Annotated in this window: 54 protein-coding genes, 1 pseudogene and 1 riboswitch (1 of these 56 running past the window's edge); of the genes and pseudogenes, 34 read left to right on the top strand and 21 right to left on the bottom strand. The window is 71.6% G+C overall.

Going from position 1 to position 49,368, the window contains the following annotated elements; all coding sequences use genetic code 11:
* From AC5L30_RS29315 to AC5L30_RS29345, 7 genes are all read left to right on the top strand, one after another.
* Positions 1-49, top strand: the end of a protein-coding gene (locus AC5L30_RS29315; RefSeq protein ID WP_494871206.1) for a GlsB/YeaQ/YmgE family stress response membrane protein. It extends 236 nt beyond the left edge of the window; the window shows 49 of its 285 coding nt (coding positions 237-285); its start codon lies beyond the left edge, outside the window; the stop codon is at positions 47-49.
* A gap of 703 nt (positions 50-752) precedes the next feature.
* The gene (locus AC5L30_RS29320; protein ID WP_494871207.1) at positions 753-1,037 is read left to right on the top strand and encodes a GlsB/YeaQ/YmgE family stress response membrane protein; all 285 of its coding nucleotides are present in this window, start codon (positions 753-755) and stop codon (positions 1,035-1,037) included.
* A 250-nt stretch (positions 1,038-1,287) separates the two neighbouring features.
* Complete coding sequence (locus AC5L30_RS29325; protein WP_494871208.1) at positions 1,288-2,574, top strand: sugar ABC transporter substrate-binding protein; 1,287 nt, start codon at positions 1,288-1,290, stop codon at positions 2,572-2,574.
* Positions 2,571-3,557: a carbohydrate ABC transporter permease gene (locus AC5L30_RS29330; RefSeq protein ID WP_494871209.1), complete on the top strand. Its 987-nt coding sequence runs from the start codon at positions 2,571-2,573 to the stop codon at positions 3,555-3,557. Before AC5L30_RS29325 ends, AC5L30_RS29330 begins: the two co-directional genes overlap by 4 nt.
* Positions 3,554-4,384 carry a carbohydrate ABC transporter permease gene (locus AC5L30_RS29335; RefSeq protein WP_387172154.1) on the top strand — a complete coding sequence of 277 codons (831 nt, stop codon included), beginning with the start codon at positions 3,554-3,556 and terminating at the stop codon, positions 4,382-4,384. Before AC5L30_RS29330 ends, AC5L30_RS29335 begins: the two co-directional genes overlap by 4 nt.
* Positions 4,385-4,495: 111 nt before the next feature.
* Positions 4,496-5,137 carry an MOSC domain-containing protein gene (locus AC5L30_RS29340; RefSeq protein ID WP_494871210.1) on the top strand — a complete coding sequence of 214 codons (642 nt, stop codon included), beginning with the start codon at positions 4,496-4,498 and terminating at the stop codon, positions 5,135-5,137.
* A gap of 163 nt (positions 5,138-5,300) precedes the next feature.
* The gene (locus tag AC5L30_RS29345; RefSeq protein WP_494871211.1) at positions 5,301-6,494 is read left to right on the top strand and encodes a low temperature requirement protein A; all 1,194 of its coding nucleotides are present in this window, start codon (positions 5,301-5,303) and stop codon (positions 6,492-6,494) included.
* An 18-nt stretch (positions 6,495-6,512) separates the two neighbouring features.
* Here AC5L30_RS29345 and AC5L30_RS29350 read toward each other — a convergent pair whose 3' ends face one another.
* The 3 genes from AC5L30_RS29350 to AC5L30_RS29360 form a co-directional block, all read right to left on the bottom strand.
* The gene (locus AC5L30_RS29350; protein ID WP_494871213.1) at positions 6,513-7,715 is read right to left on the bottom strand and encodes a low temperature requirement protein A; all 1,203 of its coding nucleotides are present in this window, start codon (positions 7,713-7,715) and stop codon (positions 6,513-6,515) included.
* Between the two features lie 190 nt (positions 7,716-7,905).
* Positions 7,906-8,808: a phytanoyl-CoA dioxygenase family protein gene (locus AC5L30_RS29355; RefSeq protein ID WP_494871214.1), complete on the bottom strand. Its 903-nt coding sequence runs from the start codon at positions 8,806-8,808 to the stop codon at positions 7,906-7,908.
* A 221-nt stretch (positions 8,809-9,029) separates the two neighbouring features.
* On the bottom strand, positions 9,030-9,890 hold the full coding sequence (locus AC5L30_RS29360) for a hypothetical protein (protein ID WP_494871215.1): 861 nt from the start codon (positions 9,888-9,890) through the stop codon (positions 9,030-9,032).
* A gap of 323 nt (positions 9,891-10,213) precedes the next feature.
* Between AC5L30_RS29360 and AC5L30_RS29365 the strand changes: the two genes are divergently transcribed.
* Positions 10,214-10,978 carry an SDR family NAD(P)-dependent oxidoreductase gene (locus AC5L30_RS29365; protein ID WP_494871216.1) on the top strand — a complete coding sequence of 255 codons (765 nt, stop codon included), beginning with the start codon at positions 10,214-10,216 and terminating at the stop codon, positions 10,976-10,978.
* Positions 10,979-11,057: 79 nt separating this feature from the next.
* Here the strand turns inward: AC5L30_RS29365 and AC5L30_RS29370 are convergent, their stop codons facing one another.
* The gene (locus tag AC5L30_RS29370; RefSeq protein ID WP_494871217.1) at positions 11,058-11,867 is read right to left on the bottom strand and encodes an enoyl-CoA hydratase-related protein; all 810 of its coding nucleotides are present in this window, start codon (positions 11,865-11,867) and stop codon (positions 11,058-11,060) included.
* Positions 11,868-11,886: 19 nt separating this feature from the next.
* Between AC5L30_RS29370 and hemW the strand changes: the two genes are divergently transcribed.
* Positions 11,887-13,110, top strand: coding sequence for a radical SAM family heme chaperone HemW (hemW, locus tag AC5L30_RS29375; RefSeq protein WP_494871259.1), 1,224 nt, complete (start codon positions 11,887-11,889; stop codon positions 13,108-13,110).
* Positions 13,111-13,176: 66 nt separating this feature from the next.
* Here the strand turns inward: hemW and AC5L30_RS29380 are convergent, their stop codons facing one another.
* A complete protein-coding gene (locus tag AC5L30_RS29380; RefSeq protein WP_494871218.1) occupies positions 13,177-13,803 on the bottom strand; it encodes a DUF4870 domain-containing protein in 627 nt (208 codons plus the stop codon).
* 225 nt (positions 13,804-14,028) lie between these two features.
* Between AC5L30_RS29380 and hrcA the strand changes: the two genes are divergently transcribed.
* The 3 genes from hrcA to AC5L30_RS29395 all read left to right on the top strand — a co-directional run bounded on the left by hrcA (position 14,029) and on the right by AC5L30_RS29395 (position 17,008).
* The gene (gene hrcA, locus AC5L30_RS29385; RefSeq protein WP_091409786.1) at positions 14,029-15,051 is read left to right on the top strand and encodes a heat-inducible transcriptional repressor HrcA; all 1,023 of its coding nucleotides are present in this window, start codon (positions 14,029-14,031) and stop codon (positions 15,049-15,051) included.
* A 75-nt stretch (positions 15,052-15,126) separates the two neighbouring features.
* Entirely contained in the window at positions 15,127-16,272 is a 1,146-nt protein-coding gene (gene dnaJ / locus AC5L30_RS29390; protein WP_181518639.1) for a molecular chaperone DnaJ, read from the top strand.
* Between the two features lies 1 nt (position 16,273).
* Positions 16,274-17,008: a 16S rRNA (uracil(1498)-N(3))-methyltransferase gene (locus AC5L30_RS29395; protein ID WP_494871219.1), complete on the top strand. Its 735-nt coding sequence runs from the start codon at positions 16,274-16,276 to the stop codon at positions 17,006-17,008.
* Between the two features lie 20 nt (positions 17,009-17,028).
* Here AC5L30_RS29395 and ppk2 read toward each other — a convergent pair whose 3' ends face one another.
* Positions 17,029-17,940 (bottom strand): polyphosphate kinase 2, encoded by a 912-nt coding sequence (gene ppk2 / locus AC5L30_RS29400; protein WP_494871220.1) that lies wholly within the window; start codon positions 17,938-17,940, stop codon positions 17,029-17,031.
* A 72-nt stretch (positions 17,941-18,012) separates the two neighbouring features.
* Positions 18,013-18,774: an SDR family NAD(P)-dependent oxidoreductase gene (locus AC5L30_RS29405; RefSeq protein WP_494871221.1), complete on the bottom strand. Its 762-nt coding sequence runs from the start codon at positions 18,772-18,774 to the stop codon at positions 18,013-18,015.
* A 98-nt stretch (positions 18,775-18,872) separates the two neighbouring features.
* Between AC5L30_RS29405 and AC5L30_RS29410 the strand changes: the two genes are divergently transcribed.
* From AC5L30_RS29410 to AC5L30_RS29445, 8 genes and pseudogenes are all read left to right on the top strand, one after another.
* On the top strand, positions 18,873-19,232 hold the full coding sequence (locus tag AC5L30_RS29410) for a histidine triad nucleotide-binding protein (protein WP_196919275.1): 360 nt from the start codon (positions 18,873-18,875) through the stop codon (positions 19,230-19,232).
* Between the two features lie 76 nt (positions 19,233-19,308).
* Positions 19,309-20,709 (top strand): serine hydrolase domain-containing protein, encoded by a 1,401-nt coding sequence (locus tag AC5L30_RS29415; protein WP_494871222.1) that lies wholly within the window; start codon positions 19,309-19,311, stop codon positions 20,707-20,709.
* Between the two features lie 130 nt (positions 20,710-20,839).
* On the top strand, positions 20,840-21,898 hold the full coding sequence (locus AC5L30_RS29420) for a PhoH family protein (RefSeq protein ID WP_494871223.1): 1,059 nt from the start codon (positions 20,840-20,842) through the stop codon (positions 21,896-21,898).
* Positions 21,899-21,913: 15 nt separating this feature from the next.
* Positions 21,914-22,387, top strand: coding sequence for an rRNA maturation RNase YbeY (gene ybeY, locus AC5L30_RS29425; protein ID WP_030491788.1), 474 nt, complete (start codon positions 21,914-21,916; stop codon positions 22,385-22,387).
* Complete coding sequence (locus AC5L30_RS29430; RefSeq protein ID WP_494871261.1) at positions 22,363-23,787, top strand: hemolysin family protein; 1,425 nt, start codon at positions 22,363-22,365, stop codon at positions 23,785-23,787. The genes ybeY and AC5L30_RS29430 overlap by 25 nt, the downstream gene beginning before the upstream one ends.
* Positions 23,780-24,166 (top strand): cytidine deaminase-like protein, encoded by a 387-nt coding sequence (locus AC5L30_RS29435; RefSeq protein WP_494871224.1) that lies wholly within the window; start codon positions 23,780-23,782, stop codon positions 24,164-24,166. Before AC5L30_RS29430 ends, AC5L30_RS29435 begins: the two co-directional genes overlap by 8 nt.
* A 5-nt stretch (positions 24,167-24,171) precedes the next feature.
* Positions 24,172-25,068, top strand: coding sequence for a GTPase Era (gene era, locus AC5L30_RS29440; RefSeq protein ID WP_494871262.1), 897 nt, complete (start codon positions 24,172-24,174; stop codon positions 25,066-25,068).
* A gap of 110 nt (positions 25,069-25,178) precedes the next feature.
* Positions 25,179-25,769, top strand: a pseudogene (locus tag AC5L30_RS29445) (acyltransferase family protein); the annotation flags it as partial.
* On the opposite strand, the gene AC5L30_RS29450 reads toward AC5L30_RS29445, so the two are convergent.
* Positions 25,756-26,562: a DUF4097 family beta strand repeat-containing protein gene (locus AC5L30_RS29450; protein WP_494871225.1), complete on the bottom strand. Its 807-nt coding sequence runs from the start codon at positions 26,560-26,562 to the stop codon at positions 25,756-25,758. The pseudogene AC5L30_RS29445 and the gene AC5L30_RS29450 sit on opposite strands and share 14 nt — an antisense overlap.
* Before the next feature lie 102 nt (positions 26,563-26,664).
* On the opposite strand from AC5L30_RS29450, the gene recO reads away from it, so the two are divergent.
* The 5 genes from recO to AC5L30_RS29475 all read left to right on the top strand — a co-directional run bounded on the left by recO (position 26,665) and on the right by AC5L30_RS29475 (position 29,852).
* Complete coding sequence (recO, locus tag AC5L30_RS29455) at positions 26,665-27,531, top strand: DNA repair protein RecO (RefSeq protein ID WP_494871227.1); 867 nt, start codon at positions 26,665-26,667, stop codon at positions 27,529-27,531.
* Between the two features lie 4 nt (positions 27,532-27,535).
* Complete coding sequence (locus AC5L30_RS29460; RefSeq protein WP_091409745.1) at positions 27,536-28,348, top strand: isoprenyl transferase; 813 nt, start codon at positions 27,536-27,538, stop codon at positions 28,346-28,348.
* 71 nt (positions 28,349-28,419) lie between these two features.
* Complete coding sequence (locus AC5L30_RS29465) at positions 28,420-28,605, top strand: hypothetical protein (protein WP_030336441.1); 186 nt, start codon at positions 28,420-28,422, stop codon at positions 28,603-28,605.
* A gap of 261 nt (positions 28,606-28,866) precedes the next feature.
* Positions 28,867-29,094 carry a thioredoxin reductase gene (locus tag AC5L30_RS29470; protein ID WP_091409742.1) on the top strand — a complete coding sequence of 76 codons (228 nt, stop codon included), beginning with the start codon at positions 28,867-28,869 and terminating at the stop codon, positions 29,092-29,094.
* Complete coding sequence (locus tag AC5L30_RS29475) at positions 29,091-29,852, top strand: pirin family protein (RefSeq protein WP_494871229.1); 762 nt, start codon at positions 29,091-29,093, stop codon at positions 29,850-29,852. Before AC5L30_RS29470 ends, AC5L30_RS29475 begins: the two co-directional genes overlap by 4 nt.
* A 121-nt stretch (positions 29,853-29,973) precedes the next feature.
* On the opposite strand, the gene gnd is transcribed toward AC5L30_RS29475, so the two are convergent.
* Together gnd and AC5L30_RS29485 are read right to left on the bottom strand one after the other, a co-directional pair.
* Positions 29,974-31,416 (bottom strand): NADP-dependent phosphogluconate dehydrogenase, encoded by a 1,443-nt coding sequence (gnd, locus tag AC5L30_RS29480; protein WP_494871231.1) that lies wholly within the window; start codon positions 31,414-31,416, stop codon positions 29,974-29,976.
* Positions 31,417-31,605: 189 nt separating this feature from the next.
* Positions 31,606-31,902, bottom strand: a complete 297-nt coding sequence (locus tag AC5L30_RS29485) for a thiamine-binding protein (RefSeq protein ID WP_494871232.1) — start codon at positions 31,900-31,902, stop codon at positions 31,606-31,608.
* A gap of 291 nt (positions 31,903-32,193) precedes the next feature.
* Between AC5L30_RS29485 and AC5L30_RS29490 the strand changes: the two genes are divergently transcribed.
* Positions 32,194-32,637: a hypothetical protein gene (locus tag AC5L30_RS29490; protein WP_494871233.1), complete on the top strand. Its 444-nt coding sequence runs from the start codon at positions 32,194-32,196 to the stop codon at positions 32,635-32,637.
* A 235-nt stretch (positions 32,638-32,872) separates the two neighbouring features.
* Here the strand turns inward: AC5L30_RS29490 and AC5L30_RS29495 are convergent, their stop codons facing one another.
* The 3 genes from AC5L30_RS29495 to AC5L30_RS29505 form a co-directional block, all read right to left on the bottom strand.
* Positions 32,873-33,673 carry an energy-coupling factor transporter transmembrane component T family protein gene (locus AC5L30_RS29495; RefSeq protein ID WP_494871235.1) on the bottom strand — a complete coding sequence of 267 codons (801 nt, stop codon included), beginning with the start codon at positions 33,671-33,673 and terminating at the stop codon, positions 32,873-32,875.
* On the bottom strand, positions 33,670-35,100 hold the full coding sequence (locus AC5L30_RS29500) for an ABC transporter ATP-binding protein (RefSeq protein ID WP_494871236.1): 1,431 nt from the start codon (positions 35,098-35,100) through the stop codon (positions 33,670-33,672). The genes AC5L30_RS29495 and AC5L30_RS29500 overlap by 4 nt, the downstream gene beginning before the upstream one ends.
* A 117-nt stretch (positions 35,101-35,217) precedes the next feature.
* Positions 35,218-35,805, bottom strand: coding sequence for an ECF transporter S component (locus tag AC5L30_RS29505; protein ID WP_494871237.1), 588 nt, complete (start codon positions 35,803-35,805; stop codon positions 35,218-35,220).
* Positions 35,806-35,881: 76 nt separating this feature from the next.
* Positions 35,882-35,986: riboswitch (TPP riboswitch) on the bottom strand.
* A gap of 107 nt (positions 35,987-36,093) precedes the next feature.
* Here AC5L30_RS29505 and AC5L30_RS29510 point away from each other — a divergent pair.
* From AC5L30_RS29510 to AC5L30_RS29525, 4 genes are all read left to right on the top strand, one after another.
* On the top strand, positions 36,094-36,924 hold the full coding sequence (locus AC5L30_RS29510) for an alpha/beta fold hydrolase (protein ID WP_494871238.1): 831 nt from the start codon (positions 36,094-36,096) through the stop codon (positions 36,922-36,924).
* A gap of 47 nt (positions 36,925-36,971) precedes the next feature.
* Positions 36,972-37,721, top strand: a complete 750-nt coding sequence (locus AC5L30_RS29515; protein ID WP_494871240.1) for a sugar isomerase domain-containing protein — start codon at positions 36,972-36,974, stop codon at positions 37,719-37,721.
* A 139-nt stretch (positions 37,722-37,860) separates the two neighbouring features.
* Positions 37,861-38,364, top strand: coding sequence for a DUF6328 family protein (locus AC5L30_RS29520; protein ID WP_494871241.1), 504 nt, complete (start codon positions 37,861-37,863; stop codon positions 38,362-38,364).
* Between the two features lie 104 nt (positions 38,365-38,468).
* Positions 38,469-40,466 carry an acyl-CoA dehydrogenase family protein gene (locus tag AC5L30_RS29525; protein ID WP_494871242.1) on the top strand — a complete coding sequence of 666 codons (1,998 nt, stop codon included), beginning with the start codon at positions 38,469-38,471 and terminating at the stop codon, positions 40,464-40,466.
* 79 nt (positions 40,467-40,545) lie between these two features.
* Here AC5L30_RS29525 and AC5L30_RS29530 read toward each other — a convergent pair whose 3' ends face one another.
* The 8 genes from AC5L30_RS29530 to AC5L30_RS29565 form a co-directional block, all read right to left on the bottom strand.
* Positions 40,546-40,713, bottom strand: coding sequence for a hypothetical protein (locus AC5L30_RS29530; protein WP_167337361.1), 168 nt, complete (start codon positions 40,711-40,713; stop codon positions 40,546-40,548).
* Positions 40,714-40,722: 9 nt separating this feature from the next.
* Positions 40,723-41,331 carry a hypothetical protein gene (locus AC5L30_RS29535; RefSeq protein ID WP_494871243.1) on the bottom strand — a complete coding sequence of 203 codons (609 nt, stop codon included), beginning with the start codon at positions 41,329-41,331 and terminating at the stop codon, positions 40,723-40,725.
* Positions 41,332-41,410: 79 nt separating this feature from the next.
* Entirely contained in the window at positions 41,411-41,809 is a 399-nt protein-coding gene (locus AC5L30_RS29540; RefSeq protein ID WP_494871244.1) for a Fur family transcriptional regulator, read from the bottom strand.
* Positions 41,806-42,105, bottom strand: coding sequence for an ArsR/SmtB family transcription factor (locus tag AC5L30_RS29545; RefSeq protein WP_030338189.1), 300 nt, complete (start codon positions 42,103-42,105; stop codon positions 41,806-41,808). The genes AC5L30_RS29540 and AC5L30_RS29545 overlap by 4 nt, the downstream gene beginning before the upstream one ends.
* A 43-nt stretch (positions 42,106-42,148) precedes the next feature.
* A complete protein-coding gene (locus AC5L30_RS29550; RefSeq protein WP_494871246.1) occupies positions 42,149-43,015 on the bottom strand; it encodes a metal ABC transporter permease in 867 nt (288 codons plus the stop codon).
* Between the two features lie 3 nt (positions 43,016-43,018).
* Positions 43,019-43,780, bottom strand: coding sequence for a metal ABC transporter ATP-binding protein (locus AC5L30_RS29555; RefSeq protein WP_494871248.1), 762 nt, complete (start codon positions 43,778-43,780; stop codon positions 43,019-43,021).
* The gene (locus tag AC5L30_RS29560; protein WP_494871250.1) at positions 43,777-44,721 is read right to left on the bottom strand and encodes a metal ABC transporter substrate-binding protein; all 945 of its coding nucleotides are present in this window, start codon (positions 44,719-44,721) and stop codon (positions 43,777-43,779) included. Before AC5L30_RS29560 ends, AC5L30_RS29555 begins: the two co-directional genes overlap by 4 nt.
* A gap of 54 nt (positions 44,722-44,775) precedes the next feature.
* Positions 44,776-45,033, bottom strand: coding sequence for a hypothetical protein (locus AC5L30_RS29565; protein WP_030338196.1), 258 nt, complete (start codon positions 45,031-45,033; stop codon positions 44,776-44,778).
* Positions 45,034-45,062: 29 nt separating this feature from the next.
* Between AC5L30_RS29565 and AC5L30_RS29570 the strand changes: the two genes are divergently transcribed.
* The 4 genes from AC5L30_RS29570 (at position 45,063) to dusB (ending at position 48,639) form a co-directional block, all read left to right on the top strand.
* Positions 45,063-45,404 carry an antibiotic biosynthesis monooxygenase family protein gene (locus AC5L30_RS29570; RefSeq protein ID WP_210786997.1) on the top strand — a complete coding sequence of 114 codons (342 nt, stop codon included), beginning with the start codon at positions 45,063-45,065 and terminating at the stop codon, positions 45,402-45,404.
* A 24-nt stretch (positions 45,405-45,428) separates the two neighbouring features.
* On the top strand, positions 45,429-45,908 hold the full coding sequence (locus tag AC5L30_RS29575; RefSeq protein WP_494871253.1) for an Rv0361 family membrane protein: 480 nt from the start codon (positions 45,429-45,431) through the stop codon (positions 45,906-45,908).
* 114 nt (positions 45,909-46,022) lie between these two features.
* Positions 46,023-47,402: a glycine--tRNA ligase gene (locus AC5L30_RS29580; RefSeq protein ID WP_494871255.1), complete on the top strand. Its 1,380-nt coding sequence runs from the start codon at positions 46,023-46,025 to the stop codon at positions 47,400-47,402.
* Positions 47,403-47,466: 64 nt separating this feature from the next.
* The gene (gene dusB, locus AC5L30_RS29585) at positions 47,467-48,639 is read left to right on the top strand and encodes a tRNA dihydrouridine synthase DusB (RefSeq protein ID WP_494871257.1); all 1,173 of its coding nucleotides are present in this window, start codon (positions 47,467-47,469) and stop codon (positions 48,637-48,639) included.
* Positions 48,640-49,368 lie beyond the last annotated feature (729 nt).

Raw genomic sequence — 49,368 nt, forward strand, 5'->3', positions numbered from 1 at the left:
CGTCGCGCTGGTGGCTGGCGTGGGTGGCCGCCGCCGCGTGACCCGGTAACACCACAGCAGCAACCCGTACCACCGCGACACCTCCGATGGGCGCCCGGCCGACAGGTCGGGCGCCCATCGGCGTTCTGCCGACCGCGACGGCCATCGCCGTGCCAACTCGCGCCCAGGCCGCCTCGATGAATGCCCACAGCCGGGCCTCGTCGGCGGGAGTGTCCCAGGGGTATCGGTGGTCGTCCCGCCTGACGTCGCTGGCGCGCCGTCGGCGTCTCCAGCGTCCCGCCCGACGTCGCCGGCGCTCTTTCGGGCGTCTCCGGCGGGCCCGGGTCGCGGTGATCGACTCGGTTTTGGTGATGTCGGGGTGTCCCGGCGGGTGTGATGCCGCGATTTCAATGACCTCGTGTTGATCATGCCTCGCCGCCTCGCCGCCTCGCCGCCTCGCCGCCTCGCCGCCTCGCCGCCTCGCCGCCTCGCGGCCTCGCCGCCTCGCGGCCTCGCGGCCTCGCGGCCTCGCGGCCTCGCGGCCTCGCGGCCTCGCGGCCTCGCCGCCTCGCGGCCTCGCCGCCTCGCGGCCTCGCGGCCTCGCGGCGGCCCGGCGGCCTCGGTGGGAACCGCAGTGGAACGTGTTCTTGTCGGCCAAGTCGTGATCGTTTGGTGACTGAAGTCGGTTTGGATTTTGGGTGGGTCGGGCAATTAACGGTCACGACAGGAAGCACACGCACCGTGTGTCAGACATTCTTTGAAGGAGGGTGGCCGTGGAGCTCACCGTGTGGGGCATCATCACTGCGATCGTTGTTGGTCTCATCGTCGGCGCGTTCGGCCGCCTGGTCGTCCCGGGCCGGCAGAACATGCCGATCTGGCTGCACATGCTGATCGGTATCGGCGCCGCGCTGCTGGGCACCGTCCTGGCGCGCGCCATCGGCATCGCGACCGAGACGAACGGTGTCGACTGGGGCGAGCTGCTGGTGCAGGTCGTGGTGGCCGCGATCGCGGTCGCGCTGGTGGCCGGCGTGGGTCGCCGCCGCAGCGTCACCCGATAACGACCCGGCATCATCTGACGACACCGCATCACCTGTAGGACAGCACGACTGGAAAGAGCGCCCGGCCGAGAGCCGGGCGCTCTTTCGTGCTGAAGTGCCCGCCTTCGGCCCGATGCCGGAACGCCGGTCGTCGGGCCTCTGCGGTACGGTCGCCACGCTTCGGCCAGTCCGCCCACTGTCGTAAAGGAATTCTCCGTACTAGGGTGCGGCGGAGAAGGTTAGTTCCAGGCGGCGCGAGGGGAGAAGTGGCGTGAACAGGTGGAAGCGGCTGGCCCCGGTCACCGCCATGGTGGCCTCGGCCGCGATGGTGCTGACCGGCTGTGGAGGCTCCGGCGACGACGCGGCCGACGACAGCAAGCTCACGGTCTGGATGATGGGCGAGGGCGGGGACGCGCAGAACTCCTTCCTCGACGGGGTCGAGGCCGAGTTCCGCCAGAAGCACCCCGACACCGATGTGGTGGTGCAGTACATCCCCTGGCTGGAGGCGCCCAAGAAGTTCCAGGCCGCGCTCGCCGGTGGTGAGGGCCCGGACATCACCGAGCTGGGCAACACCGAGACTCAGGGTTGGGCCGCCCAGGAGGCGCTCGCCGACGTGAGTGGTCGGATGGGCGGCTGGGCCGACGGCAAGGATCTGCTGCCCGACCTGGTGCGCAACGCGCAGCTCGACGGCAAGCAGTACGGCGTGCCCTGGTACGCGGGTGTGCGTGCGATCTACTACCGCACCGACTGGTTCGCCGAGGCCGGCGTGCAGCCCCCGAAGACCTGGGACGATCTGGTCACGGTGGCCAAGGCCGTGCAGGCGAAGAAGAAGGGCAGCTACGGCATCGCGCTGCCCGGCAATTCCGAGCTGCCCTTCTACTCCTTCCTCTGGGGCGCGGGCGGCGAGATCGCCAGCAACCAGGGCGGCACCTGGAAGTCCGGCTACACCACTCCCGAGGCACAGCGGGCCGTCAAGTTCTGGACCGACCTGGTGACCGTGCACAAGGTCGCACCGCCGGCGGCGGCGGGTTGGAACGAGATCGACGCGCGTACCCAGTTCGCCACCGGCAAGGCCGCGATGGCCTTCGCCGGCAGCTGGCAGCAGGGCGCCATCAAGAAGGACAACCCCGAGATCGAGAAGGTCTGGGGTACGTTCCCGATTCCCGGCCCGGACGGTAAGGCGGCGCCCGGTTTCGCGGGCGGCTCGGACGTGGCCATCTGGAAGGACAGCGAGCGACAGGACCTGGCCTGGGACTACCTGACCGTGCTGCTGAACAAGAAGAACGCGCAGAGCTTCGCGAGCAGCCTCGGGTTCTTCCCGGTCTACCAGGACCTGGTCTCCGGTGACGCGTACGCGAACGACAAGGTGATGGCGGCGTTCGCCACCACCATGCAGAACACCAAGCTCACGCCGCTCACCCCGAAGTGGGTGGAGGTCAGCCGGACGAAGACGGTGACCCAGGCGATGAACAGCTCGGTCATGAAGGGTCAGAAGACGGTCGAGAAGGCTACCGCCGACGCGGCCGGTGAGATGGAAAGCATTTTGAACAGCAAGTGAGCTCACAGACCAAAAGCCCGGAGACGGCCGCCGCGCGGGAGACCCCCGCGCGGCGGCGTCGCCGGGTGGACCGCCTGCCCTACCTGCTGCTCCTGCCCGCCCTGCTGATCATCGGGGTGCTGCTGCTCTGGCCGCTCGGCCAGGTCGTGGTGATGTCCTTCTACCGGCTGAACAGCGTCCGGCAACTGCGCGGCGATCGGGAGTGGCCGTGGGTGGGGCTCGGCAACTACACCGACATTCTCTCCGACCCGTTCTTCCTGACCGTGCTGCGCAACACGGTGCTGTTCGCCGCGGCCAACGTGCTGCTCACGATGGTGCTGGGCACCCTGGTGGGGCTGCTGCTCAACCGGCTCGGTCGCAAGATGGCGACGTTCGTGGCCAGTTGCGTCATGCTCGCCTGGGCCACGCCGGCGCTGACCGGCACCATCGTCTGGAAATGGATCTTCGACGACACGAGCGGCCTGGTCACGTGGCTGTTCAACGCGCTGCCGGACGGGCTCTCGAACAGCCTGTTCGGGCGCAGCGACTGGACCGGCTACGGCTGGTTCAACTCGCCGCTGCTCTTCTTCGCCATCCTCACCCTGGTGGTGGTCTGGCACTCGTTCCCGTTCATCGCGGTGAGCGTGCTGGCCGGTCTCAAGAGCGTGCCGAGTGAGCTGCACGAGGCGGCCCGGGTGGACGGCGCCAGCCCGTGGCGGGTCTTCTGGAAGATCACCTTCCCGTTGCTGCGCCCGGTCTTCGGGATCCTGATCGTGCTCTCCACGATCTGGGACTTCAAGGTCTTCACCCAGCAGTTCGTGCTGGCCGGCGGCACCCAGGACCGGCCGACATTCATGCTCGCCATCTACTCGTACGCCGAAGCCTTCTCTCCGCCGCCGAAGTACGGGCTCGGCGCGGCCATCGCGGTGATCCTCACGCTGATCCTGCTCGTGGTCACCGGCTTCTACGTACGGATGGTGCTCAGGCAGGAGGACGAGTCGTGAAGAAGGTCGCCCTCAACGGCGCCGGGCTGCTGGTCGCGCTCTTCGCGGCGTTCCCGGTCTACTGGATGATCTCCACCTCGCTGAAGCCGAGCAACGAGATCTTCTCGGCCACCCCGCAGCCGGTGCCGACCCATCCGACGTTGGCGCACTACCGGGAGATCCTGACCGGCAACCTGATCCCCGGCGTCAGCTTCCTCGACTTCTTCCTCAACAGCGCGCTGGTCGCTGTCTCCACGGTGGTGCTCAGCGGTCTGGTCGCCTTGCTCGCCGCGACCGCGGTGGCCCGGTTCCGCTTCAAGCTGCGGACCAGCTTCCTGATCATGCTGCTGGTGGTGCAGATGATCCCGCTGGAGGCCCTGGTCATCCCGCTGTTCCTGATGATCCAGCGGCTGGGGCTCTACAACACCCTGCCCAGCCTGATCCTCACGTACCTCGGTTTCTCGCTGCCGTTCGCGGTCTGGATGCTGCGCGGGTTCGTCGCCGCGGTGCCCAAGGAGTTGGAGGAGGCGGCCGCGATCGACGGGGCCAGCCGGGCCCAGACCTTCCGCCGGGTGCTCTTCCCACTGGTCGCGCCCGGCCTCGTGGCCACCAGCATCTTCTCCTTCATCACGGCGTGGAACGAGTTGATCTTCGCGTTGACGTTCATCAACGACCAGGGCAGCTACACGCTGCCGGTGGCGATGACCTTCTTCTTCGGCCGGGACGACACCAACTGGGGCCCGGTGATGGCCGCCTCCACCCTGTTCACCCTGCCGGTCATCATCTTCTTCCTGCTGGTGCAGCGGCGGATGGTCTCCGGCCTGGTCGCCGGCGCCGTCAAGGGCTGAGCCCCGCGACAGCCGAGGCCGACGCCGGCCTACGTGCGGACGGCTGACGTCGGTGCCGGCCCCCGCGCCGCGAGGGCTGGCCGGCGTTGGGCCGCCACTAGGCTGACGGTCATGACGGGCAGGGTGGCAGCGGTGAACCTCGGCATCGTGACCGAGGCTGGGTGGGCCGGCGACGCGAGCGGTCGCAGCGGCATCGACAAGCGGCCGGTCGACGGCCCGGTGTCGTTGCTCACCGGCGGCCTGGCGGGCGACTTCATCGGCGAGCGGGCCCATCACGGTGGTCCTGACCAGGCGGTCTACGCCTATGCGGAGGAGGACGCCGCCTGGTGGGTGGCCGAACTGGGCCGCGCCATAACGCCCGGCGGCTTCGGCGAGAACCTGACCACCTACGCGGTCGACGTGACGGGTGCGGTGATCGGCGAGCAGTGGCAGGTCGGCTCCGCCCTGCTCCAGGTCACCAAGCCGCGCACGCCCTGCACCACCTTCGCCGGGTTCTGGGGCGTACCGGATCTGATCAAGCGGTTCACCGTCCGCGCATCGCCCGGAGCCTATCTGCGGGTGTTGCGTGAAGGGGAGGTCGGCGCCGGCGACCCGGTCGAGGTGGTGGACCGGCCGGCGCACGGGGTGACCATCGGCGAGGTGTTCCGGGCGACCAGCCTGGAGCCGGAGTTGTTGCCTCGGTTGCTCGACGCCGAGGACCTGCCCGAGCCGATCCGGGAGAAGGCCCGACGACGCCTCGCCTCCCGGGGCTGACCGGCCGCGACGGCATCCGCCCGCGATGCCGTGACGGCGGCCGGGGAGCACCCACGGGCCGGCCACGGTAATCGGCCCGGAAGAACCCCGATGGCGGGCCCGACGGCGGACTTGCCCGTAATGTCCCCACCGAGGGCGTGCAGCGGGGACCGGGTGGAGCGCGATGTCGATGGCAACGGAGGGCGGTGCCGCGGCGGCGTCACCCACCGACCCGGACTCCAAGCGTCCGGCGTTCCAGGAACTCTTCTTCGACCTCGTCTACGTCTTCGCGCTGGTCACCCTGGCGACCACGCTGGCCGACAACCTGACCTGGACCGGCGCCGCCAGGACGCTGGTGCTGCTGCTCGCGTTCACGATGATCTGGGCGCTGACCGTGTGGGGGGCGGACAGCATCGACCTGGCCCGCCCGTCCGGGCAGGCGCAGCTCATCTGGGTGGCGGCGGCCAGCCTGCTGTTGGCCGCGGTCGCGGCCGATGCGTACGGCGACCACGCGCTGCTCTTCGCGATCACGTACGTGCTCATCCACGCCAGCGCATCCGTCTACTACGCGTTTGTCGCCTCGGCCAAGACCCTGCTTCCCCGCGCCATCCGGATCCAGATCTGGGAGGCCGTCGCGGGCGTCGGCTGGATCGGTGGGGCGCTCGTCGGCGGTTCGGCCCAGTTGGCGATCTGGGTGCTCGCGATCGTCGTCGAGTATTGCGCAGCCGTGTTCGGCTGGCCGGTACCCGGGATCGGCCGCTCACGAGCGCGCGACTGGCGGCTGGCCGGCGGGCGGGTGGCCGAGCGTTATCGGCAGTTCGTCATCATCGCGCTCGGCGTCTCGCTCTTCGTGACCGGAACCACCTTCAGCATGAGCGAGTACACGATGGAAAGGGCCTGGGCGCTGGTGGTGGTGTTCGGCACCGTGGTGCTGATGTGGCGGATCTACATCTACCGCGCCGGTGAGCTGCTGACCGACGCGATCGCCCGATCGTCCAACCCGGCGCTGCTCACCCAGTCCGCCGCGGTCACCCATCTGATCATGGTGGCCGGAATCGTCGGCGCGGCGGTCACCAGTCACCTCGTTGTGGACCGCCCGTGGGGCGAGACCCCGCCCTCGTGGGCCGCCGTCATCCTCGGTGGCCCCGCGTTGTACCTGGTCGGCCGAGGCGTCCTCGACTTCACCGTGTTCGGGCGGATCTCCCGGTCCCGGTCGGCCGGGCTGGTGCTGCTGGCGTGCGTGGCGCCGGCCACGCCCCTGCTACCGCCGGTGCTGGTCGCCCTGCTCGCCATGACGGTGCTGCTCCTGATCGCCGTGGCGAACCTGGTGAGCACCCGGCAACACGCGCGGACACCGGCGCCACCGATGCTGCGGTGACGCCTCCGGGGCGGCCACTTATTGCGGGGACGCGGCGACCCCGACCAGTCCGCCACGCGCGGCCAGCCCCTCACCGACCAGAGTGAGCAGCAGGACCAGGTTCGCTGCCACCAGAACGGTCAGGGGCGAGAACATGACGCTGGTGGGCGCCAGCGCGGTGCACAGCGCCGCGATCGCCAGCACCACGAGCGACAGCACCCGGGACCAGAGGATCCGGCCGGTCACCACGGCGTCGAACAGGACGCTGCCGAGCAGGAACAGGGCCGGTCCGCCGAGGGTGGCGATCATCAGCTCGACCGGGACGTGGCCGGACGGCCGGTCGATGATTATCGAGGTGCTGGTCGAGATCAACACCACCCCGGCGACCATGACCAGGTGGCTGTACGAGGTGGAGGTGCCGGAGCGGACCCGTTCCACCGTTGCGACGCTCGGTGGCGCCAGGATCCGCTGGACCCGCTGGAAGTAGAGCTGGAACAGCAGGACCGCGCTGACGAACGCGACCGCAGCGGTGGCCACCGCGCCGGCCGTGAATCCGCTGCCGGCCAGCCCCGTCCCGGTGCTCAGGATCAACTCGCCCAGCGCGACGATGAAGATCGCCCGGTGCCGCTCGGAGAGATGCGCCCCGGTGAAGATCTGGCTGGCAAGCTCGGTACGCCCCAGCCTCGGCGTCGGCCAGCCGATCCGGGCCGAACCGAGGTCGACCGCCACCGCGAGCGACCAGAGCACCAGTCGGGCCGTCCCGTCCACGAACACCCCGGCCACCCAGGGCGTCACGGTGACGCCGAACCAGAAGAACACCCGGATGCTCCTGGCCTGGATCGGACGGTTCACTCGGGTGCCGGGGATCAGGACGGCGTCCCGGACCAGGTGAATGCCGAAGTACGCCGCGACGAAGAGCCACCCGTACCGACCGAACGCGAACGGGGTCGCGATCGCCATCAGCAAGGTGCCGAGCATGACCAGCAGAGTGGTCGCCTGGATGATCGGCAGGCGGGGGTTGAACAGGTCGGTGAGCCACGCGGTCAGCACCCAGACCCACCAGGCGGCCAGCAGCAGGACGACGGTCTGTGCCGCGCCTCGCACGGTGAGGTCCTCGGCCAGGCTGGCAGCGAGCCGGGAGAACATGAAGATGTAGACCAGGTCGAAGAAGAGTTCCAGGAAGGTCGGGTATTCCGGCTCGCCGCGGCGGCGGAGGATCCGGGGGAGCGGAGCGGACGTCACTGCGCTGCCTCCTGTGCCACCCACGCCCTGGCGGGGGCGCCGCGCCCTGACCTGCGCACCCGCCACGCTACCGACAGTGCGGTCGCCGGTGGTCCGGAACGGGCCCGGCTCGAGCGGTCGGGTCCGCAGACGTGGAACGGCCCCCTGTCATCGCTCGGCGGTGACAGGGGGCCGTTCTACGAGCAGGGGATCAGCGAAGCCAGGGGATGTTGCGGTCGAGCAGACCGCGCTCCTTGAGCTCCTTGCGCAGCGGGATCTCGTCGTCGACGTACCCGTCCCAGTTGATGCCCCAGTAGTTGGCGGTGTGGGTGCCCTCACCGATCAGCTGGCGCTGCACGGGGGTGCGGTTGCGGTACCACTCGCCGTTCACGTCGGGGTGCAGCTCGTCCAGCGGACGGATCCACCGGTAGGTGTAGCCGACGAAGAGCATCTTGCGGGTGATGTTCGACAGGTTCGTCGACCGCGAGTGCCACTGCCGGCGGTCGAAGATGAAGGCGTCGCCCGGGTTGGCGGTGATCTCCACCGTGCCCTCCGGGTCGGGGTTCTGCACGGTGAGGTCCGCCGGCCGGGGCAGCGAGTTCTTCAGGTGGCTGCCCGGGATGACCTTGGTGGCACCGCGGCCGGTCTCGGAGAGGTCCGACAGGACGTACGCGACCTTCAGCGAGAACATCGGCCGGGGCAGGTTCGGGTCCATCGTCTCCGGGTCGGAGTTCTGCCGGTACCCGTCCTGGTGCCAACCCCAGTACGGCTTCTCCGGCTCGGCGGCCGGCGGGGTGACGTCCAGGTGGTTGTGGTGGGTGTAGATGTTCCAGCCGGCCAGCCCCCACATGTACGGGAAGGCGATCGGGTGGGTCAGCAGCTCACCGAAGAGCTCGTCGCGCTCCAGGAAGCCCAGCAGGTGCAGGGTGCCGTCCTTCTTGGTGGTGCCCTTCGCCTGCTCCTCCGCGTAGACGCGGTCGACCGCCGCCTCCAGCGCCGCCCGGTGGTCCTCCGTCAGGACGTTGCGCAGCAGGAGGAAGCCCTGCTCGTGGAACTCCTTGCGGTCAGTGTCGCTGATCGGTTCGTAACCGGTCCGGTCGCCGTAATCGAACACCGCGTCGTACCCCTCCCCATGAGGTGAAACCTTTTCTGGCACAGGCCGCCGATCGTAACGCGGTGGCCCACGCCTCGGGGAGGGTGTGGTGTGTGATTGGACGGCAGCGGGACCCGGCGCAGCGACAGAAACGCACAGAGTGAGATCTGAGTGATCAATAGCGCGATTTGACGCACATTGCCGGATTGTGCGGTGACTGCCGGTTAAGAGATCCGGGTCGGTCAACCCTCGTTGAACACCTCGGCCACCACCTGGCCGTCCGGGCTCTGCTGGCCGTTCACCCGGCCCCACGAGCCGTCGCGGGCGGTCCACTCCAGGTCGCCGAAGCGGACCCGCTTGACCCCGTGGTCCTGGGCGTGCGACACCAGCCAGTGCGCGTACCGCCAGCCGTCGCGTTGGTCGCCCGGAGTCACCGCCAACCCGGTCGGGTTGGTCGGGTCGGTGCCCTTCAACCCCCAGTCCAGCACCAGGTTGCGGGTCAGTTGTGCGGCCGCCGCCGCGCCGTGCATCGCCGGGGTACGCCCGACGGTGCAGGCGACCGCGCCGGTCGCGTCGCCCATCAGGGCCCGGCTGAGCACCTCGGAGTCGTCGGCCCACTTCTGGTACGCCTCGGGGAACGCCGAGCGCTGCACCCGCTGGGCGGCATCGGTGACGCGCATCTTCTCCCAGCCGCGCACCTTCTTGAGGGCCGCGTAGAACCGGTTGGCCGCGTACCGCGGGTCGCGGATCTGCGCCGGGGTGCCCCAACCCTGGCTCGGCCGCTGCTGGAACAGGCCGACCGAGTCGCGGTCGCCGTCGGCGAGGTTGCGCAGCCCGGACTCCTGGTACGCGGTGGCGAGCGCGACCACCACGGCCCGCTCGGGCATTCCGCGCTTCGCGCCGATCGCCGCGATGGTCGCCGCGTTGGCCATCTGGTCGGCGTCCAGCGCGACCCGTCCGTCGGCGTGCACGGTGCACTTCCGTGCCAGCAGGGGCAACGTGAGGTTGTCGCCTACCTGCCGTACGACGAGCCAGATCGCGATCACGGCGACGAGGATGAGCACCACTCCACCCGCCACGGCTGTCCGAGTTCGCACCCACACCCCCAGATCGACAGTCTGACAAGCGTACGTCCCCGCAGACCCTCTCCGGGTCGTCCGAGCGGTTCGGGCCCAGCCGGGTCGACTCCGACCGGTTCGGGGCCGGCTCCGCTGTCGCGTACCGGTTGGCGACCTTCCCGCTCCGGTCGCGATCTCACCTGCCGCGTCGTTGCGTCACCCGTCCCGGTGCAGGGCTGTCGTGCGCATCACCGGGTAAGCGATTTCGGGAAGCGATTGACCGGTCAAGGACTTAACTCAGTTGACATGTCAATCCGACCTGCCACCCCATAGCTGGGCGCGCTGGTCACCGGACGAGGAGGAGTCCCATGGGAACGCTGGACGGCAAGGTCGTGCTGATCACCGGTACCGGCGGTGGCCTGGGCCGGGTCGCTGCGCTGACCTTCGCACGCGAGGGCGCGAAGGTCGTCGGGGCCGACCTCCAGGTCGCCGGCAACGACGAGACGGTCGAACTCGTCCGCAGCGCCGGCGGCGAGATGACCGGCATCGCGCCGGTCGACCTCACCGACCCCGAGCAGGTACGCAAGCTCGTCGACGATGCTGCCGCCGCCTACGGCGGGCTCGACGTGGTCTACAACAACGCCGCCGCGCTCCGCTTCGGCCCGATGCCCGACTTCTCCGTGGAGGACTGGCGCTACACCATCACCGGAGAACTCGACATTCCGTACTTCGTGTCGAAGTTCGCCTGGCCGCACCTGGTCCGGCGCGGCGGCGGTGTCATCATCAGCGCCGCCTCGATGGCCGGGCTGATCGGTGGTCACGTCCCGCCGATGGTCGGTCACACCGCCGCGAACGCCGGCATCATCGGCATGACGCGACAGCTCGCGCTCGAAGGCGCGCCCCACGGGATCCGCGCGGTGGCCGTCAGCCCCGGGCCCACCCTCACCCCGGCCAGCGAACGCGACCTCGGTGACGACCAGGAGGCGCGGGACGCCATCACCGCCAAGACGCTCCTCAAGCGCTTCGCGCGCCCCGAGGAGGTCGTCGAGCTGGTGGTCTTCCTCGCGTCCGACCGTGCGTCGTACATCACCGGGGCGAACTACCCGGTCGACGGCGGCGCGACCGCCTGGTGACCCGGCAGGACATCGGGGGGCCGCCGAACGACGGCGGCCCCGAGGTCACCCGTGACCTGCCGACCGGCGACCTCCGGTCCTACCCGGCATGATCAGCGGAACCACCGTCCAGAGCGGCCACCCATCGAGTCAACCGCTTGTCCCGGAACGCGGTGACCCCCTCGCGCCCCTCGTCGGACAGGAAGTAGCCGGTCGAGACGGCGGACAGCCGGGCCAGGTCGGCGCGCAACTCGGCGGTGCCCGGTCGGCGCAGCAGCTCCTTCGCGCCGGCCAGCGCACCGGGCGCGCCGCGTACCAGCGAGTCGCAGTAGCCCCGTACCGCGTCGTCCAGCCCGTCCGCCGGGACCGAGGCCGTGACCAGGCCGATCTCGGCGGCCCGACGACCGTCGAAGGTGTCCCCGGTCAGGTACAGCTCGGCGGCGGCGCGGGGGTGCAGCCGGGGCAGCACGGTCGCCGAGATCACCGCGGGGATCACCCCGATGCGTACCTCGGTGAACGCGAAGGTCGCCTCGTCGGCGCAGACCGCCAGGTCGGCGGCGGCGATCAGGCCCAGCCCACCGGCCCGCGCCGGCCCGCCGACCCGGGCCAGCACCGGCTTCGGGCACTCCCAGAGCGCCGCCAGCACATCGCCCAGCATCCCGGCCGGCACCGTCCCGCTGGCGTACGCCGCGGCGGTCTCCTTCAGGTCCGCGCCCGAGCAGAAGACCGGGCCGGTGTGGTCGAGCACGATCACTCGGACCGCCTCGTCGGTGACCGCGTCCGCCAGCCCGGCCAGCAGCTGGGTCATGAGGCCGGTGGAAAGCGCGTTGCGGTTGTGCGGGCTGTCCAGGGTGAGGGTGGTCACCCCACGGGCCGTGGCGACCCGCACGAGGACGTCGGGAGAGGTCATGCCGGGCACACTAGTGGCCATGCCCGGCGTCCTTCCAGATGGTGAGACCGTCCCCGTCGACGGATCGTTGCCCGCCACCGCCACCGCGGCGGTCGGCGCGCGCGGCTTCGGCGTGTACGTGCACGTGCCGTTCTGCGCCAGCCGCTGCGGTTACTGCGACTTCAACACCTACACGGCCTCCGAACTGGGCGGCGGCGCCAGCCGCGAGGGGTACGCCGACACCGTCCTGGCCGAGCTGACCCTCGCCGCCCGGGTGCTCGGCGACACCCCGCCGCCCCGGGTCGACACCGTCTTCGTCGGCGGCGGCACGCCCACCCTGCTCCCCGCCGACGACCTGGCCCGCATCCTCGACGGCATCGACCGCACCTGGGGGCTGGCCGCCGACGCCGAGGTGACCACCGAGGCCAACCCCGAGTCGGTCACCCCGGAATCGTTGAAGCTGCTGCGGGCGGCCGGCTACACCCGGATCTCGTTGGGCATGCAGTCCGCCTCCCCGGGAGTGCTGGCGATCCTGGACCGCAAACACAGCGCCGGCCGGGCCACCGCCGCCGCCCTGGAGGCCCGCGACGCCGGGTTCGAGCACGTCAACCTGGACCTGATCTACGGCACCCCGGGGGAGCGGGCCGAGGACTTCGCCGCCTCGCTGGAGCAGGTCGTCGCCGCCGGGGTGGACCACGTCAGCGCGTACGCCCTGATCGTCGAGGACGGCACCCGGCTCGCCGCCCGAATGCGGCGCGGCGAGCTGGCGTACCCCAGCGACGACGTGGCCGCGGACCGCTACCTGGCCGCGGAGGCCGCGCTCGACGCGGCCGGGCTCTCCTGGTACGAGGTCTCCAACTGGGCCCGCACCGAGGAGGCCCGCTGCCGGCACAACCTGCTCTACTGGACCGGCGCGGACTGGTGGGGGCTGGGGCCGGGGGCGCACAGCCACGTCGGCGGGGTCCGCTGGTGGAACGTGAAACACCCCTCGGCGTACGCCCAGCGGTTGGCCGCCGGCGCGTCTCCCGGCCTGGCCCGGGAGGTGCTCACCGTCGACGAGGCGCACATGGAGGACGTGATGCTGCGGCTGCGGCTGGCCAGTGGCCTCCCGCTGGCGGTGCTCGACGCCACCGGCCGGGCCGGCGCCGAGCGGGCCCTGGCCGGCGGTCTACTGGCCGCCGACGAGTACGCCGCCGGCCGGGCGGTGCTCACCCTGCGTGGACGGCTGCTGGCCGACGCCGTCGTCCGCGACCTGCTGCCCTGAGTGGCCCGCTCGCCCCGGAACCGGGCAGCGGTGTTCCGGACCGGCCGGGGGAGCGGCCGGCCCGGTTCACTTGATGAAGTTGGCCGTCATCGGGTAGCGGTACGGGGTGCCCTCGTTGGCCTTCATGCCGGCGATGATCCCGAACAGGATCTGGATCACCACGACGGCGATGCTGGGCAGGAAGAGCAGGCACCAGCTCACGAAGAGCAGCACGAACGCGATGATCGACCAGAGGATCTGGAAGTTCAGGGCGGCGAGGGCGTGTGCCCGGACGGTCGGCGACTGCTGGCCGCGGGCCAGGTAGGCGATCAGCGGGGCGACGAAGCCCAGCGGGCCGAAGCTGACCAGCGCGCCGACGGCGCCGCCGAAGTGCGCGACCAGCGCCCAGGTCTTGTCCTCGTTGTTGGTGTAGCCGCCGCCGGGGCCGCCGTAGGCACCACCGGCCGGGTAACCGCCGGGTGGGGGGAAGCCCCCGGGCGGGGGATAGTCGCCTGCCGGAGGGTAGCCGCCTGACGGCGGTTGGTCACCGGTGGGCGGCGGATAGCCACCGGCCGGGGGATAGCCGGCCGGGCCGGGTGCCCCGGACAGTGGTGCGGTGGGCGGCTCGGCCGACGAGGACGGCCCCGGCGAGGTGGGCTCCGGCGGGTAGTTGCCGGGATCGCCCGATCCGGGAGGGCGGGGAGGTTCAGTCATGGATGTCACGGTAGGGGCCGGTGGCAACGCCGCACCAGAGCGACACCGCCTGGCAGTGCGGGCCGATCGGCCCAGCAAGGTGGCGCGGGCCGCACCGACGGGTGGCCGTTGATCATCGCGTCGGCGGGCCCGCCGACGTAGACTGGCACTCGTTACAGTCGAGTGCCAGGACGGCCCGGCCGGCTCACAGCGCCGGCGGCCGACGTGCGACAGGAGGTGCGGAGGATGGGTCTCGACGACCGGAAGCTCGCCGTGCTCCGCGCCATCGTCGAAGACTACGTCTCCACCCAGGAGCCGGTCGGCAGCAAGGCGCTGGTCGAGCGGCACCAGCTCGGGGTCTCCCCGGCCACGGTCCGCAACGACATGGCCGTGCTGGAGGAGGAGGGCTACATCCGGCAGCCGCACACCAGTGCCGGCCGGGTGCCCACCGACCGCGGCTACCGCCTCTTCGTCGACCGGTTGTCCCGGGTCAAGCCGCTCAGCCCGGCCGAGCGCCGGGCCATCGAGCGCTTCCTGGTCGGCGCGGTCGACCTCGACGACGTGGTGCACCGCACGGTGCGGTTGCTCGCCCAGCTGACCCGGCAGGTCGCCGTCGTGCAGTACCCGAGCCTGGCCCGCTCCTCGGTGCGGCACCTGGAGCTGGTGCCGATCTCCACCACCCGGCTGATGCTCGTCATGATCGCCGATACCGGGCGGGTGGAGCAGCGACTCGTCGAGCTGCCCGGGCCGGTGCCCGCCGACGACGTCACCGACCTGCGCCGACTGATCAACGAGAAGCTCGCCAACGCCCGGCTGTCCGAGACGCCGCCGCTGGTGCAGGCGCTGGTCGAGGAAGCGCCGACCGGGCTGCGTCCGACCATGACCACGCTCGCCACCGTCCTGCTGGAGACGCTGGTCGAGCGGCATGAGGAGCGGATCGCGCTCGCCGGCACCGCGAACCTCACCCGGGGCGGCCTGCTCGATTTCCAGGGCTCCCTGCGGCCGATCCTCGAAGCCCTGGAGGAGGAGGTCGTGCTGCTCAAGCTCATCGGTGAGACCGAGCCGAGCACGACCCGGGTGCTGATCGGCGACGAGAACGAGTTCGACAACCTGCGCGCCGCCTCGGTGGTCAGCACCGGGTACGGCCCGGGCACCACCATCGTGGGCGGCCTGGGGGTGCTGGGGCCCACCCGGATGGACTACCCCGGCAACATCGCCACGGTGCGCGCCGTGGCACGCTACGTGGGCGAGTTGCTGGCCCAGAACTGATTGGTCAGGGCCGATGCGGCCGGCTGCGGCCGCCGACCGGCGCAACGCGAGACGAACATGAGGACACGGAACGCAGTGGCCAGGGACTACTACGGCATCCTCGGTGTGAGCCGGGAAGCCTCCGATGACGAGATCAAGCGCGCCTACCGCAAGCTGGCGCGCCAGTTCCACCCGGACGTCAATCCGGACCCGGAGGCTCAGGAGAAGTTCAAGGACATCAACGCCGCGTACGAGGTCCTCTCGGACGACCGGAAGCGGCAGATCGTCGACCTGGGTGGCGACCCGCTCGCCCCGGGTGGCGGCGGCGCCGGCGGCCCGGGTGGCCCTGGAGGCGCCGGCCCGTTCGTCGGCTTCCAGGACATCATGGACGCGTTCTTCGGGGGTGCGGGCGGTGGCGCCCGTGGCCCACGGCCGCGTACCCGCCCGGGCGCCGACGCGATCCTGCGGCTCGAACTCGACCTGCACGAGACGGCGTTCGGCGTCGAGGCCCCGATCACCGTCGACACCGCGGTGCTCTGCACCACCTGCTCGGGCGCCGGCACGGCCGCCGGCACGCACCTGGCGACCTGCGAGGCGTGCGGCGGTCGGGGCGAGGTGCAGTCGGTGCAGCGCACCTTCCTCGGCCAGGTGGTCTCCGCCCGGCCGTGCACCGTGTGCCAGGGCTACGGCACCACCATCCCGCACCCCTGCCCCACCTGCGCCGGCGACGGCCGGGTGCGGACCCGCCGCTCGCTGACCGTCAAGATCCCGGCCGGCGTCGAGGACGGCATGCGGATCCGGCTGGCCCAGCAGGGCGAGGTGGGCCCCGGTGGCGGCACCGCCGGTGACCTCTACGTGGAGATCCACGAGCGCCCGCACGACGTGTACTCCCGCAAGGGCGACGACCTGCACTGTCGGGTCACCGTGCCGATGACGGCGGCCGCGCTGGGCACCCGGCTGACCATCAAGACGCTGGACAGCGAGGAGACCGTCGACGTCAAGGCCGGCACCCAGCCGGCCAGCACGCTGCGACTGCGCGCCCGGGGCGTGCCGCACCTGCGCGGCACCGGCCGAGGCGACCTTTACGTGCACCTCGACGTGCGGACGCCGACCAAGCTCGACCCGGACCAGGAAAAGATGCTGCGCGACTTCGCCAAGACCCGCGGTGAGGAGGTCGCCGAGCTGTCCAAGCAGGGCGGCTTCTTCTCCCGGATGCGCGACGCGTTCAACGGGCACGCCTGAGGTGTCCGCACCGCTGTTCCTGGTCGAGGCGCTGCCCACCGGCGACGCGCTGACCCTGGACGGCCCGGAGGGGCACCACGCCGCCACCGTGCAGCGGCTGCGCGTCGGCGAGGAGCTGCTGCTCGCCGACGGCAGGGGTGGCACGGCCGCCGCCGTGGTCACGGCCGTCGGCCGGGGCACCCTGGAGGTCAGCGTCACCTCCCGGGGGTACGCGGACGCGCCCGTACCCCGGCTGGTGACCGTGCAGGGCATCGCCAAGGGTGACCGGGGTGAGCTGGCCGTGCAGGCGATGACCGAGGTCGGGGTGGACGAGATCGTGCCCTGGGCGGCATCGCGTTCGGTGACCCAGTGGCGCGGCGACCGGGGCGTACGCGCCCGGGAGAAGTGGGTGGCCACCGCCCGGGAGGCGGCGAAGCAGGCCCGCCGGCCATGGCTGCCGGTGGTGGCCGGCGCGCCGGACGAGTCCACCGCCACGGTGGCCCGCCGGATCGCCGGTGCCGCCGCCGGGTTCGTGCTGCACGAGGAGGCCGAGGACCGGCTCACCACCGCAGAGCTGCCCTCCGTCGGCGAGATCGTGCTGGTGGTCGGCCCGGAGGGTGGCATCGCCCCGGCCGAGCTGACCGCCTTCGCCGAGGCCGGCGGGCGACCCGTACGCCTCGGGCCGGCCGTGCTGCGCACCTCCACCGCCGGGGTGGCCGCCCTCAGCGTGCTCGCCACCCGCCTCGGCCGCTGGTGACCCGTCGGCGGCTGGCTCGTTCAGGGCCGAGGGAAGACCGGCACCACCTCTTCCTCCGGCCCTAGGTCCAACCCGGCCGGCCCGATGATCTGCGGGTCCGGGATGCCGACCACCTCGGGGTCCCTGCCGGTGTAGTCGAAGCGGTGCAGCACGTGCCGCATCGCCTCGAGGCGGGCCCGCTTCTTGTCGTTGCTCTTCACCACCGTCCACGGCGCGTCGGCCGTGTCGGTCCAGAAGAACATCGCCTCCTTTGCCTCGGTGTACTCGTCCCACCGGTCGAGCGAGGCGATGTCCATCGGGGACAGCTTCCACTGCCGGACCGGGTCCACCTGGCGGATCGCGAACCGGGTGCGCTGCTCGTTCTGCGAGACGGAGAACCAGAACTTGACCAGCCGGATGCCGGAGCGCACCAGCATCCGTTCCAGCTCCGGGGCCTGCCGCAGGAACTCCAGGTACTCCTTGCGGCTACAGAAGCCCATCACCCGCTCCACGCCGGCCCGGTTGTACCAGGAACGGTCGAACAGCACGATCTCACCGGCCGCCGGCAGGTGCGCCAGCCACCGCTGGAAGTACCACTGGGTGGCTTCCCGCTCGTCCGGCTTGGCGAGTGCCACCACCGACGCGCCACGCGGGTTGAGGTGCTCCATGAAGCGTTTGATGGTGCCGCCCTTGCCGGCCGCGTCGCGGCCCTCGAAGAGGATCACCAAACGCTCGCCGGATTCCTTGATCCAGTCCTGGAGTTTCAGCAGCTCGATCTGGAGCAGCCGCTTGTCGCGGTCGTAGTCGTCGCGGTCCAGCCGCTCGTCGTACGGGAAGTCCTCGCGCCAGGTGTCGACGGGGGTGCCGTCGGGGCGGAGCAGGACAGGGTCGTCGTCGTGGCCATCGGCCACCCGGTAGTCGGCGGTGAGGTCCAGCAGCGCGGAGTCGGCCATGTCGGAGGGACTTACCCGCCCGCGAAGCGCCAACCACCTCCCCGGCCGGGTGATCTGCCGGCCGCGTCGGCCTCAGCTGCGCAGGTAGGAGGCGCCGTTGAGGTCGACAATCGTGCCGGAGGCCCACTCGGCCTGCGGCGAGGCCAGCCAGTGCACGGCGGCGGCGATCTCCTCCGGCTGACCCACCCGGTCGAACGGGCTCTGCGCCCGAATGGCCGCGCCCCGCTCGCCGCGCAGGTGCTCGGTGGTCATGTCGGTCGCCACGAAACCCGGCGCGACGGTGGCGACCGTGATGCCGTACGGCGCGAGCGCCACGGCGAGGGACTGGCCCAGCGCGTTCAGTCCCGCCTTGCTGGCGCCGTACGCCGGCTGGTCCGGCTCGCCGCGGAACGCGCCACGGGACGACACGTTGACGATCCGCCCGCCGCGTTCGCGCATGTGCTGGGCGGCGCACCAGGTGACGTTGCCGGCACCGGTCAGGTTGGTCTCCAGCACCTGCCGCCAGCGCTTCTGCCACTCCTCGTACGAGGCGCCGAAGATCGGGTGCGGGTCGTCCCGGTCGCCGTACGTCCCGGCGTTGTTGACCAGCACGTCCAACCCGCCGAGCAGCTCGGCGGCCCGGTCGACCATGACCCGGACCGCGTCCGGATCGGTGAGGTCGGCGCGGACCACCACGTGCCCGGCGCCGGGCAGCTGCGCGCACAGCTGCTCGGCCGCGTCGGCGGAGTCGCGGTGGTGGATGGCCACCCGGTCGCCGCCGGCCGCGAACGCCTTCGCCACCGCGCGGCCGATACCGCGCGAGGCCCCGGTCACGAGTACCGCCCGATCCGTCATGCCGGCCATCCTGCCTCAGCCGCACCTTCCCGGCGAACAAGCCGGCGGCGCATGCTGCGCCGGAGCGCCCTCGGCCCGTTAGTCCTTACACTGCCCCGATGGGATCCGACTGCCTGTTCTGCCGCATCGTCGCCGGGGAGATCCCGGCCACCGTGGTCCGGGAGACCGACACCACGCTCGCCTTCCGCGACATCGACCCGAAGGCGCCGGTGCACGTCCTGGTCATTCCGAAGGAGCACTACGCCGACGTCGCCACCCTCGCCCAGGGTGATCCGGCGCTGGCCGCCGACGTGCTGGCGACGTCCGCCGCCGTGGCCGAGGACGAGGGCCTGCTCGGCGACGGTTTCCGGCTGATGTTCAACACCGGCGCGTACGGCGGGCAGGAGGTCTTCCACGCGCACGCGCACCTGCTCGGTGGTGCGCCGCTCGGCCCGATGCTCGCCCGGAACCTGGCGTGAGCGAGCGCAGCGAGCGAACCAGCAGGCTCAGTAGCGCGGCGCTGCGCGCCGGCGCGCAGCGAGGCGGAGCGGCGGCGTGAGCGAGCGCGGCCCCGAGCCCGACGGTCGCGGCGATGAGCACCTGAGCCGGTTGGTGCGACGGGTGCAGGCCGAAGCCCGGGTGCCGGCGGTGTCGGCGGCGCTGCACCGGGCCGACCGACCGCTCTGGAGCTGCACCGTCGGCGAGACCGGCACCGACAGCCCGCTGGGGCCGGGCACCCAGTTCCGGATCGGCTCGGTCACCAAGACGTTCACCGCGGTGCTGGTCCTCCAGTGCCGCGACGACGGGCTGCTCGACCTGGACGACCCGGTGGGCCGGCACCTGGACCTCCCGGCGCACGGCGAGCTGACCATACGCCGGTTGCTGTCGCACACCGGTGGTCTGCAACGCGAGCCGTTCGGCGACGTCTGGGACAGCCTGCGCGCGCCGGACGCCGACCAACTGGTCGCGGAGCTGGACCGGGCCGAGCGGGTGCTGCCGACCGGCCGTCGGTTCCACTACTCCAACCTGGGTTTGGCCGTACTCGGCGAACTCGTCGCCCGGCTTCGGGGCGGGAGCTGGGCGCAGGCGCTCACCGAGCGGATCCTGACGCCGCTGGGGCTGACCGACACCACAGTGACCCCGCGGCCGACGGCGGCCACCGGGTTCCTGGTCGACGCGTACTCCGACGAGGCGCACCCGGAACCGCCGACCGACTTCGGCGCGGTTGGCCCGGCCGCCCAGCTCTGGAGCACCGCCACCGACATGGCCCGCTGGGCGGCGTTCCTGGCCGATCCGGCCGCGCTGGACCCGGCCGGCGCGGTCCTCGCCCCGACCACCCTGGACGAGATGCGCTGGCCGTTGACCACCACCGACGAGACGCTCTGGGGCGCGGGCTTCGGGCTCGGGCTGATCCTGATCCCGCAGGGGGAGCGGGTGATGCACGTGGGGCACGACGGGGCGATGCCCGGTTTCCTCGCCGGGGTGTACGGCCGGCGCGGAGGTGACGGCACGGCCGGAGCGATGGGCGCCGCGGTGCTCGGCTCGTCCGGCACGGCGACCGAACTGTTCGATCTGCCGCACCGGCTGCTCGCCGCGGCGGTCGAGTACGACCCGGCCGAGATCGAGCCCTGGCGGCCCGGCGCACCCGCGCCGGCCGCCCTGCGGGGTGCGCTCGGCCGCTGGTGGGGCGAGGGCTCCGAGTACGTCTTCTCCTGGCACGACGGCACCCTGCGGGCGCGCGGGGTCGGTGACCCGGCCGGACGTCCGCCGGCGATCTTCACCCCGCTGGCGGACCAGCCGGACGTGTTCCGCACGGTCTCCGGTCGGGAAGCCGGTGAACTGCTGCGGCTGACCCGGGACGAGGCGGGCGCGGTGGTCCGGATGCACTGGGCGACGTATCGGTTCACCCGACACCAGGAGACCTTCGACCGGTACGACTTCCGGGCCGGGAGTTGATCGCGGCCAGCGGAAATGGGCGCGATGCGGCCCGCGTTGAACCGATACGATGGGTGTAACGTCCGCACGCCAGGCCAGCAGGCCGGCGCCGAGATCGAGAGCAGGTGCGCAGGGCCCTTCGGCCCAACCTATGACCGGCACCCCACCTCCCGGCCCGCCCCGGGTGCAGACCAGGATCACCGTGCCCGACCCGAAGATCATGGTCAATCTGCTCGGCGCAGGCGACGAGATCCTCAGACTCGTCGAACGCTCGGTCAACAGTGACGTGCACGTCCGCGGCAACGAGATCACCATCACCGGTGACCCTGCGGACAATGCTCTCGCCGAGCGGGTCTTCAGCGAGCTCCTCGAACTCATCGAGAAAGGCGAGACCCTGACCACTGACGCCGTCCGGCGTACCGTCGGCATGCTCGAGCAGGGCAGCGCCGAGCGGCCCGCCGAGGTCCTGACACTCAACATCCTCTCCCGGCGCGGGCGCACCATCCGCCCCAAGACGCTCGGGCAGAAGAAGTACGTCGACGCGATCGACACCCACACCATCGTCTTCGGCATCGGCCCGGCCGGCACCGGAAAGACCTACCTGGCGATGGCGAAGGCCGTCCAGGCGTTGCAGGCCAAGCAGGTCAACCGGATCATCCTCACCCGGCCGGCGGTCGAGGCGGGCGAGCGACTGGGCTTCCTGCCCGGCACGCTCAACGAGAAGATCGACCCGTACCTGCGCCCGCTCTACGACGCGCTGCACGACATGCTCGACCCGGAGACGATCCCGAAGCTGATGGCGGCCGGCACGATCGAGGTCGCCCCCCTCGCCTACATGCGGGGTCGGACGCTCAACGACGCGTTCATCATCCTGGACGAGGCGCAGAACACGACGCCCGAGCAGATGAAGATGTTCCTCACCCGACTCGGCTTCAACTCCAAGATCGTCGTGACCGGTGACATCACCCAGGTGGACCTTCCCGGCGGGACGAGCAGCGGCCTGCGGGTGGTCCGGGAGATCCTGGAAAACGTCGATGACGTGCACTTCTCCCAGTTGTCCAGCTCCGACGTGGTCCGCCACCAGTTGGTCGGGGAGATCGTCGACGCGTACGCCCGCTGGGACGCCGAGCGGGAGAACCAGCAGGCGCAGGGCGTTCACGCCGTGCCTGGGCGACCCGCCCAGGGCGGCCGGGCCGCCCGCCGCCGCTAAAGCAGAGGAAAGCAGTTGTCCATCGAGATCGCCAACGAGTCCGGTGTCGACGTCGACACCGACGCCGTGCTCGCCGTCGCCCGGCACGCCCTCGACGAGATGGGGGTCAACCCCCTCGCCGAGCTGTCCGTGCTGCTGGTCGACATCGACTACATGACCGAGCTGAACCACCGCTGGATGGGTGGCGACGGCCCGACCGACGTGCTCGCCTTCCCCATGGACGAGGGCAGCGTCGACCACGGCCCGGGCGAGTCCGCACCGGCCGGCGGCGAGCCCGCCCTGCTCGGCGACATCGTGCTCTGCCCGGAGGTGGCGGCCAAGCAGGCGGCGACCGCCGGGCACGCGCCCGCCGACGAGCTGCACCTGCTCACCGTGCACGGGGTGCTGCATCTGCTCGGCTACGACCACGCCGAGCCGGAGGAGGAGCGGGAGATGTTCGCACTCCAGGCTCGACTGCTGGCGAGCTGGCGGTCGACCCGCACCCAGTGATGTCCACTTCTCCGTTACTGGCGGCCGGCGCCACCGCCGGCCTCCCCGACCTCCAGCTGATCGTCTTCGCGGCCGGCCTGGTGGTGTTGGCCGGCCTGATCGCGATGACCGAGGCGGCCCTCGCCGCGGTCTCACCGGCCCGAGCCGCCGAGCTCGCCCGCGACGGGGTGCGCGGCGCCCGCACCCTCCAGGTCGTGGCCGGCGACGTCGTCCGGCACCTCAACCTGCTCCTGCTGTTGCGGCTGCTCGCCGAGCTGACCGCGACCACGCTGGTGGCGCTCGTGGCGGTGGACAGCTTCGGCGCCGGTTGGCGGGCCGCGCTGGTGACCGCCGGCGCGATGACAGTGGTCAGCTTCGTGGTGGTGGGCGTCGCCCCGCGCACCATCGGCCGGCAGCACGCCTACGCCGTGGGTCGTGCGGTGGCGCCGCTGGTCCGCTGGCTGGGCCGGGCGCTCAACCCGCTCGCGTCGTTGCTGATCCTGATCGGCAACGCGGTCACCCCGGGGCGTGGCTTCCGGGAGGGCCCGTTCGCCACCCAGGTGGAGCTGCGGGAGCTGGTCGACCTGGCCGAGCAGCGCGGTGTGGTCGAGCACGGCGAACGCCAGATGATCCACTCCGTCTTCGCGCTCGGCGACACCATCGCCCGCGAGGTGATGGTGCCGCGTACGGAGATGGTGTGGATCGAGGAGGGCAAGACGCTCGCGCAGGCGCTGGTGCTCTTCCTGCGGTCCGGTTTCTCCCGCATTCCGGTGATCGGCGAGAGCGTCGACGACGTGCTGGGTGTGCTCTACCTCAAGGACCTGATCCGGCGCTCCCGCGGCGGAGACCCGAGGGCCGAGCAGTTGCCGGTGGCCGAGCTGATGCGCCCGGCGACCTTCGTACCGGAGTCCAAGCCGGTCGACGACCTGCTGTCCGAGATGCAGGCGGCCCGCAATCACCTGGTCATCGTGGTCGACGAGTACGGCGGCACCGGTGGTCTGGTCACCATCGAGGACATCCTGGAGGAGATCGTCGGTGAGATCACCGACGAGTACGATGTCGAGCGCCCGCCCGTCGAACGTCTGGCGGACTCCTCGGTGCGGGTGACCGCTCGCCTGCCGGTGGAGAATCTCGGCGAGATGTTCGACACCGACCTGCCCACCGACGAGGTGGAGACGGTCGGCGGCCTGCTCGCCCAGTCGCTGGGGCGGGTGCCGATCCCGGGTGCCGAGGCCGAGGTCGCCGGTCTCCGCCTGGTCGCCGAGGGCACCACCGGCCGACGCAACCGGATCGACACCGTCCTGGTCAGCCGGGTGGAGTCGGGCCACGAGCAGGACACCGCGGGGCGCGGCGAGCACGCCGGCCCCGGGGACGACACGGACAACTATCGAGACGACGAGAGGCAACCCGCCGATGCCTGACACACCCGCCGCGCCTGCCGCCCGGCCCACCCCCACCGCGTCGGGCGCGCTGAGCGCCGAGGACGGCAAGCTCGTCGTCCTGGCCCGGGGAGCCCGCGCGCGGGTCGGCGCCGTGGAGGGCGCCGCCGTCCGCGACCAGGACGGCCGGACGTACGCGGCGGCCAGTGTCGCGCTGCCGTCGCTGACGCTCACCGCGTTGCAGTTGGCGGTCGCTTCGGCGGTGGCGGCCGGGGCGAGTCGGCTGGAGGCAGCGGTGGTGGTGACCGAGGCGTCGACGCTGGACGGCGCCGGGCACTCGGCGGTGCGGGATCTGGCGGCGGACGCACCGGTCCACGTGGCAGCCCCGGACGGCACGGTCCTCGGCACGGTGACCGAGTGAGCCCGGTGCAGGATCCGGAGGCACGACCGTACCGGGCCGGGTTCGGCTGTTTCGTCGGTCGTCCCAACGCCGGCAAGTCCACGCTGACCAACGCCATCGTCGGCACCAAGATCGCCATCACCTCGAACAAGCCGCAGACCACCCGGCACGTCATCCGGGCGGTGCTGCACCGGCCGGAGTCGCAGCTGGTCCTCGTCGACACGCCGGGCCTGCACCGTCCTCGTACGCTGCTCGGCGAACGTCTCAACGACCTGGTCCGGTCCACCTGGACCGAGGTCGACGTGATCGGCCTGTGCATCCCCGCCGACGAGCCGGTCGGGCGCGGTGACCGGTTCATCACCGGCGAGCTGGCCGGGTTGAAGGCGACCGTGCTGGCGGTGGTCACCAAGACCGACCTGGTGGACAAGCGTCGCCTGGCGGAGCAGCTGCTGGCGGTCAGCAAGATGGGGGAGTTCGCCGAGATCGTGCCGGTGAGCGCAGTCTCCGGGCACCAGGTGGACACCCTCGTCGACGTGATGACCAGTTACCTGCCGCCGTCGCCGCAGCTCTACCCGGACGACATGCTCACCGACGATCCCGAGCAGGTGCTGGTCGCCGAGCTGATCCGGGAGGCCGCCCTGGAGGGGGTCCGCGACGAGCTGCCGCACTCCATCGCCGTGGTGGTGGAGGAGATGATCCCCGAGGGTCAGGTCATGAAGATCTACGCCGACCTGTACGTGGAGCGGCCCAGCCAGAAGGCCATCGTGCTCGGGCACAAGGCGAGTCGGCTCAAGGAGGTCGGCACCAACGCCCGCAAGCAGATCGAGGAACTGCTGGGCGGCCGGGTCTACCTCGACCTGCACGTGCGGGTCGCGAAGGATTGGCAGCGCGACCCGAGGCAACTGCGCAAGCTGGGCTTCTGACCCACCTCGTCGGCGGTGCCCGACCGGCGGCGTGATGCGCCTTCGGTCTGGCGGCGCAGGATGTTCACGTTGGGTTGAGGTCGCTGTCGTTTGGTGCGTGCGCGACGTGGCTGTTCCGGCGGGCCCCGCTGCCGACCCTGCTCGCCCTCGCCGTGGGCGGCGGCGCCTGGATCGTCGGGCATCCTGGCCCGCGCGGGTACGACCTGAACGACAACCCGCTGGGCAACGCCCTCTGGTCGGCCGCGTTCATCCTGATCGTGCTGGGCCGGGCGCCGGGCGGGGTGGCCTGGCTGAGCCGGAGCCGACCGGTCGACCGGGCGGTGACCGTGCTCAACCGGCGGGCGCTCACCGCCTACCTCTGGCACATGCCGTTCGTGGTGGCGCTCACTCCGCTGGTCGACGTGGTGGGCTGGTCTCACCAGGACCCGGTGGGCCTGGCCATCCGGGTGCTGCTGGTCTTCGCCCTGGTCGGGCTGGTCACCCTGGCCGTCGGCTGGGTCGAGGACGTCGCCGCCCGCCGCCGCCCGGAGCTGATCCCCGGTGGCTCGGTCCGGGCCGCCGACCCGGCCGACCGACCCGACACCGAGCGTGGCGACACCGAGCGGAGCAATCATCCCGACGAGGAGCCGTTCGGGGCGCTCGGGCGGGTGGTGCCACCGCAGCGGGCTGCGGCGGCACGGAGCGACGTCAGCGCTGGCTGATCGCGACGTCGCCGCTGCCGGCCGAGCCGTCAAGCACGTCGGTCGCGGCCGGGTCGTGCGTGACGGTGATCCGCGCGTCGCCGGAACCGGTGCTGGAGCGCACCTGGTACCTGCCCGCCGGTACGAGCATCGTGACATCGCCGCTGGAGGCGTGCGCCCGGGCCGAGGCGGGCTTGTCCAGCTCGATGGTGACGTTTCCGGAGCCGGCTTCGGCGTCCGCCGCGCCAGCGAGGCGACGCGCCGTGATGTCCCCTGAGCCCGCGCGCAGGCGGATCGCGCCGCTGGCCTCGCTCACCTCGATGTTCCCGGATCCGGTCTCCACCCCGACCGCGCCGGAGGCGCCGTTGATCCGAACGTCACCGGACCCCAGCCGCAGATCCACCGCGCCGACGCGGCTCAACTCGACGTCGCCGGAACCGGACTCGCCCTGAAGGGTCACGCCCTCCGGCACGGCCACCTCGTAGGAGACGCTGCACCGGTCACCGCAGTCCGTGTCCAGCACCAACTCGCTGCCCTTGATCTCGTACCGGGCCTCCGGCTCGCCACCCTGGTAGCGCACCACCCGCTTGATCCGCGCCTCGGCGGCCTTTCCGGTGCCGCGGACGATCACGTCACCGGCGCCCGGCAACACCCGGATGGTGGTGATCTTCACCGCCTCGGTGTCGTCGTAGTCGAGCCGGCGCATGGCCAGGTTGTCGCACCCGGCGAGCACGATGAGGGTGGTGGCGAGCCCGAGCGCGACGGGAGCGGCGACGCGACGACGGCGCGGGGTGGTGGTCAGCTGTAGTGCCATGACCAGCACGCTACGACCGGGCACGAGTCGGCCGCATCGGGGTTCATCCGCGCTTGCACCCCGAACCAACCCTGATTTCACACCCCGAGGGAGAATGGCCCGATGGCCGGGTATCGCCGACAGCTCTACCGCGACGACGCGGTGGTGCTGCGTGTGCAGAAGCTCGGCGAGTCCGACCGGATCATCACCCTGCTCACCCGCCGGCACGGCCGGCTGCGCGCGGTGGCTCGGGGGATCCGCCGCACCACCAGCAAGTTCGGGGCCCGGCTGGAGCCGTTCGGCCACGTCGACCTCCAGCTCGCCGGTGACCCGAAGGGCAACCACGGCAGCTCACTGCACACCGTCAGCCAGGTCGAGGGCATCGACCTGTACGGCAAACGGTTCCTGGGTGACTATCCGCGCTACACGGCGGCCAGCGCGATCGCCGAGACCGCCGAGCGGCTGACCCCGGTGGAGCGGGAGCCGTCGCTGCGGCTGTTCCAGCTCACCATCGGCGCGCTGAAGGCGCTGTCCCGGGGCGAGCACGCCACCACCCTGGTGCTCGACGCGTACCTGCTGCGCGGAATGTCCCTGGCCGGCTGGGCGCCGGCGCTGGTCGCCTGCGCGGTCTGCGGCACGCCCGGGCGGCACCGGGCGTTCTCGGTACCGGCCGGCGGCGCGGTCTGCCCGGATTGTCGGCCACCCGGGGCGGCCCATCCCGCGCCGGCCACCATCGATCTGATGTCCGCGCTGACCACCGGCGACTGGATGATCGCCGACGCCACCGACACCGCCGTACGTCGGGAGTGCAGTGGGCTGGTCGCGGCTCACCTGCAGTGGCACCTGGAACGCGCGCTACGCTCGCTGCCGCTGGTCGACCGGGGTTCCTCGGCGGCCGGCGCGGCCTCACCGCCGGAAGGCACCGGGGCCGTGGTGCTCCGGCCACGCGGCGACGTCGAGGCCGGGGCGGACGGCGCGAACAGGGAGTGACCGAGTGATCCGATCGAAGAAGGCCGGCCGGCGCGAGCCGACGCCACCGGTGCCACACCCGTCCGGGGCCCGACCCCCGGCGCTGCCCACCGAGGCGGTGCCGAAGCACGTGGCGGTGGTGATGGACGGCAACGGCCGCTGGGCCAAGGACCGCGGGCTGCCCCGCACGAAGGGGCACGAGGCGGGGGAGCACAGCCTCTTCGACACCATCGAGGGTGCCATCGAGATGGGCATCCCGTACCTGTCGGCGTACGCGTTCTCCACCGAGAACTGGCGGCGCTCGCCGGACGAGGTCCGGTTCCTGATGGGGTTCAACCGGGACGTGATCCGTCGCCGCCGTGACCAGCTGGTCGACCTGGGCGTACGGGTGGTGTGGTCGGGCCGGCCCGGTCGGCTGTGGAAGAGCGTCATCTCCGAGTTGCAGACGGCCGAGGAGATGTCCCGCGACAACTCCACGCTGACCCTGCAGTTCTGCGTCAACTACGGCGGGCAGGCCGAGATCGGTGACGCCGCCGCCGCGATCGCGCGGGACGTGGCTGCCGGCCGGCTGGATCCGGCGAAGGTCACCGAGAAGACCGTGGCGAAGTACCTCTACCACCCGGAGATCCCGGAGGTGGACCTGTTCCTGCGCCCCTCCGGGGAGGAACGGATCTCCAACTTCCTGCTCTGGCAGACCGCGTACGCCGAGTTGGTCTTCCTGGACACGCTCTGGCCCGACTTCGACCGCCGCCACCTCTGGTACGCGTGCGAGCTGTACGCCCAGCGGGACCGACGCTTCGGCGGCGCGCTGCCCAACCCGGTCGCCCCGGTTATCTGAGCCGACGCGCTTACCCGCACGTCACTCTGGGTATCAGAGTCGTCAGAAGCCACTGACGGAGGTGAACCCACATGATCCAGAAGCGCATTGCCCAGTGGGCGGTGATGGCGATCGCGGTGCCGCTGGCCGCCGCCGGTGCCCGCCGGCTCAGCCACACCCTGGAGGCCCGGCGTGGTCCCTCCGGGGCGACCCGGTTGCTGACCAAGGGCGCGGACCTGATCCGTCCGCAGAAGGCCAAGCGCCGCCGCTTCTTCTGACCAACCCCCAGTTGTCCCGGCGCCGCCTCGCACACAACGTGCGGGGCGGTGCCGCCGTCTCACCCCCGCCAACCCCGCCTCACTCGGTTGATCAAGGAGTTGTGGTGGCCGGTTCGGCCGCTTGCGCGACTTTCGTTCACCACCACAACTCCATGATCGACGCGACCGGGGTGGGGTGGGGTGGGTTGGTTGTTTCGGCGTCTGGCGAGGTGGTGGCGGGTAGGGTCCGGAGGTGGTGGGACGACGGCGGTTGGGGTGGGAATGCGGGATCTCCGATTCAAGATGATCATGGCGTTGAACGCCGCCGACCTGGGCGACCCGATCTGCGAGCAGGTGGCCGAGATCTGCGCCGAGATCGCCGAGCAGCACTGCGCCGAGTTCGGTCACACACCGCAGTTGCGGACCGGTGAGATCGCCGAACTGGCCACCGGTGAGCCGGCCCTGACCTGGGCGCCGTCGACCCCTGACGCCGGGCAGCGTGCCTGGTGACCGCGCCCGCGCCGGCGGTCGACGTCCGCCGTGCTGATGATCGCTTCGCCACCCGGATCTCCTGGCTGGACTCCAAGCACTCCTTCTCGTTCTCCCGGCACTACGACCCGGCCAACACCCACCACGGCCTGCTGCTGGTCAACAACGACGACGTGGTCCGACCGGGGGCCGGCTTCGAGACCCACCCGCACCAGGACATGGAGATCGTGACCTGGGTGCTGCGCGGTTCCCTGGTGCACCAGGACTCCACCGGGCACTCCGGGGTGATCTACCCGGGTCTGGCTCAGCGGATGAGCGCCGGCACCGGCATCCTGCACTCGGAGAAGAACGACGCCTGGCGACTCAACAACCAGGAGCCGCACAGCGACCCGGTGCACTTCGTGCAGATGTGGGTGCTCCCCGACGAGCCGGGCGTCGACCCCGGCTACGAGCAGCTGGAGATCGAGGACGAGCTGCTCCGCGGGGGCCTGGTGCCGATCGCCTCCGGGATGGACCGCTACGACGGCGCGTCCGCGATCCGGATCCGCAACCGGTACGCGACCCTGCACGCCGCCCGGCTCGCCCCCGGCGACGAGATCACCATCCCCGACGCGCCCTACGTGCACGTCTACGTGCCCAACGGCACGGTGAACCTGGAGGGCAGCGGCCCGCTCGGCAGTGGCGACGCCGTCCGGCTCACCATGACCGGTGGCCGACGGGTCACCGCCGACGAACCGGCCGAGATCCTGGTCTGGGAGATGCACGCCACGGTCGGCTGACCGCCACCCGCGAGGCCCTCCCCATGTTCTCGCCCGAACACCGATGTGGTGGCCTCCCACCGGGGGAGACCACCACATCAAGGATCGAGCACGATCACGGCGGCGCAGGGCGCCGCGCCGGCTACGCCGGAGACTCGGTGCGGTCGGCGGCCCAGGTGGTGTGGAACGACCCGTCGCGGTCCACCCGCTGGTAGGTGTGCGCGCCGAAGTTGTCCCGCAGACCCTGGATCAGCGCGGCGGGCAGCCGCTCCGCACGCAACGCGTCGAAATACGCCAGCGACGACGAGAACGCGGGCGTCGGCACACCGGCCCGGGTGGCGTCGGCCACCACCCGCCGCCAGCTCGGCACGCCAGCGCTGACCGCCTCGGCGAAGTACGGCGCCACCAGCAGCGTCGGCAGGTCGGGCTGCTCGTCGTACGCCTCGCGGATCCGGTTGAGGAAGCGGGCCCGGATGATGCAGCCGCCCCGCCAGATCGTCGCGGTGCCACCGAGGTCGATGTCCCAGTTGTACTCCTGGCTGCCCGCGCGGATGTGGTCGAAGCCCTGCGCGTACGCGACGATCTTGGAAGCGAGCAGCGCCCGGCGGACGTCCTCGACGAAGGTGTCCCGGTCGGTGACCTGCCACTTGTCACCCGCGTCGGGGAACGCCCGGCGGGCCGCCTCACGCTGGTCGACGTGCCCGGAGAGCGAGCGGGCGAAGGTCGCCTCGGCGATCCCGGTGATCGGGATGCCCAGGTCCAGGGCACTCTGCACGGTCCACCGACCGGTGCCCTTCTGCTCGGCCCGGTCCTGCACGACGTCCACGAACGACCGGCCGGTCGCCGCGTCGGTGTGCGCGAGCACGTCGGCGGTGATCTCGATGAGGAACGACTCCAGCTCGCCGTTGTTCCACTCCCGGAAGATCTCCGCGATCTCGGCGGGCGTCGCGTCCAGGCCGGCCCGGAGCAGGTCGTACGCCTCGGCGATGAGCTGCATGTCGGCGTACTCGATGCCGTTGTGCACCATCTTGACGAAGTGCCCGGCGCCGTCCGGCCCGACGTGCGTGCAGCACGGCACACCGTCCACCTGGGCGGCGATCTTCTCGAACATCGGCCCGAGCTTCGCGTACGACTCGGCGGAGCCGCCCGGCATGATGCTCGGCCCGCGCAGCGCGCCCTCCTCGCCGCCGGAGACGCCGGTGCCGCTGAAGTGCAGCCCCTGCGCCCGCAGCGCCTCCTCACGGCGGCGGGTGTCGGCGAAGTGGGCGTTGCCACAGTCGACGATGATGTCGCCCTCGTCGAGCAGCGGCACCAACTCGTCGATCACCGCGTCGGTGGGCGCGCCGGCCTTGACCATGACGATGACCGCGCGGGGCCGTTCCAGTGACGCCACGAAGTCGGCCATCGTCTCGCCCGGCACGAACGTGCCCTCGTCGCCGTGCTCGGCGACCAGGCTGCGGGTGCGCTCCGGCGAGCGGTTGTGCACTGCCACCGTGAAGCCATTGCGGGCCAGGTTGCGGGCCACATTGCGACCCATCACCGCCAGCCCGGTCACACCGATTTGTGCCCTCGCCTGATCAGCCATTCGTGCCGCCACCTCTCGTCACACCACTATCAGCGTTTGGAAACTTACCGTGATGTGAGCCGATACGGACCAGTGATCGACGTCCCGTTACTGCACGTGATGTGGACGTTGCCGCTGGCGGCTCGGGCTTCCGGCGGTGGTCGGGTGAGCCGGTGCAGGGAAACGTCTCGTCATCCCGCGCCGCGCACGTCAGTCTTCGGCGAGACGGGCTTCGATACGGGCAATCTTCTCGGTCAGCGCGTCGGTGACCCCGGGCCGGACGTCGGCCTTGAGCACCACACTCACCCGGGGCGCCCGCGCGGCGACCACGTCGACCGCCTGCTTCACCACCGCCATCACCTCGTCCCACTCGCCCTCGACAGTGGTGAACATGGCATCGGTCCGGTTGGGCAGGCCGGACGCCCGGACCACCCGCACCGCCTCGGCGACCAGGTCACCCACGGAGTCGTCACCGCCGAGCGGGGTGATCGAGAACGCGATCAGCATGTGCCGATCGTGCCAGTAAAAACGGATGCGCGTCGGTCGGGTGGTGGCTACGGTACGGACATGCGTAACTGACGCCCCATTTTCCGAGCCGGCCCGCCGTCCCGCGTCGCGGTCCGTGCGCTCCCGGGCGTCCCGCATTCCCTCCCCGCCATTCGGCGGCGCTGGCCCTGCCTGACCCCGGTGAGCAGTCCCTTCCCCACTCGACCGTCGCGCAACGGCGGTCACCAGCCGATCCGACCGACCGCCGCAGCGCGGGACCGGCCGTGCCGGTCGGCATTGAAGGAGGCCCGGATGCCTGCCAGGCGTAACCCGAAGAAGTCCCGTACCCCGGGAACGACGCCGCTCGGCGTCGACCCGGCGGCCGGCCACGGCCCGCTCCCACCCACCTTCCCCGTCCTCGACCGCGCGGTCGAACCGCCCCTGCCAGCGATGCTGGTGGAGCCGGCGCTGCTGGTCGAGCCGGCGGCGCTGGTCGAGCCGGCGCTGCTGGCGGCGCTGGCCGAACCGGCACTGCCGGCGGCCGTTCTGGACGAGGTGGCGCTGCCGGTCGACGTGCCGGCAGCGGTCGACGTGCCGGCGGTTGTCCACGCGCCGGCGGTGGGAGATCTGCCGAAGCCGACCGGGAGACCGAAGGCACCGACGGCCGGCCCGCCCCAGGGCGGCGGCAACCGCTCCGGCGGCGGCCGCAGCCAGCAGGCCGGCCAGGCCCGCCGCTACGCCTTCCGCCGCAGCTGATCGAACCACCCCACCCCGCCCGCCCCGCGCGGCCGTCCCAGCCCGGCCCCGCGCCGCCTGCCCCGCGATCTTGCACTTTCTGTCCTCGTGTAACCGGCATATCGGGATGAAACAGCGACAGAAACCGCAAGATCGACGGGGCCGGCGCAGGGGCGCGCTGGGTTGTGCGGATCTTGCTGGCCGGCAGCCGGCAGCCGGCAGCCGGCGGCGGGCGGCGGGCGGGGCGCGGCTTGGGTCAGCTGATCAGGGGGCGGAAGGCGCCCACGGCGACGCTGGTGGCGAGGGCGGCTGCGGCGAGGACGACCGCGCCGACGATGAGGAGGACATCGGCGCGGGTGAAGTGCTGCCGGCGGGCGACGGTACGGGGGGTGCCGGCATCGAAGCCGCGCGCGTCCATCGCCACCGCCAGCCGGGTGCCTCGACGGATCGCCCCCACCAGCAGCGCGAACGCGGTGGAGGCGAAGAGCCGCAGCTTCGCCACCGGATTGCGGCCCGCGTCGACGCCCCGGGCGCGCCGAGCCATGCTGATCATCTGCCACTCCTGACCGAGCAGCGGCACCAGCCGGAACGCGGCCAGCGCCCCGATGGCGAACCGGGCCGGCGCCTTCGCGTTCTGGATCAACGCGTCGGCCAGGTCGGTGGGGTCGGTGGTCGCGAAGACGATCACACCGGGCAGCGCCACCGCGAACACCCGCAGCACCAGGCCGAGCGCGGTGAGCAGGACGCCGGTGCTCACCAGCACCGGCCCGGCGTCCAGCAGGACCCGGCCGGACCGGTCGGCCGCGAACAGCACCAGGGTGACCAGGATGCCGGCGGCACTGAGCAGCAAGGGCCAGGCCCGTCGCGCCAGCACCCGGTAGCGGATGCCGAACAGCGGCAGGACGGCCAGTTCGAGGGCGATGGCGATCGCCGGGGCCACCGGGTCCAGGGTCGCCAGCAGGATGAACGAGAAGGCCAGTGCGGCGGCGACCTTCGCCACCGGGTTGCGCCGGGCCAACGGCGCGCCCGGCGCGGCGACCGGCTCGATGCTGATCATCGGTCGTCGTCCGGGGCGCGTTGCAGGGTGACGGTGCGGTCGGCGAGCGCGGCCACGAAGTCCGCGTCGTGGGTGACCGTGACCACGCCGTGCCCGGCGTCGCGCAGGTCGGCGAAGAGGTCGACCAGCTCCCGCCAGGTCCGCCGGTCCTGGCCGAAGGTGGGTTCGTCGCAGATCAGCAGGCGTGGCGCGGTGGCCAGGGCGGTCGCCACGCTCAGCCGCCGCGCCTCGCCACCCGAGAGGGTGTACGGGTTGGCGGCGGCGAGCCGGGCCAGTCGCAACCGTTCCAGCAGCCCGGCCACCGTCTCCTTGACGGCCCCCTCGGGTTGACCGGTGCGGCGCGGGCCGAGCGCCAGCTCGTCGAAGACCGTGCTGGTGACGAACTGGTGCTCCGGATCCTGAAAGACCGACCCGATCCGTCGCGCCAGCGCGGGCGCCCGCCACCGGTGCGGGGGAGTGCGATGGTCCGCGCCGGCCAACTCGGCGGACGCGGTGACCCGCCCGCTGCCCGGCCGGAGCAGACCGCCGAGCAGCAACGCCAGGGTGGACTTGCCGGCACCGTTCGGTCCGCGTACGGCGAGTGCTTCACCGGCGCGTACGACCAGGTCGGTGCGGCCCAGCCGGGGCGGGAGGCCGAGCCAATCGGCGGTGAGCAACAGCTCCCCGGGGCCGGCGGTGGCCGCCCGGGGCGCGATCGGGTGACCGGGTACCCAGACCCCCTCGGCGGCCAGGGCGGCACCGTGGGCGGCGAATACCGCCTCGGGCGTGCCGTCCGCGCGGACGCCGCCGCCCGGTTCCAGGACGACCACCCGGTCGACCAGCGGAAGTGCCTCGGCGACCCGGTGCTCGACCAGGATCAGCGTGGTGTCGGCGTCCAGAGCGCCGGCCACCGCGTGCCGGACCAGGTCGGCCCCGGCCGGGTCGAGGTTGGCGGTCGGCTCGTCGAGCAGCAGCAGGGCGGGGCGCAGGGCCAGCGCGCCGGCCAGGGCGAGGCGTTGCTGCTCGCCGCCGGACAGCGCCGCGGTGTGGCGGTCGCGGGGATACGGGAAGCCGACCCGGTGCAGCGCCTCGTCCACCCGGGGCCAGATCTCGTCGGCCGGTACTCCCCGGTTCTCCAGCCCGAACGCGACGTCGTCGCCGCAGCGCGCCATCACCAGTTGGGTCTCCGGGTCCTGGAAGACGATGCCGACCCGTTCCCGCCCCTTGCGCGGGTCGAGCCCGTCGATCTCGACGGTCCCCTCCTGCTCGCCGGAGTCCTCGGGAAGCAGCCCGGCCAACGCGCTGAGCAGGGTGCTCTTACCAGCCCCGGAGGGCCCAAGAAGTAAAACTCGCTCCCCGGCCTCGACCCGCAGGTCAACCCCGCGCACCGCCCAAGCGCGTCGCCCAGCGTGCCGCCACCCGAACCCCCGCAGCAGTACCCCGCCCACCAAACCCACCCCCTCCCAGGTTCCGGCCCCCGCCCACCCCGCGTTGATCAAGAGGTTTGCGTCAGAAAATCGCCTTCCGTTGACGCGAACCTCTTGATCAACGCGAGTCGGTGGGGGTCAGATCAGGGCTCGGTCCCGGCCTGCCGGGAAGCGGTCCAGGACGCCGGTGTTGGCCAGGGCCTTCGTCAGCAGCCAGCCGCCGAAACCGGCGATCACGGTGGCGCTGACGATGGTGAGCAGCGCGTACGGGATGCGGTAGTCGGTCAGCGCGTAGTCGACGTTCCAGACGAAGAAGTCGAACAGCGCGGCGCTGAGGCCGGTCAGCGCACCGGCGAGCACCGCGGTCGGCAGCCGGAACGACCGGTACCGGAAGGCGGCGAAGGCCAGCTCGGCGCCGATGCCCTGCACGATCCCCTGCGGGATCACCGTGCCGGCCCACTGACTGCCCAGCAGCGCGGACAGGACCGCCGCCACGGTCTCGCAGTAGAGCGCGGCGCCGGGCTTGCGGATGACCAGCCCACCGATCACCGCCGGCATCAGCCAGACGCCGTAGAGCAGCGTCTGCGCCGGCGGGAAGAAGGCGAACGCGCCCTCGGTGGCGCTCCAGACCAGGCCCCAGGCCCAGAAGATGACGCCGAAGGCGACCGCGATCACCGAGGCGACCACGATGTCGATGGTGCGCCAACGGTTGGTGGTGTTGTCCATGGTTTGCTCCCAGTTCCAAGTGAAGAGAACCAGGAGAAGACGCACGCCGCGTCCGGTGGCACCGGACTGCGGCGCGGCTGGAGGTCGACCGAACTCCCTGCGCTGGCATTACCCAGATCAGGTTCGAGGGTCTGCGGGCGTGCCCGCACTCTCAGCGCTGTGCGCTCCCCTGTCGGATATGAAGTTGTCTCGCTGACGCTAACACCGACCAGGGGCGCGGGCCCAGCAGGGCATCCGCCTGACCTGCGGGAGCGGCCGGCGCGCCGCCGTCTGGGTACGCTTCCGATCATGCGGGTTGACGCGCGAGGCTTCACGTTCGAGGTGACCGTCGGCGGTCCGACGGACGGCGTACCCGTCCTGCTGCTGCACGGTTTCCCGCAGCACAGCGGCGAGTGGGACGACGTGGTGCCGACGCTGCACGCGAGTGGGCTGCGCACGTACGCGCTGGACCAGCGCGGCTACTCACCCGGCGCCCGGCCCTCGGCGGTGGCCGACTACCGGATCCCCGAGCTCGTCACCGACGTGGTGGCGGTGCTCGACGCGCTCGGGCTGGACGCCACTCACCTGGTCGGCCACGACTGGGGCGCCGTCGTGGCCTGGGCGGTTGCCGCCCGGCACCCCGAGCGGGTCCACACGCTGACCGCGGTGTCCGTACCGCACCCGGCGGCCATGGCGCACGCCCTGAGCACCGACGCCCAACAGAAGGCCCGCTCGTCGTACATCGCGCTGTTCCGCAAGCCGGACAAGGCGGAGAAGGTGCTGCTGGCGTGGCACGCCACCGCGCTGCGCAAGCTGCTCGGCGGGGTGGGCGACACGTCCCGGGTGAACCGGTACGCCGACCCGATGCGCCAGCCCGGGGCGCTCACCGCCGCGCTGAACTGGTACCGGGCGATGTCCCGCGCCGACCTGGCCGCCGTCGGCCCGGTCGCGGTGCCCACCACGTACGTCTGGAGCGACCGCGACGTCGCCATCGGCCGGAGCGCCGCCGAGGCGTGCGCGGCGAACGTCACCGGCGACTACCGCTTCGTGCAGCTACCCGGGGTGAGTCACTGGATCCCGGACGCGGCGCCGGCCCCGCTCGCCGAGGCGATCCTGGCCCGAGCCGGCGGAACGGCCTGAGTCGTGCGGGTCAGCGAGGGAAAGCCACATCGAACGACGGAGGACGTATGACGGTGAGTGCCGAGGACTACCTGGCCGTGGTGACCGAGACGATCGGCCGGGTGGCCGCCAGTCAGCGGGAGGCGGTGGGGCGGGCCGCCGACCTGATCGCCGAGGCCGTCCGAGCCGACGGCGTGGTGCACGCGTTCGGCACCGGGCACTCGGAGGCCCTGGCCATGGAGATCGCCGGGCGGGCCGGCGGGCTGGTGCCGACCAACCGGATCGCGCTACGTGACCTGGTGCTGCTCGGCGGCGAGCCGGCCGAACGGCTCGGCCCGTTGCTGGAACGGGACCCGGCCGTCGCGCACCGCCTCTACGAGTTGGCCCCGGTACGCCCCACCGACGTCTTCGTGCTCGCCTCGAACTCCGGGGTCAACGGCGCGATGGTGGAGTTCGCCACGCTGGTGAAGGAGCGTGGTCACGGGCTGGTGGCGATCACCTCGGTGCAGCACTCCGGCCGGATGACCTCCCGGCACCCGTCCGGGCGCAAGCTGAGCGACCTCGCCGACGTGGTGCTCGACAACGGCGCGCCGTACGGCGACGCGACGCTGCCCCTGCCCGGTGGCGGGGCGGTCGGCGCGGTCTCCTCGATCACCGCGGCGCTGCTGGCGCAGCAGGTGACCGTGGAGGTGGTGGCGCGGTTGTTGGCGGCGGGGGAGCGGCCCCCGGTCTACCTGTCGGCCAACATTCCGGACGGCGACGCGCACAACAACGAGCTGGAAGCGCGGTACGCGGGCCGGATCCGACGCGGGTCCTGAAACGGCCCCGGCGGCCGACTTGCGTCGCCGAGATGAACGGCAGGTGTCGTGAATGTGTTTCGCGCTCGGCCGGGTGGGGCATTGGCGTTGCTGCCGGCGGCCAGGACCGCCGGCAGTAGCGTTTCAACGGAGGTAGCGCGTGTCCAAGGAGACCGAGAAGCAGCGCTGGCAGCGCAACTTCGCCGACCTGCTGCAGGAGTTGCGGGTCGCCCAGACCGGCGTGCAGATCCTCTTCGCCTTTTTGCTCACCCTGCCGTTCAGCAACGGGTTCACCGAAACCACGGAGTTCCAGCGCGACGTCTACATCGTCTCGTTGCTCGCGGCGGCCGCTGCCACCGCACTGATCATCTCGCCGGTGGCATTCCACCGGGCGCTGTTCCGGCAGGGGCGCAAACCGGAGCTGGTCCGCTTCGCGCACCGGATGGCCACCGGCGGCCTCGCCTTCATGCTGATCGCGATGGTCAGCGCGGTGCTGCTGATCACCGACTTCGTGCTGGACCGGCCGATCGCCTTCGTGCTCAGCGCCCTGACCGGGCTCTGGTTCCTCACCTTCTGGATGCTGCTGCCGTTCGCTCGGCGCAACTGGGGTGAGGACGACATCGACGACGAGGACGACGACCCGGAGACGACCACTGGCCACTGACCGCGCGGATCTGCACACAGCGCTACCCCTGGGTAACAACCGGGGGTAGCGTGGCGGTAGTCGCGCACGTCGACGCAGCCGCACCGAGCTTCGAGGGGGCAGCCGTGACCACGACGCAGGATGGCCGACCGGCACCGGACGGCCCCGACTCCGAAACCACCGCCGGTGCCGCCGCGCCGCTGCCCGCGGAAGCCGGGCAGGTCACCGAAAAGGAGGCCCGGCAGGTCGCCGAGGCCGCCCGCGAATCCACCTGGGACCGGCCCAGCTTCGGCAAGGAGCTGTTCCTCGGCCGGTTCCGGCTCGACCTGATCGACCCGTGGCCGCGATCCGACCCGGACGACGTGGCTCGGGCGGAGGAGTTCCTTGGTCGGTTCCGCGCCTTCCTGGCCTCCGAGGTGGACGGCGCGGCCATCGAGCGGGACGGGTCCATACCCGACTCGGTCTTCCACGGCCTGGCCGACCTCGGCGCGTTCGGCATGAAGATCGACCGGAAGTACGGCGGGCTCGGGCTGAGCAACCTGCACTACTGCCGGGCGCTCATGCTGGCCGGCTCGGTGAGCCCGGCCATCGGGGCGCTGCTCTCGGCACACCAGTCGATCGGTGTGCCGCAGCCCCTGAAGATGTTCGGCACCGCCGAGCAGAAGCAACGCTTCCTGCCCCGGCTCGCCGCCGGCGAGGTGTCCGCATTCCTGCTCACCGAGCCCGACGTCGGCTCCGACCCGGCCCGGCTGGCCACCATCGCCGAACCGACCGAGGACGGCACGGGTTACCGGCTCAACGGGGTGAAGCTCTGGGCCACCAACGGCATCGTGGCCACCCTGCTGGTGGTGATGGCCCGGGTGCCGGCCACGGAGGGGCGTCGGGGCGGGATCACCGCGTTCGTGGTGGACGGCGACAGCCCGGGCATCACCGTGGAGCGGCGCAACGAGTTCATCGGCCTGCGTGGCCTGGAGAACAGCCTGACCCGGTTCCACGACGTGATCGTCCCCGCGGAGAACGTCATCGGCGGTGAGGGCAAGGGGCTGAAGATCGCCCTGACCACCCTGAACACCGGCCGGCTCTCGCTGCCGGCCATGTGCGTGGGCGCCGGCAAGTGGGCGTTGAACGTGGCCCGGGGGTGGGCCGCCGACCGGGTCCAGTGGGGACGGCCGGTGGGCGAGCACGAGGCGGTCGCGCAGAAGCTCTCCTTCATCGCCGCCACCACGTATGGCATGGAGACCATGCTCGACCTCTGCTGCCTGCTCGCCGACGACGACCGCAACGACATCCGGATCGAAGCGGCACTGGTCAAGCTGTACGCCAGCGAGATGGCCTGGAAGATCGCCGACGAGCTGATCCAGATCCGGGGCGGGCGCGGCTACGAGACGGCCGACTCACTGGCCGCCCGGGGAGAACGCCCGGCCGCCGTCGAGCAGATGCTGCGCGACCTGCGGATCAACCGCATCTTCGAGGGCTCCACCGAGATCATGCACCTGCTGATCGCGCGGGAGGCGGTCGACGCCCACCTGTCGGTGGCCGGCGACATCATCGACCCGGACGCGGGGCTGGGCCGCAAGGCCCGAGCCGGCGCGCGAGCGGGCGCCTTCTACGCGAAGTGGCTACCCACCCTCGCCGTGGGCCGGGGGCAGAGCCCTTCGGCGTACGCCGAGTTCGGCCCGCTCGCCGCGCACCTGCGCCAGGTGGAGCGCTCGTCACGCAAGCTGGCCCGGTCGACGTTCTACGCGATGTCCCGCTGGCAGGGAAAGATGGAGCGCAAGCAGGCGTTCCTCGGCCGGGTGGTGGACATCGGCGCCGAGTTGTTCGCGATGTCCGCGGTCTGCGTCCGAGCCACCGCCGAACGGGACAGCCGCCCGGAGAACGTCGAGTTGGCCGACCTGTTCTGCCGCCAGGCGCGGGTGCGGGTGGACGCCCTGTTCGCCGCGCTCTGGGACAACACCGACTCGGTCGACACCGCCGCCGCGAAGCGCATCCTCGCCGGCCGCTACGCGGGCCTGGAGGAGGGCGTGCTCACCCCGTCCGAGGAGCTGCCCTGGGTGGCCCGCTGGTCGCCCGGCCCGTCCACCGCCGAGGACGTCCGCCGCCGCATCCCCCCGAAGCCGTAGACCGCGCCGACCAACCTGCCGCCGCTCGGGCTGGCCGGCGGCTGCGCGGGTCGGCGGCTGCGCGGGTCGGCGGCGTTGGTCAGCGGGAGACCGCCCAGGCCAGCACTCCCGCCAGGATCAGGCCGTTGAGCCCGGCCAGGGCCAGGTAGGCCGCGGGTGGGATCTTCTTGCCCCGGCGTACGAAGGAGACCAGCACGGCGGCGTAGCCGAGCAGCAGGACGGCGATGACGACGAGGAAGTAGAACACCCGACGACCTTAGCGGCCCCGGCCGCGTAGGCCGAGTTGGCGCAGCTCCAGGGCGGCCAGGGCGTCGACGGTCGCATCGTCGCCGCGCCGCCAGGCCTCGGCGACGTCCGGGCCGATCCGGGTCAGCTGGCCCAGTGGCTGGGTGGCCAGCGCGCGCAGGGCGAGCAGGTCCCGGCCGGCCGGCCCGGCGGCCAGCTTCGCCGCTGATCCGGCCCGGCGCATCCAGCGGACCCTCAGCGGCAGCCACCCGAAGAGCACGATGCCGAGCGGGAAGATCAGCACCGCGATGGCGAGGGCCAGGGCCAACTGGTCGACCAGGTGCTGCTGGTCGCGGCCGGCGTCGGCGAGCGACCGGGCGGCGTCGGCGGCGCGCTGGAACGGTGCGGTGAGTTCGTCGCCGACCAGTGGCACCCGGCCGACCTTGCTGCCGGCGTCGCCCAGGTTGTCGGCGAGCCCACTGCCCGCGCCCTCCAGCTTCTGCCCCGGTACGGCGAGCTTCTGCACCAGGTCGTGCAGCCACAGCGCGCCGCGGATCGCCGCGTACACCCAGGCGACGACGAGCAGGTCGGTGAGCAACTGACGGGCGGCGGTCGGAAACCGATCGGCATAGATTTTCACGCCGGCCAGCGTGCCACGAACGCCCCGCCCGGTGTAGCCGTGAAGTGAGCCCGGGTCGCGCCAGCCGGGGCGCCGCTGGTCAGCGTGAGCAGGTCGGGCAGGTGCCGAAGATCTCCAGGGTGTGGCTGACGTCGGCGTAGCCGTGCTGCGCGGCGACTCGATCGGCCCAGCTCTCCACGGCCGGGCCGGCCACCTCGACGGTGCGCCCGCACACCCGGCAGACCAGGTGGTGGTGGTGCCCCTCGCTGCACCGGCGGTAGAGGTGCTCGCCGCCCGGCGGACGCATCACGTCGATCTCACCGGCGTCGGCGAGCCCCTGGAGGGTGCGGTAAACGGTGGTCAGGCCGACCCGCTCGCCGCGCTGCCGCAGCATCGCGTGCAGGTCCTGGGCGCTGTGGAAGCCCTCCATCTCGCCCAGCAGCGCGCTCACCGCCGAACGCTGCCGGGTGTTGCGCACCGCGGCGCTGCTCTCGCTCATGATCCCTCCCCGGCGTGGCTGACCGCGTCCGCCACGATGTGCGCGACGTGCTCGTCGACCAGGCTGTAGGCGATTTCCCGACCCCGGCGGGAGCCACGCACCACGCCCGCTCCGCGCAACACCCGCAGGTGCTGGGAGACCAGTGGCTGCGCCGCGCCGAGCTTCTCCACCAACTCGTGCACGCACCGCTCGCCGCCGGCCAGCTCACTGACGATGGCCAGCCGAATGGGCGCGGACAGAGCACGGAGCAACTCGCTGGCCCCGTCGAACCCGTCGTAGCCCGTCGCGCTGGTCATCCTGCAACGGTAACCAATACCACCGACGTCACGCTGCTCAGGCTCAGCTCAGCACGACCTCGTGCGGCTCCGGTGTCGGTGCCGCGGTCGGCGTCGTCCGGCGACGCACGGCCCGCCAGACAGCGCCTGCCACGGCCACCACCAGGAACGAGGCGATCGCCACCAGCACCACCGAGGCGCCCGGCGCGGTGTCCGCCGTAGCCGCCACCCAGACACCCGAGCCGGCGGCGAAGAACCCGAGCGCCATCGCGGCGGTCATCGTGCTGCGGAAGCCCCGGGTGACCTGCTGGGCGGTGGCGACCGGCACCACCATCAACGCGCTGATCAACAGCACGCCGACGGCCCGCATGGCGATGGTCACGGTGACCGCGGTGGCGACCGCGATCAGCAGGTTCAGCGTGCGGACCGGAAGGCCGGAGACCCGGGCGTACTCCTCGTCGTGACTGACCGCGAAGAGCGCCGGCCGCAACGCGATCATCGTGACCAGGATCGCCGCGCCGAGCACCGCGATGGTGGTCAGGTCGGCGGGCGAGATGGTGGTCAGCGACCCGAACAGGTAGGCGTTGAGGTTCGCGCTGGTCGCGTCGGAGAGACCGACCAGGAGTACGCCGCCGGCGATGCCGCCGTAGAAGAGCAGGGCCAGGGCCAGGTCACCGGAGGTACGCCCACGGGCGCGGACGACCTCGATGGCGATCGCGCCGATGGTGGCGGCGATCACCGCGACCAGCACCGGTGAGCGGTTGAGCAGCAGCCCCGCCCCGACGCCGGTCAGCGCCACGTGCCCCACCCCGTCGCCGATCAACGCCAGCCGGCGCTGCACCAGGTAGATGCCGAGCGCCGGCGCGGCCAGGCCGATCACCAGCGCGCCGATCAGGGCACGCTGCATGTAGGGGTACTGGAAGAGTTCCATGGGTCAGTTGCTCCACAGCCCGGCGGGCTCGTCGTAGCAGTGCGGGTGCACGTGGTCGTGGTCGGGCTCCGCGTGATGGCCGGCTGGGTCCGGCACCGCGCCGTCGTGCGCGATGCGACCCTCGTGGACGACGACAGCCCGGCTGATCACCGGGCGCAGCGGGCCCAGCTCGTGGGCGACCAGCAGCACCGTTCCGCCGTCGGCGACGAAGTCGCGCAGCGCGCCGGCGAACGCCTCCTGGCTGGCCGCGTCCACCCCGGCGGTGGGCTCGTCGAGGACCAGCAGCTCCGGCTGGCCGGCCAGGGCGCGGGCGATCAGGGTGCGCTGCTGCTGGCCGCCGGAGAGCGTGGAGACCGGGTCACCGGCCCGGTCGGCGAGCCCGACCGCGTCCAGCGCGGCGTCGACGGCGGCCCGGTCGGCTCGACCCGGTGGACGCAGCACCCCCCGACGGGCCAGCCGGCCGGAGGCCACCACCTCGCGCACGGTGGCCGGCACGCCGCCGCCGGCGCCCAGGCGCTGCGGGACGTACCCGATGCGCGCCCACTGCCGGAACCGGCGCAACGGCCGGTCGAGGAGGGTGACCGAGCCGGCGCTGATCGGCACCAGCCCGAGCACGGCGCGGATCAGGGTGGACTTGCCGGAGCCGTTGGCACCGAGAATCGCGACCACCTCGCCGGCGGTCACGGTGAGCGAGATGTCCCGGAGCACGGGGCGGCCGTCGTAGCCGACCACCCCGTGCTCGACGGTGATGACAGGTGAGGTCACGAGCAGCTCAAGGCCGTCTGCAGGGTCCGCAGGTTGGTGCGCATCACCGAAAGGTAGTCCCCGTTGCTGCCGGCGGCGAGCCCTTCGATCGGGTCGAGCACGGCGGTCTTCGCGCCGACCTGACCGGCGATGGTCTCGGCCACCTTCGGGCTGACCAGGGTCTCGAAGAAGATCGTGGTGGCCTGGTGCTCCTTGGCCTCCTCGATCACGTGCGCGAGGCGCTGCGGCGAGGGCTCGACGTCCGGGCTCAGCCCGGTGATGCCAACCTGGTCGAGCTGGTACCGGTCGGCGAGGTAGCCGAACGCGGCGTGGCTGGTCACGATCTCCCGCCGCTGGCAGGTCGCCAGACCGTGCTTGAACTCGTTGTCCAGGGTCGTCAGGTCGGCGCGCAGGGCTGCCGCCCGGGCGGTGTAGTCGCCGGTGTGGTCCGGGTCGGCCTTGCCGAGCCGCTGGGCGAGCTGGTCGCCGATGCCGGCCAGCCGGGTCGGGTCGAGCCAGACGTGCGGGTCCTTGCCGCCGCTCTCCTCGGCGTGCCCCTCCTCGCCCTCGTGGTCGTGCCCGCCAGCGGACGCGTCCAACAGCGGTTGCACGCTGGTCACGTCGAACGCCCGGTCGCCGCCGTTCTGGGCGACGGCGTCGTCCACCGCCGGCTGGAACCCCTTGAGGTAGACGATCAGCTCCGCCTCGCTGACCTCACCGACCTGGCTCGGGTTGAGTTCCAGGTCGTGCGGCTCGGCGCCGGGCTTGGCCAGGTTGGTCACCCGGACCGCGTCGCCGCCGATCCGCTCGGCCAGGAACTGGAGGGGGTAGAACGCGGCCACCACGTCGACTCGCTCAGGGTCGGCGCCGGCGGCACCACCGGTGGAGCAGCCGGCGCCGGCGCCCAGGGCGAGGAGGGCGGTCGCGGCGGCCAGGACACGGTACGTGGCGCGGTTGGTCATGTCGTCAACTGTCCGTGGCAACGATAATGATTGTCAAAAACGCATGATTGCATGTCAGAGGAGCTTCGCGAGGCCCACCGTCACCAGCAGGGTCAGCATCACCAGTCGGATCAGCCGGGTCTGCGGTGCCTGAACCGCCCAGGTCGTCGCCAACAGGGCGATCAGGACCCCGGCGAGCGCGAGCGTCAGCAGCCCGCCGATCACCCCGGGCGTGAAGAACGCCACCAGCACCACCACCAGGGTGAGCAGGAACACCGACGTCGGGTTCGCCCCGGCCAACCGGGCGAGCAGAGGGCGCTGCGTACGCTGCATCCCACAGACTCTACGAGGAGGAACCCCCGGTGCTGGTGACCAACCGGTTCGTGGTCGACGTCGATGCCGCCGACGGCTTCACCGAACGGGCGCACGCCGCCCTCACCGCGCTGGCCGCCCGGCCCGGCTACCTGCGCGGCCAACTGGTCCGGGCACTGGACGACCCCCGGTACTGGTCACTGGTCACCGAGTGGGAGTCGGTCGGCACGTACCGGCGGGCGCTGGGCGCCTTCGAGGTCAAGGTCAGCGCCGTACCGCTGCTCGCCGAGTCCGTCGATGAGCCCTCCGCCTACGAGGCGCTGGCCACCGCCGCCCCCGGCGGGGCCGTGGTCGTCGCCGAGAGTGATCGGGCTGCGGGTCCTTACCGCTGAGCCGCCGGACACTACGCTGCTCCTATGACCGCACCCGCCCCGCCACCCGGTCCCGGGGTGGCTCCGCCGTTCGCCGCGCCGCCCACCGAGGGCCGCCGGACCCGGCTCTGGATCGGCCTCGGCGTCGGCGCGCTCGCCGTGGTGCTCTGCTGTGGCGGGGGCGGCACCGCCGTCGTCGGCCTGGCCGTCAGCGGAGTCCAGGCGATCCGGGAGCAGGCCCGCACCGTGACCGGCGACTACTACCAGGCGCTGGTCGAGCGGAACTACGGGCGGGCGTACGACCAGCTCTGCGACGATGCGCAGCGGCGTGAGTCCCGGCCGGAGTTCGAGCGGCGCGCTGCCGCCGAACCACAGGTGACCGGGTTCCAGGTGGGCGAGGTGGACCCGACCTACCTGACCGTGCCGGTCGACGTGACCCTCGACGGCGGCGACCGGGAGCGGCAGCAGGTCAGCCTCGGCCAGGACAGGCAGACCGGGGGCGTGGAGGTCTGCGAGGTCAGCTGACCCGCCCCCGGTATTCTGCTGGGCTCGGGGGGACGGTGGTCGTACCGTTGTCCCGAACCGACCGTTCCATCCACATCTCGCCCCCGCCGACCGCCAGCCGGCGTAGGAGGAAACATGCCAGCCGACCGTATCGACGCCGTCGTCAGCCTCGCCAAGCGCCGAGGCTTCGTCTTCCCCTCCAGCGAGATCTACGGAGGCACCCGATCGGCGTGGGACTACGGCCCGCTCGGCGTGGAACTCAAGGAGAACGTCCGCCGCCAGTGGTGGAAGACCATGGTCCAGCAGCGCGACGACGTCGTCGGCCTGGACTCCGCGGTGATCCTCGCCCGCAAGGTGTGGGAGGCGTCCGGCCACATCGCCGAGTTCGTCGACCCGCTCACCGAGTGCCAGTTCTGCCACAAGCGGTTCCGCGCGGACCACCTGGAGGAGGCGTACGCCGAGAAGCACGGCAAGCCGCTGACCTCACTGGCGGAGCTGAACTGTCCCAACTGCGGCAACAAGGGCACCTTCACCGAGCCGAAGATGTTCAACGGCCTGATGAAGACCTACCTGGGCCCGGTGGAGAGCGACGAGGGGCTGCACTACCTGCGCCCGGAGACCGCGCAGGGCATCTTCGTCAACTACAAGAACGTCGAGACGGTCGCCCGCAAGAAGCCGCCGTTCGGCATCGCGCAGACCGGCAAGTCGTTCCGCAACGAGATCACCCCGGGCAACTTCATCTTCCGGACCCGCGAGTTCGAGCAGATGGAGATGGAGTTCTTCGTCGAGCCGGGCACCGACGAGCAGTGGCACGAGTACTGGCTCCAGGAGCGCTGGAACTGGTACCTCGACCTCGGCCTCTCGGCGGACAACCTGCGCCTCTACGAGCACCCCAAGGAGAAGCTGTCGCACTACTCGAAGCGGACGGTGGACATTGAGTACCGCTTCCAGTTCGGTGGCAGCGAGTTCGCCGAGCTGGAGGGTGTCGCCAACCGCACCGACTTCGACCTCTCCACGCACAGCAAGCACTCCGGCGTCGACCTGTCGTACTTCGACCAGAGCAAGAGTGAGCGCTGGATGCCGTACGTCATCGAGCCGGCCGCCGGTCTGACCCGCGCGGTGCTCGCCTTCCTGCTGGAGGCGTACGACGAGGACGAGGCGCCGAACACCAAGGGCGGCGTGGACAAGCGCACCGTCATGCGGTTCGACCCGCGGCTCGCCCCGGTCAAGGTGGCGGTGCTGCCGCTGTCCCGCAACGAGGCGCTGTCGCCCAAGGCGAAGGACCTCGCGACGCTGCTGCGCAAGCGCTGGGTGGTGGAGTTCGACGACTCGCAGGCGATCGGCCGCCGCTACCGCCGGCAGGACGAGATCGGCACCCCGTTCTGCGTGACGGTCGACTTCGACACCCTGGACGACAACGCCGTGACGGTGCGCAACCGGGACACGATGGCCCAGGAGCGGGTCTCCCTGGACCAGGTCGAGCGCTACCTGATCGAGCGTCTCCCCGGCTGCTGAGGCCCTGCGCACGGGGCCCCGGCCGACGCGATAAGCGCCGGTCGGGGCCCCGTACACTTGTCCGGTGACTGCCTCGACCGTGCCCGCGCTGCGCCCGCTGACTCTCGGCCAGCACCAGGTGTGGCCGCCGGTCGTGCTCGCACCGATGGCCGGGATCACCAACGTCGGGTTCCGTCGCCTCTGCCGGGAGCAGGGCGGCGGCATCTACGTCTGCGAGATGATCACCACTCGGGCGCTGGTCGAGCGGAACCCGAAGACGCTGCGCATGATCACGTTCGGCGACGACGAGAAGCCCCGCAGCCTCCAGCTCTACGGCACCGATCCGGAGATCACCGCCGCCGCCGTGCGGATCGTCGTCGAGCGCAACCTGGCCGATCACATCGACCTCAACTTCGGCTGCCCCGTACCCAAGGTCACCCGGCGTGGCGGCGGCGCGGCGCTACCGTGGCGGCGCCGGCTCTTCGCGCGGCTCGTGCGGGCCGCGGTGGCCGCCGCGGCACCGTCCGGCGTGCCGGTCACGGTCAAGATGCGCAAGGGCATCGACGACGACCACCTGACGTACGTCGAGGCCGGGCTCGCCGCCCAGGAGGCTGGCGTGGCCGCGGTGGCCCTGCACGGGCGGACGGCGGCGCAGCGCTACTCGGGCACCGCCGACTGGGATGCCATCGCCACCCTGAAGCAGGCCCTCGACGTGCCGGTGCTCGGCAACGGCGACATCTGGGAGGCCGACGACGCGCTGCGGATGGTGGCCCACACCGGCGTCGACGGTGTGGTCATCGGGCGCGGCTGCCTGGGCCGACCGTGGCTCTTCGCCGACCTGGAGGCCGCCTTCAACGGTCGGCCGGAGCGGCGGCTGCCCACCCTCGGCGAGGTGGCGGTGACCATGCGCCGGCACGCCGAGCTGCTGGTCGACCAGTTCTCGGCCGGCGCCCGCAACCCGGCCCGGGGTGAACGGGACGGCTGCACCGACTTCCGCAAGCACGTCGCCTGGTACCTGAAGGGCTTCCCGGTGGGCGGCGAACTGCGTCGCTCGCTGGCGATGATCGAAAGCCTGGCCCAGCTCGACGACCTGCTCGGCAAGCTCGACCCGGCGGAGCCGTTCCCGGTCACCGCCCTGGGTCAGCCGCGCGGCCGTACCAACTCGCCCGGCAAGGTCTTCCTGCCGGAGGGCTGGCTGGCCAGTCGAGACGACGACACGGTCCCCGAGGGCGCCGAGATGGACGACTCGGGCGGCTGAGCCTCTGGCCGGTCGGCCGGAGGCGCCCCGCGGGCATCCCTCCGAAACGCGGGCTCGCCGCAGAGTCGTGCCGGCGCGCCGGTCATCCTCGAGCCCTCGGGTCGTGGCACTTGGTCTTCCCTCGCGACTCCGTGCGGGCTGGGCAGACGAGTTCCGCGCCCTATCGAGCTGATGTCGTGAACGAATCACCAGTTCGGCTCGGGCGGCCATGCCTCTGATTCGTCTACGGCATCAGCTCCAAAGGACCCGTGACGCGGTCAGTGGGGTGGCCCGCTGTGGGGTTGCCCGCTGTGGGGCGGCGCGGCTCGGTCCGGTGGCCGGCGTGCCGGGGTGAGTGGCTGGGGTTGCCCGCTGTGGGGTGGCCCGCTGTGAGGCGGCGCGGCTCGGTCCGGCGGTCGGCTTGCCGGGGTGAGTGGCTCGGTCGGCTCGGATGCCCCTCGACTTCGTTCGCGCCTGACGGCGGGCACGACATGGCTCGTCGCGCTGCCCGTGCTGCTGGCCAGAGCTGCCCGCGCTGCTCGGCCTGCGTGCTGCTGACCAGGGCTGCCCGTGCTGCTCGGCCTGCGGGCTAGTGACCCGGGCTGCCCGTGCTGCTCGGCCCGCGGCGTTAGTGACCCGGGCATGCCGAAGGGCCGGGCCCCGTGGTGGGGTCCGGCCCTTCGGTGTCGTTGGGTGGTTGGGGTCAGCTGGTGGCGTAGCCGCGGGTGGCGATCCAGTCCGCGAGGTGTT

This window comes from Micromonospora sp. BQ32, from assembly GCF_059358895.1.

What these genes read in the sequence shown, in the direction of transcription:
- AC5L30_RS29435 (WP_494871224.1), top strand. Translation starts at nt 23,780, where the DNA reads ATGCCTGACACACCCGCCGCGCCTGCCGCCCGGCCCACCCCCACCGCG.
- recO (WP_494871227.1), top strand. Translation starts at nt 26,665, where the DNA reads ATGGCCGGGTATCGCCGACAGCTCTACCGCGACGACGCGGTGGTGCTG.
- AC5L30_RS29560 (WP_494871250.1), bottom strand. Translation starts at nt 44,721, where the DNA reads ATGACCAACCGCGCCACGTACCGTGTCCTGGCCGCCGCGACCGCCCTC.
- AC5L30_RS29515 (WP_494871240.1), top strand. Translation starts at nt 36,972, where the DNA reads ATGACGGTGAGTGCCGAGGACTACCTGGCCGTGGTGACCGAGACGATC.
- AC5L30_RS29370 (WP_494871217.1), bottom strand. Translation starts at nt 11,867, where the DNA reads ATGACCTCTCCCGACGTCCTCGTGCGGGTCGCCACGGCCCGTGGGGTG.
- AC5L30_RS29495 (WP_494871235.1), bottom strand. Translation starts at nt 33,673, where the DNA reads ATGATCAGCATCGAGCCGGTCGCCGCGCCGGGCGCGCCGTTGGCCCGG.
- AC5L30_RS29465 (WP_030336441.1), top strand. Translation starts at nt 28,420, where the DNA reads ATGATCCAGAAGCGCATTGCCCAGTGGGCGGTGATGGCGATCGCGGTG.
- AC5L30_RS29340 (WP_494871210.1), top strand. Translation starts at nt 4,496, where the DNA reads ATGACGGGCAGGGTGGCAGCGGTGAACCTCGGCATCGTGACCGAGGCT.
- gnd (WP_494871231.1), bottom strand. Translation starts at nt 31,416, where the DNA reads ATGGCTGATCAGGCGAGGGCACAAATCGGTGTGACCGGGCTGGCGGTG.
- AC5L30_RS29545 (WP_030338189.1), bottom strand. Translation starts at nt 42,105, where the DNA reads ATGACCAGCGCGACGGGCTACGACGGGTTCGACGGGGCCAGCGAGTTG.
- AC5L30_RS29575 (WP_494871253.1), top strand. Translation starts at nt 45,429, where the DNA reads ATGACCGCACCCGCCCCGCCACCCGGTCCCGGGGTGGCTCCGCCGTTC.
- AC5L30_RS29450 (WP_494871225.1), bottom strand. Translation starts at nt 26,562, where the DNA reads ATGGCACTACAGCTGACCACCACCCCGCGCCGTCGTCGCGTCGCCGCT.
- AC5L30_RS29470 (WP_091409742.1), top strand. Translation starts at nt 28,867, where the DNA reads ATGCGGGATCTCCGATTCAAGATGATCATGGCGTTGAACGCCGCCGAC.
- AC5L30_RS29490 (WP_494871233.1), top strand. Translation starts at nt 32,194, where the DNA reads ATGCCTGCCAGGCGTAACCCGAAGAAGTCCCGTACCCCGGGAACGACG.
- AC5L30_RS29510 (WP_494871238.1), top strand. Translation starts at nt 36,094, where the DNA reads ATGCGGGTTGACGCGCGAGGCTTCACGTTCGAGGTGACCGTCGGCGGT.
- hrcA (WP_091409786.1), top strand. Translation starts at nt 14,029, where the DNA reads ATGGGTCTCGACGACCGGAAGCTCGCCGTGCTCCGCGCCATCGTCGAA.
- AC5L30_RS29405 (WP_494871221.1), bottom strand. Translation starts at nt 18,774, where the DNA reads ATGACGGATCGGGCGGTACTCGTGACCGGGGCCTCGCGCGGTATCGGC.
- AC5L30_RS29505 (WP_494871237.1), bottom strand. Translation starts at nt 35,805, where the DNA reads ATGGACAACACCACCAACCGTTGGCGCACCATCGACATCGTGGTCGCC.
- AC5L30_RS29550 (WP_494871246.1), bottom strand. Translation starts at nt 43,015, where the DNA reads ATGGAACTCTTCCAGTACCCCTACATGCAGCGTGCCCTGATCGGCGCG.
- ppk2 (WP_494871220.1), bottom strand. Translation starts at nt 17,940, where the DNA reads ATGGCCGACTCCGCGCTGCTGGACCTCACCGCCGACTACCGGGTGGCC.
- AC5L30_RS29540 (WP_494871244.1), bottom strand. Translation starts at nt 41,809, where the DNA reads ATGAGCGAGAGCAGCGCCGCGGTGCGCAACACCCGGCAGCGTTCGGCG.
- AC5L30_RS29485 (WP_494871232.1), bottom strand. Translation starts at nt 31,902, where the DNA reads ATGCTGATCGCGTTCTCGATCACCCCGCTCGGCGGTGACGACTCCGTG.
- AC5L30_RS29580 (WP_494871255.1), top strand. Translation starts at nt 46,023, where the DNA reads ATGCCAGCCGACCGTATCGACGCCGTCGTCAGCCTCGCCAAGCGCCGA.
- AC5L30_RS29365 (WP_494871216.1), top strand. Translation starts at nt 10,214, where the DNA reads ATGGGAACGCTGGACGGCAAGGTCGTGCTGATCACCGGTACCGGCGGT.
- AC5L30_RS29565 (WP_030338196.1), bottom strand. Translation starts at nt 45,033, where the DNA reads ATGCAGCGTACGCAGCGCCCTCTGCTCGCCCGGTTGGCCGGGGCGAAC.
- AC5L30_RS29420 (WP_494871223.1), top strand. Translation starts at nt 20,840, where the DNA reads ATGACCGGCACCCCACCTCCCGGCCCGCCCCGGGTGCAGACCAGGATC.
- AC5L30_RS29380 (WP_494871218.1), bottom strand. Translation starts at nt 13,803, where the DNA reads ATGACTGAACCTCCCCGCCCTCCCGGATCGGGCGATCCCGGCAACTAC.
- AC5L30_RS29345 (WP_494871211.1), top strand. Translation starts at nt 5,301, where the DNA reads ATGTCGATGGCAACGGAGGGCGGTGCCGCGGCGGCGTCACCCACCGAC.
- AC5L30_RS29410 (WP_196919275.1), top strand. Translation starts at nt 18,873, where the DNA reads ATGGGATCCGACTGCCTGTTCTGCCGCATCGTCGCCGGGGAGATCCCG.
- hemW (WP_494871259.1), top strand. Translation starts at nt 11,887, where the DNA reads ATGCCCGGCGTCCTTCCAGATGGTGAGACCGTCCCCGTCGACGGATCG.